Source organism: Ensifer sp. ENS06 (assembly GCF_014852205.1).
Lineage (GTDB): Bacteria > Pseudomonadota > Alphaproteobacteria > Rhizobiales > Rhizobiaceae > Ensifer > Ensifer adhaerens.
The window spans coordinates 1-57,671 of the sequence record NZ_JACVBC010000012.1 but is presented as its reverse complement, the minus strand read 5'-3'; the positions used below and the strand labels follow the sequence as shown (position 1 = coordinate 57,671).

42 protein-coding genes and 2 pseudogenes (1 of these 44 running past the window's edge) are annotated in these 57,671 nt (G+C 56.9%); 22 read left to right on the top strand and 22 right to left on the bottom strand.

Features of this window, described 5'->3' with window-relative positions; all coding sequences use genetic code 11:
- From IB279_RS28975 to IB279_RS28945, 7 genes are all read right to left on the bottom strand, one after another.
- Positions 1-438, bottom strand: the beginning of a protein-coding gene (locus IB279_RS28975) for an enolase C-terminal domain-like protein (protein WP_192340180.1). Its footprint begins 756 nt before the window's first position; 438 of the gene's 1,194 nt are visible here — the first part of the coding sequence; its start codon is at positions 436-438; its stop codon lies beyond the left edge, outside the window.
- Between the two features lie 16 nt (positions 439-454).
- Positions 455-1,291, bottom strand: coding sequence for a carbohydrate ABC transporter permease (locus IB279_RS28970; protein ID WP_309142319.1), 837 nt, complete (start codon positions 1,289-1,291; stop codon positions 455-457).
- Position 1,292: 1 nt separating this feature from the next.
- On the bottom strand, positions 1,293-2,186 hold the full coding sequence (locus IB279_RS28965; RefSeq protein WP_192340178.1) for a carbohydrate ABC transporter permease: 894 nt from the start codon (positions 2,184-2,186) through the stop codon (positions 1,293-1,295).
- Positions 2,187-2,330: 144 nt separating this feature from the next.
- Positions 2,331-3,614 (bottom strand): ABC transporter substrate-binding protein, encoded by a 1,284-nt coding sequence (locus IB279_RS28960; RefSeq protein WP_192340176.1) that lies wholly within the window; start codon positions 3,612-3,614, stop codon positions 2,331-2,333.
- Between the two features lie 15 nt (positions 3,615-3,629).
- Positions 3,630-4,724, bottom strand: coding sequence for a sn-glycerol-3-phosphate ABC transporter ATP-binding protein UgpC (locus IB279_RS28955; RefSeq protein ID WP_309142318.1), 1,095 nt, complete (start codon positions 4,722-4,724; stop codon positions 3,630-3,632).
- A 109-nt stretch (positions 4,725-4,833) separates the two neighbouring features.
- Entirely contained in the window at positions 4,834-7,074 is a 2,241-nt protein-coding gene (locus tag IB279_RS28950; protein ID WP_192340172.1) for an extracellular solute-binding protein, read from the bottom strand.
- A 543-nt stretch (positions 7,075-7,617) separates the two neighbouring features.
- On the bottom strand, positions 7,618-8,541 hold the full coding sequence (locus tag IB279_RS28945) for a LysR family transcriptional regulator (protein ID WP_192340170.1): 924 nt from the start codon (positions 8,539-8,541) through the stop codon (positions 7,618-7,620).
- A gap of 116 nt (positions 8,542-8,657) precedes the next feature.
- Between IB279_RS28945 and IB279_RS28940 the strand changes: the two genes are divergently transcribed.
- The 5 genes and pseudogenes from IB279_RS28940 (at position 8,658) to IB279_RS28920 (ending at position 15,027) form a co-directional block, all read left to right on the top strand.
- Entirely contained in the window at positions 8,658-10,472 is a 1,815-nt protein-coding gene (locus IB279_RS28940; RefSeq protein ID WP_192340168.1) for an IlvD/Edd family dehydratase, read from the top strand.
- Between the two features lie 8 nt (positions 10,473-10,480).
- A pseudogene (gene dld / locus IB279_RS28935) lies at positions 10,481-12,204 on the top strand (D-lactate dehydrogenase).
- Between the two features lie 38 nt (positions 12,205-12,242).
- Entirely contained in the window at positions 12,243-13,082 is an 840-nt protein-coding gene (locus IB279_RS28930) for a fumarylacetoacetate hydrolase family protein (RefSeq protein ID WP_192340376.1), read from the top strand.
- Positions 13,083-13,490: 408 nt separating this feature from the next.
- Positions 13,491-14,228: an SDR family oxidoreductase gene (locus tag IB279_RS28925; RefSeq protein WP_192340166.1), complete on the top strand. Its 738-nt coding sequence runs from the start codon at positions 13,491-13,493 to the stop codon at positions 14,226-14,228.
- Between the two features lie 37 nt (positions 14,229-14,265).
- Complete coding sequence (locus tag IB279_RS28920; RefSeq protein WP_192340164.1) at positions 14,266-15,027, top strand: SDR family NAD(P)-dependent oxidoreductase; 762 nt, start codon at positions 14,266-14,268, stop codon at positions 15,025-15,027.
- Positions 15,028-15,136: 109 nt separating this feature from the next.
- On the opposite strand, the gene IB279_RS28915 is transcribed toward IB279_RS28920, so the two are convergent.
- The gene (locus tag IB279_RS28915) at positions 15,137-16,123 is read right to left on the bottom strand and encodes a LysR family transcriptional regulator (protein WP_192340162.1); all 987 of its coding nucleotides are present in this window, start codon (positions 16,121-16,123) and stop codon (positions 15,137-15,139) included.
- Positions 16,124-16,228: 105 nt separating this feature from the next.
- Here IB279_RS28915 and IB279_RS28910 point away from each other — a divergent pair, with 105 nt between their 5' ends.
- From IB279_RS28910 to rhmD, 4 genes are all read left to right on the top strand, one after another.
- Entirely contained in the window at positions 16,229-17,092 is an 864-nt protein-coding gene (locus tag IB279_RS28910; protein WP_192340160.1) for a fumarylacetoacetate hydrolase family protein, read from the top strand.
- Entirely contained in the window at positions 17,089-17,841 is a 753-nt protein-coding gene (locus IB279_RS28905) for an SDR family NAD(P)-dependent oxidoreductase (RefSeq protein WP_192340157.1), read from the top strand. The genes IB279_RS28910 and IB279_RS28905 overlap by 4 nt, the downstream gene beginning before the upstream one ends.
- 112 nt (positions 17,842-17,953) lie before the next feature.
- Positions 17,954-19,264, top strand: coding sequence for an MFS transporter (locus tag IB279_RS28900; RefSeq protein WP_192340156.1), 1,311 nt, complete (start codon positions 17,954-17,956; stop codon positions 19,262-19,264).
- Between the two features lie 73 nt (positions 19,265-19,337).
- Positions 19,338-20,525 (top strand): L-rhamnonate dehydratase, encoded by a 1,188-nt coding sequence (rhmD, locus tag IB279_RS28895; RefSeq protein ID WP_192340154.1) that lies wholly within the window; start codon positions 19,338-19,340, stop codon positions 20,523-20,525.
- A gap of 521 nt (positions 20,526-21,046) precedes the next feature.
- Here rhmD and IB279_RS28890 read toward each other — a convergent pair.
- Complete coding sequence (locus IB279_RS28890) at positions 21,047-22,015, bottom strand: LysR family transcriptional regulator (RefSeq protein WP_192340152.1); 969 nt, start codon at positions 22,013-22,015, stop codon at positions 21,047-21,049.
- Between the two features lie 596 nt (positions 22,016-22,611).
- On the opposite strand from IB279_RS28890, the gene IB279_RS28885 reads away from it, so the two are divergent.
- The 6 genes from IB279_RS28885 to IB279_RS28860 all read left to right on the top strand — a co-directional run bounded on the left by IB279_RS28885 (position 22,612) and on the right by IB279_RS28860 (position 30,137).
- The gene (locus tag IB279_RS28885) at positions 22,612-24,189 is read left to right on the top strand and encodes an ABC transporter substrate-binding protein (protein ID WP_192340150.1); all 1,578 of its coding nucleotides are present in this window, start codon (positions 22,612-22,614) and stop codon (positions 24,187-24,189) included.
- Positions 24,190-24,294: 105 nt separating this feature from the next.
- Entirely contained in the window at positions 24,295-25,272 is a 978-nt protein-coding gene (locus IB279_RS28880) for an ABC transporter permease (RefSeq protein ID WP_192340148.1), read from the top strand.
- 10 nt (positions 25,273-25,282) lie between these two features.
- The gene (locus tag IB279_RS28875) at positions 25,283-26,119 is read left to right on the top strand and encodes an ABC transporter permease (RefSeq protein ID WP_192340374.1); all 837 of its coding nucleotides are present in this window, start codon (positions 25,283-25,285) and stop codon (positions 26,117-26,119) included.
- A 7-nt stretch (positions 26,120-26,126) separates the two neighbouring features.
- Complete coding sequence (locus IB279_RS28870; protein ID WP_375292964.1) at positions 26,127-27,767, top strand: ABC transporter ATP-binding protein; 1,641 nt, start codon at positions 26,127-26,129, stop codon at positions 27,765-27,767.
- 291 nt (positions 27,768-28,058) lie between these two features.
- Positions 28,059-29,075, top strand: coding sequence for a histone deacetylase family protein (locus tag IB279_RS28865; RefSeq protein WP_192340144.1), 1,017 nt, complete (start codon positions 28,059-28,061; stop codon positions 29,073-29,075).
- A gap of 42 nt (positions 29,076-29,117) precedes the next feature.
- On the top strand, positions 29,118-30,137 hold the full coding sequence (locus tag IB279_RS28860; protein WP_192340142.1) for a helix-turn-helix transcriptional regulator: 1,020 nt from the start codon (positions 29,118-29,120) through the stop codon (positions 30,135-30,137).
- 312 nt (positions 30,138-30,449) lie between these two features.
- On the opposite strand, the gene IB279_RS28855 is transcribed toward IB279_RS28860, so the two are convergent.
- Positions 30,450-31,829 carry a PLP-dependent aminotransferase family protein gene (locus IB279_RS28855; protein ID WP_192340140.1) on the bottom strand — a complete coding sequence of 460 codons (1,380 nt, stop codon included), beginning with the start codon at positions 31,827-31,829 and terminating at the stop codon, positions 30,450-30,452.
- A gap of 853 nt (positions 31,830-32,682) precedes the next feature.
- Here IB279_RS28855 and IB279_RS28850 point away from each other — a divergent pair.
- Entirely contained in the window at positions 32,683-33,168 is a 486-nt protein-coding gene (locus IB279_RS28850; protein ID WP_192340138.1) for a hypothetical protein, read from the top strand.
- A 1-nt stretch (position 33,169) separates the two neighbouring features.
- Positions 33,170-34,552, top strand: coding sequence for a tripartite tricarboxylate transporter permease (locus tag IB279_RS28845; protein ID WP_192340136.1), 1,383 nt, complete (start codon positions 33,170-33,172; stop codon positions 34,550-34,552).
- 155 nt (positions 34,553-34,707) lie between these two features.
- Here IB279_RS28845 and IB279_RS28840 read toward each other — a convergent pair whose 3' ends face one another.
- From IB279_RS28840 to IB279_RS28825, 4 genes are all read right to left on the bottom strand, one after another.
- Positions 34,708-34,986: a WGR domain-containing protein gene (locus IB279_RS28840; protein ID WP_192340134.1), complete on the bottom strand. Its 279-nt coding sequence runs from the start codon at positions 34,984-34,986 to the stop codon at positions 34,708-34,710.
- A 741-nt stretch (positions 34,987-35,727) separates the two neighbouring features.
- A complete protein-coding gene (locus tag IB279_RS28835; protein WP_246802174.1) occupies positions 35,728-36,573 on the bottom strand; it encodes a phosphate/phosphite/phosphonate ABC transporter substrate-binding protein in 846 nt (281 codons plus the stop codon).
- Positions 36,574-36,729: 156 nt separating this feature from the next.
- Positions 36,730-38,241, bottom strand: a complete 1,512-nt coding sequence (locus tag IB279_RS37850; protein WP_192340132.1) for an amino acid ABC transporter permease/ATP-binding protein — start codon at positions 38,239-38,241, stop codon at positions 36,730-36,732.
- A gap of 63 nt (positions 38,242-38,304) precedes the next feature.
- A complete protein-coding gene (locus IB279_RS28825) occupies positions 38,305-39,114 on the bottom strand; it encodes an ABC transporter substrate-binding protein (protein WP_192340130.1) in 810 nt (269 codons plus the stop codon).
- 696 nt (positions 39,115-39,810) lie between these two features.
- On the opposite strand from IB279_RS28825, the gene IB279_RS28820 reads away from it, so the two are divergent.
- Together IB279_RS28820 and IB279_RS28815 are read left to right on the top strand one after the other, a co-directional pair.
- On the top strand, positions 39,811-41,496 hold the full coding sequence (locus IB279_RS28820; RefSeq protein WP_192340128.1) for a tetratricopeptide repeat protein: 1,686 nt from the start codon (positions 39,811-39,813) through the stop codon (positions 41,494-41,496).
- Positions 41,497-41,620: 124 nt separating this feature from the next.
- Positions 41,621-42,664: a YeiH family protein gene (locus IB279_RS28815; protein ID WP_192340126.1), complete on the top strand. Its 1,044-nt coding sequence runs from the start codon at positions 41,621-41,623 to the stop codon at positions 42,662-42,664.
- Positions 42,665-42,888: 224 nt separating this feature from the next.
- Here the strand turns inward: IB279_RS28815 and IB279_RS28810 are convergent, their stop codons facing one another.
- Positions 42,889-43,845, bottom strand: coding sequence for a LysR substrate-binding domain-containing protein (locus IB279_RS28810; protein ID WP_192340370.1), 957 nt, complete (start codon positions 43,843-43,845; stop codon positions 42,889-42,891).
- Positions 43,846-43,986: 141 nt separating this feature from the next.
- On the opposite strand from IB279_RS28810, the gene hutH reads away from it, so the two are divergent.
- Positions 43,987-45,549: a histidine ammonia-lyase gene (hutH, locus tag IB279_RS28805; protein WP_192340124.1), complete on the top strand. Its 1,563-nt coding sequence runs from the start codon at positions 43,987-43,989 to the stop codon at positions 45,547-45,549.
- Between the two features lie 173 nt (positions 45,550-45,722).
- Here hutH and IB279_RS28800 read toward each other — a convergent pair whose 3' ends face one another.
- Positions 45,723-46,709, bottom strand: coding sequence for a sugar-binding transcriptional regulator (locus IB279_RS28800; protein WP_192340122.1), 987 nt, complete (start codon positions 46,707-46,709; stop codon positions 45,723-45,725).
- 233 nt (positions 46,710-46,942) lie between these two features.
- Between IB279_RS28800 and tkt the strand changes: the two genes are divergently transcribed.
- Positions 46,943-48,955 carry a transketolase gene (gene tkt / locus IB279_RS28795; protein WP_309142316.1) on the top strand — a complete coding sequence of 671 codons (2,013 nt, stop codon included), beginning with the start codon at positions 46,943-46,945 and terminating at the stop codon, positions 48,953-48,955.
- 406 nt (positions 48,956-49,361) lie between these two features.
- Entirely contained in the window at positions 49,362-50,834 is a 1,473-nt protein-coding gene (gene xylB / locus IB279_RS28790; protein WP_192340120.1) for a xylulokinase, read from the top strand.
- Positions 50,835-50,983: 149 nt separating this feature from the next.
- On the opposite strand, the gene IB279_RS28785 is transcribed toward xylB, so the two are convergent.
- The 6 genes and pseudogenes from IB279_RS28785 to IB279_RS37010 form a co-directional block, all read right to left on the bottom strand.
- Entirely contained in the window at positions 50,984-51,757 is a 774-nt protein-coding gene (locus IB279_RS28785) for an SDR family NAD(P)-dependent oxidoreductase (RefSeq protein ID WP_192340118.1), read from the bottom strand.
- 99 nt (positions 51,758-51,856) lie between these two features.
- The gene (locus tag IB279_RS28780; protein WP_192340116.1) at positions 51,857-52,828 is read right to left on the bottom strand and encodes a substrate-binding domain-containing protein; all 972 of its coding nucleotides are present in this window, start codon (positions 52,826-52,828) and stop codon (positions 51,857-51,859) included.
- A gap of 72 nt (positions 52,829-52,900) precedes the next feature.
- Positions 52,901-53,857 (bottom strand): ABC transporter permease, encoded by a 957-nt coding sequence (locus tag IB279_RS28775; RefSeq protein ID WP_192340114.1) that lies wholly within the window; start codon positions 53,855-53,857, stop codon positions 52,901-52,903.
- Between the two features lies 1 nt (position 53,858).
- Positions 53,859-55,448 (bottom strand): sugar ABC transporter ATP-binding protein, encoded by a 1,590-nt coding sequence (locus IB279_RS28770; RefSeq protein WP_192340112.1) that lies wholly within the window; start codon positions 55,446-55,448, stop codon positions 53,859-53,861.
- 545 nt (positions 55,449-55,993) lie between these two features.
- Entirely contained in the window at positions 55,994-57,238 is a 1,245-nt protein-coding gene (locus IB279_RS28765) for a glycosyl hydrolase family 8 (protein WP_192340110.1), read from the bottom strand.
- Between the two features lie 203 nt (positions 57,239-57,441).
- A pseudogene (locus IB279_RS37010) lies at positions 57,442-57,671 on the bottom strand (hypothetical protein); the annotation flags it as partial.

Genomic DNA, 57,671 nt, shown 5'->3' with positions numbered 1-57,671 from the left:
CAGGCGATAGAGCGGTTGCCCCACCACCTTTCCCTTCAGGTCCCACAGCGCGCAATCGATGGCTGAGATCGCCAGCATAGGCGTGCCCTTGCGACCGTGGATAGCAGCGCGGTAGAGCACATCCCAGACCATGTTTGTAGCGAGCGGATCAAGGCCGATGATGAGGCTCTTCATCTGCAATGCGAGGAGTGCAGGTGCCAAGCCGATCGGGCCAAACAGACCGGAGATGCCTTCGTCGGTGTCGACATACAGGAATCGGCCGGTGATAGCGAGTTTGCCCGTTTCGAGCTCTATAGGCAGGTTGTCCTCTTTGCCCCATTCGCTGGAACGGAACGTCTCGTAGATGTCGGTCGGTCGGACCTGGCGGTCTCCATAATAAGGACCGTCATAGTAGGACTCGCCTTCGTATACGACGCAGCGCAGATCGGTAATTCGCATTGAAGTCTTTCCTTGATTAACCCTTGACCGCGCCAGACGTCAGGCCCTCGACGATCCGTTTCTGGAAGAGGAGTGCCAGCAGCACCACAGGCACGGTGACGACCGTGGAGGCGGCCGTAATCTTTCCCCAAGGAAGCTCATGTTCGCTCTGACCACTGAAGAGAGCGATCGCCACCGGCACGGTGCGTGCCTGATTGTCCGCCGTCAGGGTGAGCGCGAACAGGAACTCGTTCCAGGCATTGATGAACGAGAGCAAGCCGGTGGCCACGAGGCCAGGGCCGGCGAGCGGGATGATGACTTTCCACAACAGTTGCCATGGCGATGCGCCATCGATGGTCGCCGCCTCGTCGAGCGTGTCGGGGATTTCCTTGATGAAGCTCGTCAGCACCCAAACGCAGAACGGTAGGGTGAAGATCATGTAGGAGAGTATAAGCGCCCAGTAGGTGTTGTAGATACCCAGCGCGCGCGCGAGCGTGAAGAGCCCGCCGAGGACCGCGATCTGCGGGAATGTGCTCATGCCAAGAATGGTGTAGAGCGTGGCCTGCTTACCGGAGAAACGATAGCGCGCCAGCGCATAGGCGGCCATGGATGATAGTACGAGCGAGAGTATCGTCGCCCCTCCTGCGACCACCATCGAGTTGACGATGGAGCGGACGAACGAGCCGTCGGCGAGGACCGCACGATAGTTGTCGAGCGTGAGTGTCCGCGGCCAATAGGTAAGCGGGGTGGCGAAGAGCTCCGCCGCGGGCTTTAGCGAGTTCACGATCATCCAGTAGAACGGAAACAGGATATAGACGAGGCCGATCGCCAACACGAAGTAGAACGTTACTCTTGAGAGAATTTGTTTGACCACCTTAACGATCCTCGATCTTGAGCATGCGCATGTAGATCATCGTGCCGACGATGATCAGCATGAAGATCTCGACTGAGGCGGCCGAGCCTGCGCCGACGAGCCCGAATTCGATCATCTGCTGACGCGCGAACATGGAAATGGTGACGGTGGCAGGTGAGTTCCCCGTCATGACATAGATGATGTCAAAGACCCGCAGGGCATCCAGCATGCGGAAAACGACAACCACGGCGATGGCGCCTTTCAGCATCGGCAGCGTCACGCGCAGGAAGCGTGCAACGGGTCCAGCACCGTCGATCTCTGCGGCCTCGTAAAGTTCCTTTGGAATGCCCTGAAGGGAAGCAAGGACGAGCAACGCGACGAACGGCACGAATTTCCATGTCGACATAACGATGATGGCCCAGAGCGCCGTGTCTGGATCATTGAGCCACGCGACCGGATCGTTGATCACTCCGAGACGCAGCAGGGCGTCGTTCACCACGCCGAAAACGTCGTGATACATCCATTTCCACAGCTGCGAAGCAACGGTGAGTGCAATGACCAGCGGGATGAGGTTGGCGGCGCGGGCGAGTTTTCGGCCTGGAAAATGAACGTTTAGCACCATGGCAAATGCAATGCCTAACGCCACCTGCAACGCCACGCTGGCTATTGCAAAAAACACGGTATTGTAGAGCGCTGCCCACCATTCGGGATTGGCATGCAGGTCCAGATAGTTGTCGAACCACACGAAACGCACTTCGTCCGTGAAGAAGTTTGCGTCGGTAAAGCTTAACCAAATCGTACGGCCGAGCGGATAGAGGCCAACGGCGGCCAATACCAGAAATGTCGGCGCCAGAAACATTGCGGCAGTGCGCGCATGGGTTCCGGCCAATGTCTCGGCGCGCTTGAAGAGGATCATATCGATCTCCTGACGGTATGGGCGGCGACCGCGGGCCGGCCGGCCGCGTCGCGGGACTTTTATGCGGGCGAGGGGATGGTATCCCGCGGAACTCATCGCGGGAGACCAGTGGAATTTGGGGTTCCGGTGGACGGACCGTGAAGCCTACCAGCCGCGGCCCTTGATACGGTTCAGCTCCTTATCGAGCTGCTCCAGCCGTTCGGCAACCTTCGCGCGTCCGGTCATCATGTCGTTGACTGCCTTAAGCGCTGCGTTCGATACCTGCGAGTACTTGGTCCCGGTTGAGCCGGAAGGGCGCGCTACGAGATCAAATTTCTGAACCATTTCGACCCATGGATACGTCTTGAGAATGTCTGCGTCCTTCAGCAGTTCCGGATCGCTCGGCAGGCGGGCCAGCTTCAGCATGCGCTCCTTCTGGTTTTCGGGCGAATTGATGAACTTGATAAGGTCTGCTGCCTGCTCCGGATTCTTCGAGAATTTGGAGATCCACAGCTGCCATCCACCAAGACCGGACGCCGACTTGCCGTTAGGGCCGTGAGGGATCGCCGCCACCGCAAACTTACCCTTGACCGCCGATCCGTCCGCCTGCATCGAAGCGTAGGCGTAAGGCCAATTGCGCATGAACAGGTAGTTGCCGGACTGGAAAGCGCCGCGGGCGTCGTCGACTATATATGACGTTACGCCAGGCGGTACGATCTTGCCGACCCATGAGGTCAGTTCCTCGAGTGCTGCGCGGGCATTGGGGTTGTTGGCGGTGACGTTACCGTCCCTGTCGACCCAGGTGCCGCCACCATAGGACGAGATCCATTCGACGATATCCGTCGCAAAGCCTTCGTAGACGGAGGCCGGATACACGAAACCCCAGAAGTTTTCATTGCCGGCCGCACGTTCTCCGGCCTGCACCTTTTCCGCCATTTCCTTGACTTCGGCCCAGGTCTTCGGTGGTTCGCTGTACCCGTATTTCTTCAGCAGATCCGCGCGGTAGTAGAAGAGGCCCAAATCCCCGTAGAACGGAACGGCGATCAGCCTGTCATTGATCGTGTTGAGCGCGATGGTCGTCGGCGTGTACTTGGCAATCTCTTCCGGAGTGAAGAACTGCTTCATGTCGACCGCGTAGCGCGCCAGCATTCCCTGCCAGACAACATCCATGGCGTTGATGTCGATATCGGCATTTTCGGCAGCGAGGTTCTGCTGCATGATCGCCAGGATCTCTGTGCCGTTGTTCGGTACGTTCAGGATCTCGACCTTGGTGTTGTTTTTCTCTTCCCAAGGCTTGATCTGCTGGCGCAGGAACTCGATCGTGGCCCCGGACCAGGCGCCAGGCATGATTGTGATTTTCTGCTGGGCGAGCGCCACGCCAGCCGAGGCTGACATGACCAGCGCAGCGGCGGCGCCCACTGCGGCCCGTTTGAACATCGATAGTTTCATTCTGTTTCTCCTCCTCTAGGCTACCGCAACGCCACTCGTGGCGTTGAATATGTGAAATGCCTCCGGCTCTGCGGCGAGCCGGATGGTTTCTCCCGGCTTGCACGGAACCCGCATTGGCAGTTCCGCGCGCATAGTCTGCCCTCCGACGCGGATATGCGCGATTTGGACGGCGCCGAGGATCTCGACCATGTCGACCCCCGCGTCGAAATTGATGGAGCCCGCACCGGGTGTTCCGACCACGTGAAGGTCGCTCGGGCGGATCCCGAGCGTGCAACGTTTCTCCTCAAGGCCGGCAAGTGCGGCAGCACTTTTCCCCTCAAGCGGCAGGCGTAATGTCTCGGCGACAAGCACCGGTGCTTCCGCGCTGCCTTCGATTGCAGCCTCGAGGAAATTCATCTGCGGCGTGCCGATGAAGCCCGCGACAAAGCGGTTGGCGGGCTTTGTGTAGAGCTCGAGCGGAGCGCCGACCTGCTGCACGTCGCCGCCCTTCATGACGACGATCCGAGTGCCCATGGTCATCGCCTCAACCTGGTCGTGCGTGACGTAGACCATGGTGGTCTTCAACTGCGCGTGCAGGCGCGAGATCTCGGCGCGCATCTGCACGCGAAGCTGGGCGTCAAGGTTCGACAAGGGCTCGTCGAAGAGAAAGACCTTGGGTTGGCGAACGATGGCGCGGCCAAGGGCGACGCGCTGGCGTTGACCGCCCGACAACTCCTTCGGCCTGCGCTTCAAAAGATCGCCCAACGAGAGGATCTTGGCTGCGTCTTCGACGCGGCTCTTGATCTCGGCTTTCGGAAACTTGCGCAGTTCCAGGCCGAAGGCCATGTTCTGAAACACGTCCATATGCGGGTAAAGCGCATAGTTCTGGAACACCATGGCGATGTCGCGGTCCTTGGCGGGCAAGCCGTTGACCACCTTTTCGCCGATGAGCATCTGGCCCTGATTGATGTCCTCCAGGCCCGCGATCATCCGCAGCGTCGTGGACTTGCCGCAGCCGGATGGACCGACGAGGACGAGAAACTCCCCGTCATGGATCTCAAGATCCATGCGGCGAACCACCTTGAATGCACCATACGATTTCTCGATCCCGCGTAACGATACGTTGGCCACAGGCTTCCTCCCTTGATCTCCTCCGGTTACAGCGACGCGAGATGCGCGCCAAACCGCATATTTAAGCTCGAGGCGACCGGCGATTGGCCGGGCGCGGATGTTTCTTCGGCTACTGCCCGAGAATGCTACGCAGTTCCGCTGCCGCAGCTCGCAGTGCATGGGCAGATGTCTTTTCGCGATGAAGCGCCTGATGGATATGGTTGCCCACGATCTGCTCGTAGCGGAATTCGCTGAGCCGCCCGCCTGTGGTGGTTAGCGAGATGGCACGGGCCCGGGATTTCGGGAAAAGCTCCACGGCCTTACCTAGCCAAGGGTAGACGGACCGCAGTTCCAAGCTGTTGTACAGCGCGAGCGCCGGCGTCGAACCGCCCATGATCGTCAGCGGGATCGCCATCTCCATTCCGGCGGCCCAGGACATCCAGTCGAACGCAAGGTCCGGCCGGGCGCAACCGGACACGATTCCCATGGACCATCCTCCGAGCACCGGCACGTTGCCCGGGACCGGCGCATAACCGATCTTGCCAACCACGCGTGAAACGCTGCGGTCCGTCAACGGTGCTGCCGGCGCACAGAAGATAGCCACCATGGCAACGTCACCCGTTGCGAAGTCATCAACCTGGCCGGAACGCTCCTTGTCTTGCCACCCGGGAGCGGCATACTCGGTGCTCTCGATATAGTTCTCCAGCACGGCTTCCGCTTCACGGCTGTCGAGGGTCACTCGGCCGGCATCGTCGAGCACGCGTGCATTGCTACCCCATAACCGGGTCAGAAATTCAACCATTGTCCCATGCGGCGGATTCGTCCCCAGCGAAGTACCATAGCTGGTCGCTGAACTGGGATTGAACGCTCGCGTGAAGAAGCGCGCGACGGTGTTGAACTCGCGCCAGGTCTCCGGCGGGCGCAACTCACCACCCGTCAGATCGCGGTAGGCGAGACGTTGGTTTGGATCGTCAAACAGGTCCTTCCGGTAGAACAACATCTCGACGTCGAAACGGGACGGCAGCCCGAAGTATCCATCGCCAAATCGGCAATTGGCATCCATTACGCCGGGCACGAGACCGCGTACCAGCTCTGGATGCTGCTTCAATCGAGCGTCCAACCGAAGGAGGGCGCCGGTTGAGGCCAGTTCGCTCATCCAGGGTTGGTCGATTTCCACTATATCGTAAGCCGAACGCTTGGCCGGATCGCTCAGGACCGCGTGCAGCGGCTCGGCCGACATCGCTTCTATATGAACTCGCGCGCCGTGGCGCTCCTCGAAATGCGGCTGCAGGTCGGAGATTGCCCGCCGTGACATGCTGTCGAACATCAACACGCGCAATTCCTCGGTATGACCATAACGTCGTGCCGCGGGTTTACGCTCCCCAAGCGAAACGGAAACTGCCAGACTGCGATAGCTGCCGACATGGGCGATCGGGTTGCGCAGGTTTTCGAGCAAAGCCTCTGCGGCAGCGGCTCCTAGCTGGACACCGGAGCGGCGTACAACCAGCCGGTCGTCGCTGTCCACATCTGCCCAGGATTCTTCCGATATCGAGACGAGACGGACATGGCCTTGCAACTGGCTCGCCAGGACTTGCAGCGCCTTGCGCGCGCCGCGATGGATCGCGGACGACGTGGAAACGACGAGATCCGCCGATCTGCCGCGGGCTATGTGCTCCACCAGTACGCGGAAAGCCGTTTCCGGATCGTGGTTGGTCTCCAGAACAACGCCGTTGGCATCGCTGCCGGAGGCCGTAATGGCATCCAAGAAACCACTGCCTGCTCGTTCTTCGCTTGAGTATTCCTTGGGGCCGGTCAACAGGACGATGTTGCGATAGCCCTGGTGCAGAAGGCCCCGGCTCGCGTCGAACATCAGTCGGCGCAAATCATGTTCGATGAACGTGAAGCCGCCATCGACAGGTTCTCGCTCCAGGCAGACGACCTGGATGCCGGCCTCGCGCAACTCGTCAGCGCGCTTCATGTCGTCGGGCTGACAGGTCGCAACAAGCACGCCGGCCGCACGCTGCTGAAGCGACATTTCAAGCAGTTCGTTTTCCTTAGAACGGATTTCGGAGGTGACATGCAGTGCGGCCGTATAGCCATTGTCGTTGAGCACACGCTCGGCGCCGGTGAAGAGCGCGCCGAAATGTGGATCGGTCACCGAAGGAACGATGACGTTCACCAGCGACGACTTTTTCGTCTTCAACTGCCAGCCGGATTGATGGCGCTTGTAGCCAAGTAGTTCCACTGCTTCGCGAACACGCCGAACGATATCGCGGTTCACCGTCTCGCGCTCGTTCAGCACGTTTGACACAGTGGCAACCGAAACGCCCGCCTGACGCGCAACGTCCTTGATAGTAGATGTGCTTGCCATGAAACTTCCATGTAACGTTTCACGAACCGATATCGTTCTCTTTATCGAGAGTCAATGTGTCATCGCTAAAAGGAGGCGTTGGTGGGCTTAAAAGGCTTCGGGCCACAAGCAATATGCTTCTGCAGAAGCGGATAAGGGGGTCGGAATGGCTCTTGCCGCGAGCTGCTCCGACGCAGAAACGGCTTGTAAGTATGGCTTAACTCGACCGAACGTGAATTCGGCGTCTAACGCGATCGCATTTGCGTACGGCATGGATGTGGATCGCGTATTCGAGCGGGTGGGTACACAGATCTGCTCGTAGCTGGTTTCCATCAGCAGCCAGAACCTTCGCAAAGCCGTTTATGTGTGCTGGCGCCAGAGGCTTGCCCTTGCGGTCAGGGCTGTAATAATGGGTAACCGCGTTTGGCGTCTGATCCTGATCAACGGTACAGAACCATAGACCCCACATCCGGCGGGCTTTTTGTCATGCGCCTGCCGGGTTGAGCATCGACAGGCCGTCCTGGAAGGAATCTCCGGGGTAGGTCGTTGAATGCTAAGCGACAGCTAGGGCATAGCTTTGTCGGTTTCGGCCAGTTTCAAGATTGCCTGATAGACCAGCTTAGCTGAGGCGGACAGTTCCCGCCCCTTGAGGTGCAGGAGACCAAACCCTGGAAGATTGATGTCGGTGTCGATTCTGAGCGCCCGCAACATGCCGTGACGGTCATACAATTCAGCGACCGTCTGAGCGAAGATCCCAACACGGCCGCTTTCGCGAACGAGAAAAAGCGTCAGGAGTTCGGAGGACGTCGATACTATGCTCTTCGGAATGATCCCATTTCGACGGTGATAGTCTTCAACAACGTTGCGCAGGTACGACCCGGCGGGCTGAAGAGCCCAGTCTAGCCCCGTAAGGTCGCTTCCCGACACCGACTGTCTTTCCGCTAATGGATGGGTTAGAGCTACGACCATCCTGAGTGTCTCGTGGCCGAGAGGCAGGTATTCGAATTTCGCTTCGTTGAACTCCCTACCGATCCGGCACACGGCGAAATCCAACTGGCCCGCCATGATCTGGGCCAGCAGCGTGTCGCTGCTGGCAACGGTGATGTTGAAATCCAGATCCGCATATTGTTCTTGTACAGCTGTTAGGGCGGGGACGATGAAGTCCGAGGCTGGCGTCATGACCGTCCCGATCGAAACGCTTCCCCGCTTTCCGGCTGCGGCCACTTCCATGTCGTACTTGGCCCGGGCTGTGTCAGTGAGGACTGTGCGGGCATAATGCAACAGCACCTCGCCTTCGGCCGTAAAAGTCGTGCCCCGGTGCGTCCGCTCGAACAGACGGTGTCCCGCGACAATCTCAAGTTCGGACAACGTGCGTGAAAGGGACGGCTGCGAAATGCCGAACATCTCGGCTACGCTGCTGACCTTCTTCCGCTCATCGAGGGCAACCAGCATGCGGAAATGCTTCATTCTGAATGCGTCGAGGTGCAAGGTTCTTCTCCAAGGTCATGCGTTTTCGCTAAGTCTCTATGCATATTTCATATTATACTGCAGCTTCTCCATACGGTATATGCATGATCTGATCAGCGAAATGACAAGGATCTGGCATGGCCAAGGGTTCAGACGACGAGCACCCGGTTGTTCAGCGGCTTCGTTCTCGGGCGTGGTTCGACAATCCGGACAACCCCGACATGACAGCGCTTTATCTTGAGCGCTACATGAACTTCGGCCTTAGCCTGGAAGAGCTCCAGTCCGGTCGACCTATTATCGGTATCGCCCAGACGGGGTCCGATCTTTCCCCTTGCAACCGGCATCACATCGAGCTGGCAAAGCGTGTGCGCGAGGGCATTCGTGACGCCGGCGGGATTGCGATCGAATTCCCTGTCCATCCCATCCAAGAGACGGGTAAGCGGCCGACCGCTGGGCTAGACCGCAATCTTTCCTATCTGGCATTGGTCGAGGTTCTCTACGGCTATCCACTCGATGGCGTGGTGCTGACCATCGGGTGCGACAAGACGACCCCAGCCTGTCTTATGGCTGCGGCCACGGTTAACATCCCGGCCATCGCCCTTTCCGTCGGCCCAATGCTCAACGGCTGGTTTCGTGGTGAACGGACGGGTTCCGGAACGATTATCTGGAAGGCGCGGGAACTGCTGGCCAAGGGCGAAATCGACCACAAGGGCTTCCTAAAGCTTGTAGCGTCCTCCGCCCCGTCGGCGGGCTATTGCAACACAATGGGCACGGCAACGACGATGAACTCGCTGGCTGAAGCGCTCGGTATGCAGTTGCCAGGCGCAGCGGCAATTCCCGCGCCTTACCGCGACCGTCAGGAGATCTCCTATCAAACCGGACTTCGGATCGTAGAGATGGTCCATGAGGATCTGAAGCCGTCGGACATCCTAACGCGCGAGGCCTTTATCAACGCTATCCGGGTCAATTCCGCTATAGGCGGCTCGACCAATGCGCCGATTCATTTGAACGCAATCGCACGGCATGTCGGCGTCGAACTCGACATCGACGACTGGCAGACGTTCGGCGAAGAGGTGCCGCTGCTCGTCAACATGCAGCCGGCCGGCGAATACCTTGGCGAAGATTACTATCGGGCTGGCGGCGTGCCCGCGGTCATCAGTGAACTCATCAAGCACGACCTGATCGACACACGTGCGCTCACGGTCAACGGCCGCACGATCGGTGAGAACAATATGCACTCCCGAATTCAGGACGAGAAAGTCATCCGGCATTTTGAACAGCCGATGAAAGAAAGGGCTGGCTTTCGGGTGCTTCGCGGCAATCTGTTCTCGTCTGCGATTATGAAGACCAGCGTTATATCTCCAGAGTTTCGTCAACGCTACCTGTCCAACCCTTCTGACCCAGAGGCGTTTGAGGGGCGCGCTGTCGTGTTCGACGGTCCCGAGGACTACCATCGGCGGATCGACGATCCCGAGCTGCAGATCGACGCCTACACCATTTTGTTCATGCGCGGCGCGGGGCCAATTGGCTACCCGGGAGCTGCCGAGGTTGTGAATATGCGTGCGCCCGACTACCTCCTCAAGCAAGGTGTTTCCTCTCTTCCCTGCATCGGAGACGGGCGTCAGTCCGGGACGTCGGGAAGCCCGTCGATCCTGAACGCGTCTCCTGAGGCTGCCGCGGGCGGGGGGCTGGCTGTGCTCACGACGGGAGACCGCGTTCGGATCGACGTAGGTCGGGGCCTCGCCGACATCCTGATTTCCGATGAGGAGCTGGCGCGACGGCATGCAGCGAACGAAGCCGATGGCGGTTACCACTATCCCGACCATCAAACCCCTTGGCAGGAAATCCAGCGAGCCTTCGTTGGTCAGCTAGAAACGGGCGCTGTACTTGAACCAGCAATCAAGTATCAGCGCATCGCCCAGACCAAGGGCGTTCCTCGAGACAATCATTGAGGAATTTTATGGCACCGTTCAACGAGGCCGACCAACCACTGATCGAACGTGAACGACTGGTCGGTGAGCTCAAATGCGCCGTTGGCAACAGACACGTTTTGACGGGCGCGTCTGCGATGAGACGCTTCGTGCGAGGTTTCCGATACGGCGGCGGTGACGCCGTTGCGGTGGTTCGTCCAGGTAATTTGGTCGAATACTGGCGGGTCGTTCAATGTTGCGTAGCTCGAGGTGCTGTCATCATATCCCAGGCTTCCAATACCGGACTGACAGGGGGATCGACGCCTTTCGGCCACGACTACGACCGTGTGGTCGTAGTCGTGAACACAATGCGTATCAAGGGGCTGCATCTGCTCGGCGGCGGACGCCAAGTGCTGGCGTTTCCGGGCACCACCTTGAATGAATTGGAGATGGCCCTCGAGCCGCTTGGGCGCGAGCCGCATTCCGTTATCGGATCGTCCTGTCTCGGTGCTTCGGTTGTAGGCGGAATCTGCAACAATTCCGGCGGATCCCTCATCAAGCGAGGGCCGGCTTACACGGAGATGGCCCTCTACGCCCGGGTCGACGAACATGGAAAACTCCGGCTCGTCAACGATCTTGGAATCCACATCGACGGGTCGCCGATCGAAGTGCTGCAGAGGCTGGAGCGCCGTGGCTACGCAAGTGGAAACATCACTTGGGGTGGCGTTGCGTCGGACAAGGAATATCAACGCCATGTTCGTGATGTTGAAGCCTCGACGCCCGCGCGTTTCAACGCTGATAGAAGAAGGCTTCATGGGGTATCGGGGTCGGCGGGTAAGCTCGCTGTATTTGCCGTGCGCCTGGATACGTTCGAAGTGGAGAAGGCCGCCAAGGTTTACTATGTGGGCACCAACAGCCCGGCAGATCTCACCCATATCAGGCGGAGTGCCCTGGGGACCTTTGACGAGCTGCCGATGGCCGCGGAATACATCCATCGTGATGCCTTCGACGTCGCCGCCGATTATGGAAAGGACACCTACATCCTAGTCAAGTGGCTGGGTACGCGCTGCCTCCCCGTGTTGTTCGCCGCCAAGAGCAAGATCGACGCAATCGCCGAGCGGTTTTCCTTCCTCCCCAGTTCGTTGACCGATCGCGTTCTCCAGGGGGGCAGCCGGATGCTTCCCAAACATCTGCCGCGACGACTTCTCTATTTCCGGGACAAGTACGAGCACCATCTCATGCTGAAGGTCTCGGGGAGCGCCGTCGAGAGTATGGAAGCGCTGCTTTGTCAGATGTTTCCCAGCACGCGCGGCGATTTCTTTCTGTGCACGCCGGAGGAGGGAGAAGCGGCCTTCCTTCATCGATTCGCGGTGGCGGGAGCGGCGATCCGTTGCAATGCTATGCATCGCGAGGATGCCAGCGGCATTGTCGCCTTGGACATCGCGCTGCCTCGAAACAACAAGAACTGGGTAGAACACTGCCGCCCGAGACGGATGCCAAACTGCTCAAACGGCTCTATTACGGCCACTTTTTCTGCCAGGTGTTCCACCAGGACTACATCGTTAGACCCGGCTATAATTCGCTTACCGTAGAGCACGAGCTCCTCGAACTCGTGGCAGCTCGTGGTGCAAAGTATCCGGCAGAGCATAATTTCGGTCACCTATATGCCGCTCCGGAAGAGGTCGTGTCTCACTATCGATCCCTTGATCCTTGCAACTGCTTTAACCCCGGCGTCGGCCAGACGTCGCGGCGGTTGCGATGGAAGGGAAAATAGCACCAACCATTCGACAAGCACTTGGAGAAGGAAGTCATATGAAACTCGTCCGTTTCGGAGAGCAGGGGAGAGAGAAGCCCGGCCGCATCGACGCCAATGGCCAGATTCGGGATCTTTCGGGACGCATCTCCGACATCGCCGGCGCCAGCCTTGAGAGAAAGGCGCTCGCAGCGATTGCCTCAATACCGTGCGAAGAACTTCCACTCGCCCCGCAAGGCGTCCGCATCGGCCCATGCGTGGCAAGCGTCGGGAATTTTATCGCGGTCGGTCTGAACTACTCCGACCACGCGGCCGAAAGCAGCATGCCAATTCCTGCCGAACCGATCCTGTTTAACAAGGCGCCGTCCTGCATCGTCGGTCCCGACGATGCAGTCGTCATTCCCAAAGGATCGGAGAAGACCGACTGGGAAGTAGAGCTCGCCATCGTCATTGGCGAACGGGCCTCCTATGTGTCGGAAGAGAACGCGCTCGACTACGTCGCCGGTTACTGCATCTGCAACGACGTGTCCGAACGTGCCTACCAGCTCGAGCGTGGCGGCACCTGGTCCAAAGGCAAGGGCTGCCCGACCTTTGGTCCTCTCGGGCCGTGGTTGGTGACCAAGGACGAAGTCGAGGTCGGCAATCTTGCTATGACGCTCGAAGTTAACGGCGAACTGGTCCAGAATGGCTCGACTAAGACGATGATTTTCCGCGTCCCGTTTATCGTCTCCTACATATCGCAGTTCATGATGCTTATGCCGGGTGACGTAATAACGACCGGTACGCCCCCCGGCGTAGGCATGGGGTTCAAGCCTCCGCGCTACCTGAAGGCCGGGGACACGATGGAAGTGGCGATCGAAGGTCTGGGCAGGCAGCGCCAGAACGTCATTTGCGCGTAAGGAGAACACCGTGAACAATATCGATCTCAAAGACGGCGTCGTCGTCAGTACGGGGCGTACGAGATATCCATCGAGCGGCGGAGCGGGTCGTCCTATGCGGTAAGTAGCTGCCAATCCGGACGCAAAAGGAAGCGAATCAAGGAGAACGCCACCGCGCTGGCGACCGCTAATGCCGCGCTGCTGGACCTATTGACGCTGACCTTCATCGAACGCGCGACGGTCAAAGCGTGACGGCTTTCGCCGATCCGTCAGAAAACGCATCGATGGTCGTGTGGCCCGATCGGAGAAAGGCGTCCACGCTGCGGCGTTGACATTAGAACCAGTGGTAGCCGGACCGCCTACCAACAGATCTGCACTTGGGTGGGGCAGGGTGCCGCCATCTACTCTCGCAAACGAAGGGAAGAGAAATTGGGACGTTTGAATGGGAAGGTTTGTTTCGTAACAGGGGGAGGGCAGGGCATTGGCCGCAGTGTCGTCGATGCTTTCCTGGCAGAAGGAGCGAGCGTGATCGCTTCGGATATCAATCAGGAGAGCCTGAACGAATTGCCAAGTTCAGAATTCCTGAAGACGTTTCAGCTCGACGTTACCAACGGGCAGGCGATTGCGAGGGCAGGGCGCGAGTTCTCAAACGTCTCGGTACTGGTGAACTGTGCCGGATACGTTGCGACGGGTTCGATCTTACAGTGCACGGACAAGCAGCTCGACATGAGCTTCGACATCAACGTGAAGTCGATGTTCAACACGACGTCGGCTTTCCTTCCAGCCATGGTCGCACGAAAGGAAGGAAGCATCATCAACATTGCGTCCGTCGTTTCCTCAGTTATGACAGCTCCTGATCGTTTCGCCTATGCGACGACGAAGGCCGCCGTGCTGGGCCTCACCATGTCGGTCGCGCGTGACTTCATCGCGGATGGGGTGCGCTGCAATTCGATCAGTCCAGGTACCGTCGACACGCCGTCGCTGCATTCCCGGATGGCCGCAAGCGGCGACCTCGACGAGGCGCGGAAAAGATTTGTCTCGCGTCAACTCATGGGACGCCTGGGTGCCGCCGAAGAGATCGCTTCGGTGGCCTTGCTAATGGCCTCGGACGAAGCGAAGTTCATGACAGGATCGAACGTGGTGATAGACGGCGGGATGAGCCTTTGACGATCGCGATTTCTGAAAACGTTTGGGGAGATGCTCAGTGAGCAAGTTTGCAGTCGTTACGGGCGGAAGCACGGGCATCGGACGTTGCCTCGTGACCGCGATGGCAAAGGCCGGGTTCACAGTGGCGTTCAGTTATCGTTCTAGCCGGGAAGCCGCAGAACGCGTGGTGGCTGAAGTTGAGCGGGAAGGAGGAAAAGCGAAGGCAGTTCACTGCGACGTCGGGATCGGTTCGGAGGTCGCGAGATTCTATGATGACTTGGCGGCATGGTTCGGCGAGGCGCCGGACGTCCTTGTCAACAACGCCGGAATCCAGACCTGGTCCTCTCTCCTGGATTTGGAAGAGGAGTCTTGGGACAACGTCATCCGGACGAACCTGAAAGGTTGTTTCCTCAATACCAAGGCGGCCGCACGTCTCATGATCGACTCAGGCAAACCGGGCTCAATCGTCAATATCGGCTCCGGCTGCAACAAGCTCGCATTCCCGAACCTGGTTGACTACACGGCATCCAAGGGCGGCATTGAGCAGTTCACGAAGGTGTCTGCCGTGGAGCTTGGTCCACATGCCATCAGGGTGAACTGCGTCGCTCCCGGCGCGGTCAGCACGGAGCGCACCCACGAGGAAGCGGCCGACTATTCCGACAAGTGGTCGAAGATCACGCCCTTGCGGCGAGTTGGAACCCCGGAAGATATTACCGGTCCGGTTATCTTTCTCACGACGAACGCCGCTTCGTTCATCACGGGGCAGACGATCTGGGTTGACGGTGGCGTGTTCTCACAGGCGAATTGGCCGTCGTACTGAATCTACTTGGAAAGGTGCGACACGTCCCAGGACGCAAGCGCACGGGATCGCGACACAACCTGATCCCGTCGCTCGTATCCTCGGTTATGGGGTGTTCGGCACGAGGACTTCACTGAAGCAGTCGGTCCTGGGGCAGCAAGTCCCCTCCAACAGCGTCCGCTTCGCGAGCAGCAACTGTACGTACCACATCGATGAAGTCTTCCACGTTGGCACTGGCCTTTTCTCCACGGCGCGTGATGATCCCGAGTGGTCCGAGTTGGTTCGGCAGGTCGACCGGCAGACGAACGAAACAGCCGCTACCAACCCCTTCCTGTAAGATGGACTTTGGGAGGCAGGCGATCATCCCGGCTTCGCGCACGAGATGGAGTGTGGCGAAGACCGAAGTGGTCTCGACGAAGTTTTCGAGGCCGCCAACCCCGGCTTCCCGAAAAGCGGACTCGAGCAGACAGCACATCGGACTCGTCTTTCGCTGCAATACCCACGGCAGAGTTGCGGTCTCAGCCAGTGTGAGATCCGATCGTCCGGCAAGTGGATGGCCACGCTCAGCGAAAATCCAAAGCTCTTCCCTGGCGAGTGGTTCAAGATCAAAGGCGAGGGCGTTGCTTGGCTCGGTAAAGCGGCCGATCGCCATCGAAATTTCTTGCCGCTCCAGGGCATTGAGCAGGATGTCACTCGTTGCGGCCAGCAACTGGATCGTCATGAGAGGTCGTCGCCGCTTGAGTTCAGCAATTGCCTTTGGCAAAAGACCCGGAGTTGTCGCCATGATTGCTCCGATCGACAAGGCGCCGAAGCCACCTGCTTTCAAATTATCGAGTGCATCGGAAAAGCGGCCAGTCTCAGCCAGTGTGCGTGCCGCATAGTCGGCAACGAAGGCTCCGATATCTGTAGGGGTCATGCCGCGCGCTCCGCGCTCGAAAAGACGAACGCCAAGGAAGCCTTCGGCATCCTGCAGGATTTTTGTGGCTGCGGGCTGCGTCATGTTCATTTCTGCGGCCACTCGATGAAGGCTACCTCCCCGCGCGATCAAGTCGATAAGCCGCAGATGCTTGAAACGCAGGCGATTGGTCAATGGAATCAGGAGGGAAGCGTTCTTCATAAGTGATAACCTAACGGAATAGCGCAAATCCATAGTTTCATTATTAAGTTATCGCATCGTGCAATAGGGTCAAGTTGGTCAGTTCGAAGGGGAGGAGCGGCCTTCATGAAACTTGTGCGATACGGAACCGCGGGCCGTGAGCGTCCTGCGGCTCTCGATGACCAAAATATCCTGCGTGATCTATCGGGCATCCTGCCCGACATCGCGGGCGATGCGTTACTGCCGGACAGTCTCGCGACACTTTCAACTCTCGATCTATCTTTGTTGCCAATCGTGGAAAGACCACATCGTATCGGGCCCTGCGTGGGCAAGGTCGGGAAGTTCGTCTGCATCGGTCTCAATTATAGTGATCATGCTGCAGAGTCCGGCATGGCAATACCCGAAGAGCCCGTAATCTTCATGAAACCGACGAGTTGCATCGTCGGCCCCTATGACGATGTCGAAATTCCTCGTGCCTCTGAAAAGACCGACTGGGAAGTTGAACTTGGTATCGTCATAGGCAAAGTAGCCAAATATGTCCCGATCGAGCGGGCATATGAGCATGTTGCTGGCTACTGCGTGGTTAACGACATTTCAGAGCGCCATTTCCAGCTGGAGCGTGGTGGGCAATGGGATAAGGGGAAAGGTTGCGACACCTTCGGTCCGATTGGGCCTTGGCTTGTTACGACCGACGAAATCCCCGATCCACATGTGCTCGACATGTGGCTAGAGGTGGATGGCAAGCGCTATCAGAATGGCTCGACCCGCACCATGATCTTCGACGTCCCGACCATTGTGTCCTACGTCAGCCAGTTCATGAGCTTGCATCCAGGGGACATCATCTCGACCGGGACGCCGCCCGGCGTCGGCCTCGGTCAGAACCCGCCAGTCTTTCTGAAGGCAGGCCAGACCATGTGTCTGTCGATATCGGGCCTTGGGGAGCAGAAGCAAACCACGGTTGCAGCACATAGAACGGAATTGGTCCCATGAACGTACTTGATCTCAGCGGGCGGGTAGCCATCATCACCGGGGGGGCTCGTGGAATCGGCTACGCCACCGCCGAGCGCATGCTTGGCTCATTCGCTTCGGTCGCCCTGTGGGACATAGATGCCGCGCGCCTCGACGAGGCGGCCGCGATGCTGGGAACACTTGGCACGGTGTCCACCCATGTCGTGGAACTGACTGACGCGGCCTCGGTCGCGGCCGCAACTGACGCGACCGTAAGCAGGCACGGGAAGATCGACATCCTGGTGAACAATGCCGGCATTACTGGCGGCAATGGTAAGCTATGGGAGCTGGAAACCGAAATCTGGCACCGTGTGATTGAGGTCAATCTCATGGGGCCATTCCTAACCTGCAAGGCAGTGGTGCCACATCTTTTGAGGAATGGCTGGGGCCGGATCATCAACGTCGCATCGATCGCCGGGAAAGAGGGAAACCCGAACGCTTCGCATTACTCCGCATCAAAGGCGGGTCTAATCGGGCTGACCAAGTCGCTTGGCAAGGAACTGGCCACGAGCAACGTCCTGGTCAACGCAGTCACCCCAGCGGCTGCGATGACCGAGATCTTCGAGCAAATGTCGCAGGAGCACATCGAGTTCATGCGATCAAAGATTCCGATGAATCGCTTCCTCGCAGTCGAGGAAGCTGCAGCCCTGATTGGATGGCTGTCCTCGAATGACTGCGCCTTCTCCACGGGCGCAGTGTTCGACATTTCCGGCGGTCGCGCCGTCTACTGAAACCATTTTTGGCGACGCACAGCGCGCCGTACACATTGAGGAAGAAGATCGTCGGCTGCCGTTTTCCGGCCGCTAAGACGACAGTTTGTCCACGTCCTGGGGAGGATCCCACATGCCAACTATCTCGCCAGCGCTTTCGGCGACCATTAACAAGGTCACCAAGCGGCTGCTCCCATTTCTGTTATTAATGTACGTACTTGCCTTTCTGGATCGAGCCAACATTGGTTTCGCCAAGAAGGCATTTCAGGTCGATACAGGCATTTCGGATGCGGCGTTCGCCTTCGGCGCTAGCCTTTTTTTTCTTGGCTACGCGCTTTTTGAGGTTCCATCCAACCTCCTAATGCATCGTATCGGTGCACGCATCTGGATGGCGCGCATCATGGTGACCTGGGGCCTCATCTCGGCCGCGATGATGTTCGCGCACGACGAAACGACCTTCTATATCTTGCGCGTTTTGCTCGGCATCGCTGAAGCGGGGTTTTTCCCGGGCGTCATCCTCTACCTTACCTACTGGTTCCCCTCCAGCGCGCGCGGACGGGCCATGGGCTTGTTTTACTTCGGCGCCCCGCTGGCTTTTATTTTCGGCTCGCCGTTGTCTGGTCTGCTGCTTGAGTTCCAGGGATGGGGCGGGCTGCATGGCTGGCAATGGATGTTCATGGTTGAGGGACTGCTTGCCTCGGTGGTTGGTGTCTGGGCCTATTTTTACCTCGATAACAAGCCGGCCGATGCCAAGTGGCTCACGGACGCCGAGAAGGAGACACTTTCCGCTGCCCTTTCAGCCGAGGACAATGTTAAGCAGGTACATGGTCCATCCGGCACGCTCGGCGCGCTTAAGGACAGTCGGGTACTCTATTTCGCCCTTATCTACTTCTTGATCCAGATGAGTGTATACGGCGTGGTTTTCTACCTGCCGACCCAGGTCGCGAACCTACTCGGCACCAAAGTTGGGCTCACTGTCGGTCTCGTCACCGCGATCCCATGGATCTGCGCCATTCTGGCTACCTATGTGCTGCCGCGTTGGTCCGACCATACAGGCGAACGTGGGTTGTTTGCAGGCGGTATACTGGTGGTTTGCGCAATTGGTATCGCCGCATCTGTAGCCTCGAGCTCGCCGCTATTATCAATGATCGCGCTTTGCTTCGCGGCAGCGGGCTTTATCTCCGTGCAACCGATCTTTTGGACCCTGCCAACCGGTTATCTCGGCGGCGTGGCGGCGGCAGGCGGCATCGCGCTGATCAACTCGCTCGGTTCACTCGGCGGCTTCGTCGCTCCGAACGTCAAGACATGGGCGGAGGCCACCTTCGTTTCATCCTCTGCAGGGCTTTATCTACTGGCCGGAACCACCTTGATCGGTGCGCTACTTCTGTTTGCGCTGGCAGCGGTTCGGGTCGGCCGCGGCGCAGAAGTGCGCGGAGGTCTATAGCGGCTCGCCCTCTTTTCTACGGCGATCATCGCGGTCGCCGTAGGTTTTTTCATTTGCTGGAGCTAGAAACCTCATGTCCATGCCGACAATAAAAGCTGTACGCGCCTATACCGTCCGCGGCGGCGGCGCAGACTATCACGATCAGGGCGAGGGGCACTGGATCGACGACCACATCGGCACGCCGATGGGTAAGTATCCCGAATTCCGACAGAGCCGGCGCAGTTTCGGTATCAACGTCCTTGGTACTTTGGTGGTCGAAGTAGAGGCTTCTGATGGCACGATCGGCTTTGCGGTCACCACCGCTGGCGAAATTGGCGCCTTCATCGTCGAGAAGCACCTCGCTCGCTTCCTCATAGGCCGCAAGGTCACCGAGATCGAGAGAATCTGGGACCAGATGTATTTCGCAACACAATTCTATGGACGAAAGGGTGTGGTGTTGAACACCATCTCGGGCGTCGACCTTGCATTGTGGGACCTACTGGCGAAGTTGCGCGGAGAACCGGTGCATGCACTCCTTGGCGGCCCGGTGCGTGACGAGCTACAATTCTACGCCACCGGCGCGCGACCCGACCTTGCCAAGGAGATGGGGTTCATCGGCGGCAAGATGCCGCTTCATCACGTTCCGGCAGAGGGCGAAGTGGGATTTAGGAAGAATATAGAGGAGCTCGCCACAATGCGGGAGCGTTGCGGCGACGACTTCTGGCTGATGTTCGACTGCTGGATGAGCCTTGACGTCAACTATGCAACGCGCCTCGCTCACGAAGCTCACACTTATGGCTTGAAATGGGTCGAAGAATGCCTCTCGCCGGACGACTATTGGGGATATGCCCAGCTCAGGAAGAACCTGCCCCAGGGAATGTTGCTAACCACGGGAGAGCATGAAGCGACACGCTGGGGCTTCCGTATGCTTCTGGAAATGGGGTGCTGCGATGTTATCCAACCCGATGTGAACTGGTGCGGTGGGCTGACGGAACTCATGAAGATCTCAGCCCTCGCTGATGCACATTCCGCACTGGTAGTACCTCACGGCTCGTCTGTTTACAGCTATCACTTCGTGATTACCCGGCAGAACTCTCCCTTTGCTGAATTCCTGATGATGCATCCGGTACCCGATCAGGTGGTGCCCATGTTCACGCCATTGTTGCTCGACGAACCCGTGCCGTTGAACGGACGAATGAAAGCAAGCGCACTCGACAAACCTGGCTTCGGCGTGCGGTTGAACCCCGAAGTTAAGCTGCATCGTCCTTATCCCAACGACTGATCGATGCCTGTCGCAAACAGTATGAAGATCGAACGCGCTGTCCGATCGCCTGGAAGCTCGTCAGGGAGCGGACGACAGACCGTTCGATCATTGCGTGGCCGCGGGTTCGGTGCGCAACGGATAACCTCAAACCGGACGACAACATCATCTGGGGAACGGACGGTCGACCAACCACAGCGCTGTGGCGTCAGCTGGCTCTTGTCTTTGCCAACATTCGATCAAACACCACGCGACGTCAGACGGAGTCGTGCTTCCGTCGCCGAGGCATTTTTGCCTGCATGCAAACCGACGCAGGGCGATATGCGTTGGCCTTGGCATACTTGACTGGTCGAGGGAAGAGAAAGCCTGAGTGAGGTCTGCGGGCAGCATTTGCCGCGGATCGTGTAGATGACGGAATAAGTTGGAAAAAGCGTTGAAGTGGGAAGCCACAAAATCGGAAGAGCGCGTGGTCGGGGCAAATTGGCGTGACCGAAGCTAGCCTCGGTCCCGTTTTGGCAAGCTGATCCAGTGCCGGTCCGGCGTTATCGTTGATAGTCGCGAAGTTCAGGAGGCGTATTCGAAATCTTTAAAAGCAGAAGGTCTATGAAGGCCCGCTCAGCACGGTTTAGCTTGGCATCGGGGTTCCATACAACGTTGATCTCAATCTGAGGCAAGCCACTGTAAGGTGGTAACTGCCACAGAAATCCACCCTCCACGTCAAGTCTTGCGACGTGGACGGGCAAAGGCCCGATACCGACGCCAGCGCAAATCATGCGCTTTATTTCTTCCAGATTCGGAGAGCTGCCGACGAGGTGATCCGAGAGACCCAGTTCCGCTCGCATCAGGGTCACTGGTCGCAAGGCCTCATTCATCTGATCGGTAACGAAACTTATTGAGGGTTGTCCCTTTAGCTCCGCTCTATCTATGTCTTCTCTACCGAAGAGGGGGTGAAATCGCCCGCAGAATATCCCAAAGTATTCCGTAAACATATGGGCATATTGAAGTTTTGCCTGTTGGACGTGAGCAAGACAAATGCCGACGGAGGCGCTGCGCTCGACGAGTCTTGCCTGAACCTGCCGACTTGCCATGACCTCAATCTCAATTGTTGCCAGCGGGTAGGTACAACAAAAGTCGCGCAGGCATTCATCCAGCATCGGCGTCACGACGTGGCTTGCGATCACAAGCCGGACGTGCCCCTTTACAACATCGGTCACGTCGCGAAGCACCGTCGCCAGACGAAGAACGGAGCCTCGGATCTCAATTGCTTCGGTATAAAGCTGACATCCGGCCTCAGTAAGGGCGAACGTGCCGGGACCTCGATCTATCAGTTTTTTGCCAACTTGACCCTCGAGCCGTTTCAGCGCTGCGCTTACCGATGGTTGGCTAAGTCGCATGGCTTCAGCCGTCTTAGAAATCCCGCCCGCCTGAACAATTGCAACGAAGGTGCGAAGCAGATTCCAATCCAGCTCGTGAAGAAACCTTTCAGGATCTATTAGTGGCGTGCGGCCCATCTTCTAAAGCGTTCCGAATACATGGATTAAGTCGCATAGCGTGCGATCGCGTTTAACCGAGCAACTGGGAAGACGCAACCAATATAGCAAGGCTTGCCGCCTGCACCACCTCGATGATCCGCTCTGCGGCCCAAAGCTAGTTGGATCAATCCGCAGAAGGCGCAGGCTGGTTCGCCGGCAATGTCCCAACCACCTGTCGCGGCAGTCTTCGAAAAGGGCGCAGCTACGAAGAGTGCGCCAAGCCCTCGGCGCAACGGCTGCATTTGAAAGCTCCGACGATGCCTCGAGCGGTGATGAATTGACGCGCAAACCAACGCGCTTCGAATGTGCATAGACAAAGATCCAGCCGCTGCTTGTCGCCTTTGGACCGGGAGCGCCGCTTGGAATATGAACTTCAAGTCCGTGCGGAAGTGGCCGTGTAATGAGGGGCAGTATAAACTATAATCGATATTTGATTTAACTATTGGACGGCTTTTAGTGAATTCACTATCCTTCGTGAAAATACAACTAGCGGACGTGCATAGAAAACTGGAGATATTTTCTCCAGAGATATTCTGCACACGGTAACTAGTCACAATAACAAAGAGGGGTATTCAATGAGAAATTGCATCAAGTATACACTGGGTTTGCTTGGCGTTTTGGGCGTCGCCTTGACGTCGATTGCCCATGCTCAGGAGACGCCGATCAAGGGTGGCACGCTCAACATGATACTCCAGCCCGAGCCGCCTACGCTTATGCTGGGACTTAATACCCAAGGGCCGACGATTTTCGCCGGCGGGCAAATCTACCAGAGCCTTCTAAGCTATACCAAGGATTTGGCACCTGAGCCGTCGTTGGCAAAATCGTGGCTGGTGTCCGGTGACGGCCTTACATACACTTTCACTCTTCAGGACAATGTTAGATGGCATGACGGGAAGCCCTTTACAGCCGATGACGTCGTCTTCACTGCCGACAAGTTCCTGCGCAAATCTCATCCACGCTGGCGCTATATCGCCAACACCTATATCGAAACGATCACCGCATCCGCCGCCAACCAAGTCGTCTTCAAGTTGAAGAAACCGTTCTCGGCCTTCCTTTATGCGTTCGAGATCAGTTCCTTCCCCGTTGTCCCGAAGCATATCTATGACGGCACAGACTACGCCAGCAATGCGGCCAACCAGACGCCGATCGGTACCGGGCCTTTCAAATTCAAGGAATGGCAGCGAGGCTCGTACGTCCATCTCGTGAAAAACGAAAACTATTGGAAACCGGGCAAGCCGCTGCTCGATGATATCTATTTCCGCGTCATACCCGATTCAGCCTCCCGCGCAGTTGCATTTGAGCAGGGCACCGTCGATGTTCTGCGCGGCGGCGATGTCGAAGGCTTCGAAGTCAGGCGTCTTTCAAAGCTTGAGAACGTTGACACGACGACGAACGGCTGGGAGATGTATTCTCCTCTCTCGTTTATGATAATGAATCTGCGCAAGGCGCCGTTCGACAACAAACTCGTGCGCCAAGCTGTCATGCATGCCATCGATCGGAATTTCATTGCCAAGGCTGTCTTCTTTGGTCAGGGCATTCCTGCCACCGGTCCCCTGGCATCGACAACCCAGTTCTACACCGAAAACACTTCCACCTATCCATTTGACATCGAGCAGGCCAAGGCGCTGATTGCCGAATCCGGCGTCAATGTCGCTGCCGAGCCGATCCGGCTGATGCCGATGCCTTACGGCTCACATTGGGACCGCCTCGCCGAATACATGAAGGAGCAGCTTGAGCAAATCGGTTTCAAAGTCACTATTCAATCAGTTGATGCTGGCGGGTGGTCGCAGGCGCTGTCTGACTGGAACTTCGACATCTCCTTCAATTTCACCTACCAGTACGGCCATCCGGCGCTCGGCGTAGCGCGTCATTACCTTTCCGCCAACATCATCAAGGGAACGCCCTTTGCCAACAATGAGGGCTATTCCAACCCGAAGGTTGACGAGTTGCTTGCCGAGGGTGCGTCTGCCGTCAAGTCGGAGGATGCAGAGGCTGCCTATGCGGAAATGCAGAAGATTACCACTGACGATGTCGCACTCGGCTGGCTCATCGAAATAAAGAACACCACGATCAGCAAGTCGAAGGTCAAAGGCCTTGTGCGCTCGGCAATCGGCCTCAATGAGGCGCTGGAAGAGGCGTGGATCGCAAAGTAGCGCCCCATCGCATCGACGAAGGCCGCCCCGTGCTGTTTTCGCCTCATCTCCCGCACCGGTCCTTGCCGGATTTTTGTCGGCCTTTAATAGGCCAGGAGAAACGACTTGAACAGATTAGGTTTTTTCCTTCAAAGATTGACGAAGGCGGTCTTTGTCGTTCTGGGGGTGGTCGTCCTGAACTTCCTCCTCATCCATCTGGCGCCCGGTGATCCGGCAGCGGTGCTGGCGGGCGAGGCCGGTGCGGGTGACGAGAAATACCTCATTCAGCTGCGCACGCAGTTCGGCCTCGACCAGCCCCTCTATTGGCAATTGTGGGCATATCTGAAAGGAGTTCTTAGCGGCGATCTCGGATACTCCTATCGCAACCAACTGCCCGTGGCTCAGCTTGTTTTCGAACGGCTGCCGGCGACCCTGCTTCTAACTGGGTGCGCCTTCATCTTTTCTCTAGCCCTCGGCATCATCCTCGGTATCACCGCTGCCTATCGCCGCGGCAGCGCTGCCGATGCGCTGATCATGACCAGTGCCCTGATCTTCTACGCGACGCCTTTATTCTGGGTTGCCCTGATGGCGGTGCTGGTGTTTTCCATCAATCTCGGCTGGCTACCGCCCTTCAATATGGAGAGCATCGGCGCGAACTACACGGGTTGGGCCCGTGTCGTCGATATCGCCCACCATCTGGTGTTGCCGACGGTGACGCTCGGGCTGTTTTTCACGGCAGTTTATACGCGCCTGACCCGCGCTTCGATGCTCGAAGTGATGAACCTCGATTTCATCAAAACGGCGCGTGCCAAAGGCGTCCCCAAGGCACGTATCATTCGCCGACATGTCCTGCGCAACGCCATTCTGCCGGTCTTCACCTTTGCCAGCATACAAGTCGGTCAGCTTGTCGGCGGCGCTGTCCTTACCGAAACCGTATTTGCTTGGCCCGGTATCGGGCGCCTCATGTTCGATGCATTGCTCCAGCGCGACTATCCGGTCCTGCTAGGCGTTTTCCTGGTCACGGCCGCGGTCGTCGTCATCGTCAATCTCGCTTCCGATCTGCTCTACCGGTTTGTCGATCCCCGCATCGATGCGACCAGCTGAGGTGAAACCCATGAATTTCTTTAAACGTTATGCGAGCAATCTCGGCGCCCTCATCGGCCTCATCGTTCTGACCCTCTTCGTTTTCGTGGCACTTTTCGCGGATGTTCTGTTTCCCGTTAGCCCTTGGCAAAGCGTCGGCGATCCCATGCTTGCTCCGCTGGAGGACTCCGCCTTCCTGCTAGGGACCGATATGCTTGGACGGGACATTGCTGCTGGGCTTGCATATGGCACGCGCGTTTCGCTCCTCATCGGAGTTGTGTCGACGGCAGTTGCGGTTGCTATGGGTGTATCAATCGGTGCAACAGCCGGCTTTTATGGAGGTCGGGTCGACGACATCTTGATGCGCTTGACCGAATTCTTCCAGACCATACCGGCGCTCGCTATGGCGATCGTACTCGTGGCAATCTTCAACCCCTCGATCACCTCAATCACCATTGCAATCGCCGTTGTCGCATGGCCACCGGTAGCGCGCCTGGTGCGCGCCGAGTTCTTGAGCATACGTTCGCGGGAGTACGTTCAGGCGGCCATCGTCATTGGCCAGACGGGACCGCGCATCATGCTAACGCAGATACTACCCAACGCCATCTCGCCGATAATCGTGACAGCATCACTGATGGTTGCGACCGCAATCCTTACAGAAAGCTCACTATCCTTCCTAGGCCTTGGCGACCGGAACCTGATGAGCTGGGGCTTCATGATTGGCGCTGCCCGCACCATGCTGCGCGAGGCTTGGTGGATGAGCGTCTTCCCGGGGCTTGCAATCCTTCTGACGGTACTGGCCATCAACCTGATCGGCGAAGGCTTAAACGATGCGATGAACCCGCATTTGCGGGGCCGAAAGGGCTAATATGAGCATGGGACACCCTCTTCTTCTTAGCGTGCAGGGCTTATCCATTCCCCTGCCGAAGAATCTCGACAGGGAATTCGCGGTCGAAAAAGTCTCCTACGACCTCAATGCCGGAGAAATCCTCTGCGTCGTCGGCGAATCCGGCTCTGGCAAGTCCATGGCGGCAAATGCCATAATGGGACTTCTTCCGAGCTACATGAAACCGTCGTCCGGTCGTATCCTCTTTCGCGGCGAGGATCTGCTGGCGATGAGTGAACCCACCCTTCAGCGCGAACGCGGCCGTTCAATTGCAATGATATTCCAGGAACCGCTCTCGGCACTTAACCCACTGATGACAGTGGGCGACCAGATTTCCGAGGTCATGGAGGTTCACAATGTTGGCAACACCGCATACCGCGAAAATCGTGTGCTTGAACTACTTGATTATGTCGGCCTTCCAGCGCCAGCCACTCTGCGCGGTGCTTATCCGTTCCGCTTGTCGGGCGGTCAGCGCCAGCGTGTCATGATCGCCATGGCGCTGGCGCTGGAACCTGCACTGCTGATCGCCGACGAGCCGACGACCGCGCTCGACGTGACGACGCAAGCCCAAATCCTCGACCTCATCCGAGGCATCCAGCGCGCCAAAGGGATGGGTGTGCTGTTCGTCACCCATGATTTTGGTGTGGTGGCGGATATCGCCGACCGGGTGGTCGTAATGGAATGCGGACAGGTGGTAGAACATGGTACCGCTGACGCTGTCCTCAATCGCCCGCAACATCCCTATACTCAAAGACTGATCGCGGCAGTTCCGCACCGCGAAGCGCCCCAAAAAGGACCGGTCGCCCATGATGGCCCTCCGTTGCTGGAAGTGCGTTCGCTTAGGAAAAGCTATCGCACCGGTGGCGGCATGTTTTCAAAGCCGCGCGTCGTGGATGCAATCAAGGATCTGAGCCTGACGCTGCATCGCGGTGAAACCCTTGGCATCGTTGGCGAGTCTGGCTGCGGAAAGTCGACGCTCGGGCGCTGCCTCTTGAAGCTGACGAACATTGACGGCGGAGAAGTCCTGTTTCGCGGGCAGAATATCGCACCGCTGTCGGCCGGTGCCTTCCGACCGCTGCGTCGCCAGATCCAGATGGTATTTCAGGATCCCTTTGCGTCACTCAATCCGCGCCACACCATAGGTAGAACCCTGACTGATGGTCCAATTGCTAATGGTGTACCGTTTGCTAGCGCCGAGAGGAAGGCGCGAGATTTGCTAACGCTGGTGGGGCTCAACCCCTCCGCGTTCGACCGTTATCCAAACGAGTTTTCGGGCGGCCAGCGGCAGCGGGTCGGCATCGCTCGCGCGCTTGCGCTAGAGCCCGAACTGCTGATTGCAGACGAAAGCGTCTCGGCGCTCGATGTGTCGGTGCAGGCGCAAGTACTCGCTTTGATTAAGGACCTGCAGAAACGGCTGGGGATCGCCATACTGTTCATCACCCACGATTTGAGGGTAGCAGCTCAGATTTGCGACCGGATTGCCGTACTTTACCAAGGCGAGGTTGCCGAAAGCGGCCCGTCGGGCCGCATTCTCGATGCGCCTCAACACCCCTATACGCAACGCTTAATCGCTTCGATCCCGGGATTGCACTGGAACCCGCGCGAAGCCGTCAAGGAATTTACCAAGTAAAATCTGCAGCTTCTATTGGTTTAGGTTGCGCCAGATGCTGTCGAAACACTGAGCAGCCACCACGCCATCTGGCTAACAGATCGACACCTTGACCATTGATCTGGCGCTCTGAAATCGCCGCCCTTGAACGCTTCGACCTTGCTGCGGCTGAGGTCCACGCAGCCGCGGGCGGCTGCCACAGACCGGCTGGCGTTTGGCTCATGAATGGAGGGTGGAAGCTCGCGCCGCCCTCCATGAACCTAAACGCCGCCAAGGAGAAGACGACTGTAATCCTGACCACAAGGAGAACCTATGAAGGTCATTCTAGATGAACGCCAGCGCGCCCATGATCCGCAGTTTCGCCTTGAGAACGGCCAGATTGTTCTTAATCCCGATAGGCCGGAGAGGGTTTCGATGCTTTTGAAAGGGGCGCTTGATGCAGGATGCGAACATGAGAGATCCAGCGACCACGGTATAGCGCTGATCGGCGCGGTGCATGCACCACGCTATATTCATTACCTGCGCACAATTTTCAACGCATCCCGCCAGGCGTTACCTGACATTGTTGAGGTGGTTCCCAGTCGCTTCTGCGCAGATCCGTTGGCAGATTACTCAAGCAATACTGAAGCCATGATTGGCTTTCACAACTCCGACACATCATGCCCCATTTCAGAGCAAAGCTGGGATTCAATTTATTGGTCTGCACAGACGGCATTGACCGGCGCCTCGCGCATATTGGCGGGGGATACTGCGGTCTATGCACTTAGCCGCCCCTCTGGACATCATGCCTACCGAGAAATGTCAGGAGGCTTCTGCTTTCTCAACAACTCTGCGATCGCCGCGGAATATCTGCGACTGCGTGGGCATCGCCCTGCCATTCTGGATATCGATGTGCATCACGGCAACGGGACGCAGGCGATCTTCTACCATCGCGATGATGTGCTGACGCTTTCGATCCACGTCGATCCTGCTTCCTTTTATCCATATTATGCAGGAGCGTCGGGCGAGACCGGCGAGGGACGTGGTGAGGGCTTTAACCTAAACCTTCCGTTGCCGCAGGGGGCAAACGTCGAGCTCTACCTGGTAGCACTGACGCAGGCGCTCCAACGTATCCACGATTTTGGGGCTACAGCAATCGTGGTCGCACTGGGCCTCGACGCGCATGAGCAGGATCCATTCCGAGGAATGTCCCTAACCACGCGGGACTTTGCCCGAATTGCCTTGTCCATCCGCTCGCTCGGGCTGCCAGTACTTAACGTTCAGGAAGGCGGCTACATGCAGCCTTGCCTGGGAGAAAATTTGCAGAGCTATCTTCGCAGCTTTTTGTAGTTCACCCGTCACCAAACGGAAAACCTGGAAGGGGCCACGGAGATGAGCGCGTTCACATGTAATATAGGACCGCCCGCAGCCAGTTTTGATTCCTGTTCGACCGACGCAGCCGTTCGCGATTTGAGTGCGGCCGAACCGAATTGGAAATGGACGGTTAGCACCGCCACTGGGCAAAGTCGTCTACTCACATACCGTAAACAAAGCATCGAGCTTTGTTCGATATCTAGCGCTGAGCACTCGGTCGGTCTTGAAGCACTCTCCAGGCGTGACTTGGACCGAATTCGCCTGTTTTTCGTCGTGACCGGCGGGATTGAATTTAGTGATCGCCTGAAACGAAAAGCACGGCAGATTAGCGCAAGCCAGGTTGCCAGTGTCTGCGAAAATAAAGGGCAGCGCCTAACCATTCACCCATTCAGTTCATGGTTGGCCTACTCCGTTCCTCACTCCGCATTGCGCCAACATTTCGAGGATCTCACCGGGAGCCCCTATCTGCAGGCATTCGACTTACCGCCAACCGACTTCGGCATGGGTGGCGCGCAGGCCCTGTATCAAATCCTGCGTCAGGCAGAGAGGGAACTCGGCACTTCCGCGCCACAAGAGACATCAATGCTAGCCCGCGCTTACCAGCAGTTGGCGCTTACCAAGCTATTTATGAGGCTGCCACATAATCTAGTCGACGCTTTCCGTCATGGAACTCTGCCGGATGCCCCAAGGCAACTCGTTAAAGTCGAGGCTTTCATGAGGGAACATCTGTCCAATCCCATTACGCTTCAGCAACTGGCGCATGCGGCGGGATGCAGCCCGCGGGTTTTGCAGCGAATGTTCCTACGCTATCGCGGTTGCTCGCCCATGGGCGTTCTGTGTAACTTAAGGCTGGCGGCTGCTCATCGGGAGATCAAGACCGGCAACGTGACCAGCATCACCGATCTAGCGCTGCGGTTTCAATTCACTAACCCGGGTCGTTTCTCAACACTCTATAAGGGCGCATATGGCCTTAGCCCTTCCTGTAGCTCGCGTTTTGCACGCAGCGATGGCCATAAGCACGAAAAATACGACCTTTGAAATCCTTCTGCCTCTGGCATATGTGATAGTTGAGTCGATATAGATCTCCAAGTTTCTATTAGTATATAATATACCAATACAAATATAAGAACATATTGTTGCCGCGGGATTAAAAATTGTAATATTCAATAAGGGTATACGGAAATCTTCGTAGATATCTGTCAGGAAGGAATTGTTCTAAACGTGAATGATCATCATCAGTGGTTCACGTAACAAGCATATATACGGGCGGGTTTCATAGGAAAAAAGTACGAAACCTTCGCGTGGTCCAGCTTCAACGATGCGTATCTTTTCGCCTTACATTTGGGTTCGCTAATTTGAAGCGGAACGTAGCTGCTTGTGCAGAAAGTCGACGAACTGCGGGCTTGCGCCATACGCAACGTTGACGCGCATTCCAGGAAATCTTGTCACGTCACGCTCAACTTCAAAAACGCTTGCGGGCGCGACAAAGATATTGCTCTCAGCGGCTTTGCGACAAAAATCCTGCTCTACGGTACCTTCCGGAAGCGGAACCCATAAATAAAAGCAAGGTACTTTGGGCGTCGCCGCAGAAAGGCCGAGTTCGCTAAGTGCTTGAACGGAAGCTTTGGTCGCCTCCTCGATGCGCGCTCGCAGCCGGCGCAGGTGCTTGAGATATTGTCCGCTCATGATCAGTTCGTACACCAGGCTTTCCACATAAACTGAACTGGCAACCATGGTCAGCATTTTTAGATCGACCAGGTCCCTTATCATTGCTGGGCTGCCTGCGAGGTAACCGCAACGGAGGCTGGCGGAAAGTGTCTTCGAGAAGGAACCGACGTAGAGCACTCTCTCCTGCTGGCCGAAGCCTGCAAGTCGAGGCAGGGTCGGCGCTATCAAGTCAGCAAATACATCGTCTTCCACGATCAAAAAACCGTGCCGATCGGCCTGTTGCAGAAGTCCGAAGGCATTGGCCGGACTGAGCCAGCCACCAGTCGGGTTGTGAGCTTGGGACTGCGTGAAGAAAATCTTGGGTCGGTGGACGCAGAGCTTTGAGGCGAATTCTTCCAGATCAGGTCCATCCGACCTGCGGGTAATCGGAACGATCGTGACCTTCGCCAGCCGCAACTTAGCGAACAGAGGATAGTACCCTGGGCTGTCAACGAACACTGTATCGCCCGGCTCGAGCAGATGACGAATGATTAGATCGAGACCGTGATTCACGCCGTGGGTCAACATGATGCCATCAAGGGACGTGGCGATTGATCGTTCGCTCAGCGAGGTGCGCAACCATTTGCGCAAAGGGCCATACCCCCATGAGCTTCCATAGCCGTATTCTACGTCGCCCGTCGTCGTACGCGAGTTGCGGAAATGCCGTCGTATTTCGGATCCCTCCATCCAAGAAAGCGGCGGGCGACCGTCACCGGGTCGCACGTCATACTGCTGATCCAACTGCTCTCGCAGCAACGAAACGATATCGACGGCCTCTCGAATATGCGGCGTCACGCGCGAGTGTTCCGGGTACGCCACTTCGGCAGCGTAATATCCCGAGCCTCGCCGTGCGATCAGGTAGCCCTGTGCCACCAGCCGGTCATAAGCTTCGGCCATAGAATTCTTGGAAATGCCGTGGTCACGAGCTCCGTCGCGCACTGAAGGAAGCTTCTGCCCCGAACGATAGACGCCCTCTTGGATTTGTTGACTAAGGTGCCGAACAACCTCCTCTACGCGGCTCAATCCTGCCCCTCCTCATAACCTGTCCCAAAAGAAAAATGGCACAGTCCACAACGTAAATCAAAGAACTGTCCCTTGCGTGACGGGCCAATTTTAGGACAGTTGGAGGGCGTTGCAAGCCATTTCGATAGGAGGAGATCGACGCATGGCCGCTCAGCAATCGTACGCCGCGAACTTGCGGCTGGAAAATTTCCGCAATCTAACATCGTCGGATCGCCTCTCTGCGATCGCCGGGGCTGATGGCGGTCTCCAAACTTGGAACGGTTTGTCAGACATGCAAGAGCCGGCGCAGGTTCTAGGGCTCACGGACCCGCATAGTGCTCGTCTTAGAGTCCTTGCCCGGCGTGAAAGGATCGTGTCGGCGCGCGCTACACATCGGGGATGCAGTTCATCTGTGCCGATATCCACGCGCGGACCGATGCTCATGATACATGCACTCTTTGTGGCGTGTGACGCAACCGGCGCGAACACGGTCAACATGTTGGCAACTTATCGAGGAACGACTGAAACGACCGCACGCGATTACGAGGGCGCGCAGTGACACGTACAGTCGCGATCTCCATGGGAAGTCAATGCGAGTAATCTGGTCGATAGGATCGCGCTCGGCCCCGCAACGAGGACGCCCCCTGCAACACAAGCTGACCCGGATTTCAAACGCAACGGGCGCCGTCGAGGTAGCCGAAATCGACGACATGTCCAGATCGATGGCAGGCGAAAAGGACGTACTAGCTACGGGCACAGAAGCTTTTGCAGAGGGCCGCAGGCCCACACACCCGTGACCTTCTGTCCATGCCTGGCGGTGACGAAGAGGAGTTCGCACTGCGTTTCGAGCAATAGTAATAGGGAGGGATAAACAATGACAGATAGAATTGACCGGGTGAGAGCGCCGGCTCCGTCGGTGGGCGACAACCTTGCCGAAGTTTGGGGCGATATTGTTGATCGCACTCAACTCGCCAAAGCGATAGCAATCGGGACGGGCGTGAGCCTTTCCACCTACTGGATCGCAGGATGGTTTCTTGCAGGAAGGGCTTCGACACCGGAAATAGGCAGAGCGATCGCTATGCTCTTCGGCATCCTTGGCTGCGTGGGCGGTGGCATCATTGGTGCCAGGCTGTTCAAGCCCAAACGTGTCATTGTCGACGAAACCGCAAACGCAGCGTGGCGCATTGCTGCGCTCGATCAATTGAACCTGGAAAGGGGCGGGGTAGGGCGAATTGAAGATCTGCCGCCCGTTGCTGCGGCAGAAATGAAAGAGGTCGGGCTCTACGACCTCTTTGCCAACTATCGGCCTTGCACGAAAGGCCAACAGGCCCCCGCCAACCCGGCAGAGAAGGACGCCTGACATGAACGGCTTTGTGTTCGACATTCTTGTCGCCGTGTCCATGGGGCTCGCGGGCGCCGTGCTGTTTTCCCTGATTGGATTGGTGTCTGGTACCGATGAAACCACTACTATAGCGCCGGTCACCCTGCTCGTGGTGCTCCTCGGCGTTCCACCCGTTGGCATCTTCACCTTCTGGATGGCGGCTGCGATATCCAAGCACATGACCCATGCGGTCCCGACGGCACTTCTCGGCATACCTGGCGATACGCTGGCAACGCCGCTTCTGCAGCAAGCCACGGCACTTCGCAATCTAGGCGCCCCGCATATCGCGTTGCGCAAGATGCTTGCGGGCGCGATAATATCGGCCTTCATCGCCGTGCCACTTGCCGTGCTTTTCGCCATCCTGCTTGCCCCTTTCGGCAAAGCGATCACGTCATCAGCACCCTGGATCTTCATCGCCGCCGCCATCTTCATCGCGTATTTCTCCGCGGGCCGCTGGTCGTCTGTTTTGACGCTTGTTCCGTTCGTTATGTTGATCGTCGCTTTGCAAAGTTTCACCGGCCAGCAGAACGTAAAGCTTAGTGTCAGCTATTTCCTAGGTATCGCCATTGGGCCACTTGTGGCCGATCTCATTTCCTCTATTTCGCCCGTCGAGGCAAAACGAATGCACCGTGCGGAATATCGACGATCCTCACTTGCACCGGACGTAAAAAGTTGGGCCGGGTTCTTTCCAAACCCGTTCAAAGTCCTCGACAAAACCCAGATCGCCGCAACTGCGGCGGCCGCAGCCGTCACCAGCGCGACTTTCGTCTTCAGCCCTGTCGCAATGACGGTACTGGCTGGAGAAATCGTTGGATCGCGCATCAAACATGCCTATCATAGGCTGACAACGGTGCTCAGCGTGAAAAACGGAGTGACGGAATCCACCTACATAGCGGAGGCCCTGATCCCACTCATTGCGTTCGGGTTGCCCCTAAGCCCAGTCGCGGCGGGGCCAGCAGCGCCGCTATTCAATGCGCCGCCCCGCTTTACCGTCGATTTGGCATCCGGCCAAGTCAACAACCTTCATACGATGATGAGTCCGATGGAATTTCTCGGCTACGGATTACTTGCCGTCGTACTAGCCGCGCTGATCGCCTATCCGTTCGCGATGAATTATGCCCACACCGCAGCTGCGTTTGTTGCGAGACGTATTAGCCATGAGGCAATAATTGGTACATTCGTGGGTCTCGTCGCAGTGATCGGGCTGTGGGAAGGTGGCATCTTCGGCCTTCTGGTAATTCTCACCATTGGGCTTGTTGGGGGCACACTCAATCGCGTCATTGGTTTTAATGCCGGGGTCCAGTTCATGGGTTACTACGCGGCCGTATTGAGTGTACCTGCGTTGATGAAGCTGTTCGTCTGAATGGCCCACCACTTGGCGCTGCGGCGATCGCAGCGCCAAGTGGCATCGCGCATACGATCGACTGGATCACGAACGGCAAAGGGGGGCTGGGCTCCTGAGCGCGGACAGGTGGTTTGAAAGGACGTCCGAAAGGGGAGCGCATGGCAACACCGTATTCAAACCGTTGTATCTTCCGAAAGTATCCCCCAGCTTGGCATCGCAACATAGCCTTTCGCGGTCTTTTGGCGGGCGATCTTGCGAAGGAGCGCCATGGCTTCAGCCTCGGATGCGAAATGGTGGCTCATCTCCTTGCCGAGCGTTCCCATACGTCCCCAAGCCCGTATGAGGGAAACATCACCGAAAAGTGTTGGCTGTATGGACAGCGCATAGTAGCGCGCCATGTTTCGGCTTGGATCTATCCGTCGAAAATAGAAGTTAGTGTGATGCTTAGTCATGCATACAGCATCGCGTGTCGACGATTCCGCGTCCAATGAGAGTTTTGAATCGCTCGGGTCGAATCGATTCACGTTGGTGATATAAAGCCGACCCATTTCTCTTGATCTGGTGAAGGGACAAATCATTGTTTAGGTTGTAGCCTTCGTAGACGAGGCGATGCTAGACGCGTTTCGGCTGCAGGTCGTCCTTGAGCAGGGTGGCTTTCTCACACACTGCACCAAACCGCGCCACACCTGATATGACGGGCACTGTGTCGGTTACAGCCACACGGCAATTCTCGCTAGCCGGAGGTGGACGGCAGTCAGCCGATGCACCAGCGCTGCAACGCAATTCCCTCGCCATCGAAATCGCGGACGCGCAGTCGGTCGAGGCAATCTGTTTCTTTAGTGCATCAACCACCCACGGCCAACTGCCAGGTGATTCGATGAACTGCGCAAGGCGAGAAAATCAAAGGTCCAGGAGCGTTAGCAGGCATTGGGCAGATGCCGCGCGTTCCGTAGGCAACAGAGGGTCTGCGCCGCTGGACTCGCCCGTGTCGCACTTTATTCCTGCCGGCGAGCTAGCGGGGACAACAGCGTAGCGCGCGGCGCGCATTAGGGTGACCGTCTACACCGCTTATTGACCGGCACGTTTGCTCATGTCCATGCAATCTGCCGCGTTCACTTGCGAAGGCGGAAAAGCCACGGCCGTCCACACGTCAGCATAGAAAGACGCTGCGTACTCCTTTTATTCTCGCACGCTTATTGCGGTCGCATCTCTCGCGCACCAACCATGCCAGGGAGAGTTTCCAGTGCCGTGCGCATGGCAAGGACAATCTCATCGGACGTGTGCCTGGAAGTGATGAATGGCAGGCCTTTGCGCTGGCTTGTCCATCCGACTACAGTTACATCTTTTGCTGCAGGTTCAAACTGTTGGGCCAATGCAAAGCTCTTACAGTCGATGGCCGCAACGTCGCTGTGTCCCGCAGCAATTGCTTTGATAGATTCACGATGCCCGCCGCTCGGAATTCGCTCTGAAAATATTTCAAGCGTCTCGCCCATTGCTTCAAGGTCCTGAACTAGGCCGAGCAAGCCGGACATCGAATGGGGATCATTAAAAGTGAAGCGGCGGTCTCGCAAGAACTCGAGTGGAATTGACGCTCTGCCGTTCGATGGAGCCTTGCCCCAGGGAGCTTCCCCGGCACGCATGACTATTGCGCTTGAGTAGAACTCGCCGTTTCCGCCTTCGAACTCGCCATAGTTCGGTTGTGAAATCGTTTTGACATGTTTGGCGAGACCGTGATGCATCGGCCCCCAGCATGTCTGGGCGAAGAGTAGTGCGGGATGCATCCAGATTGCGCGCGGATCGAGACCCTCAGAGTACAACGTCGCCGGATCGGCAGCTATGACCTTTCCTTCGGTATCAAGGATTCCGTCTGGAGCACCAGGAAGCTCTTTGTGCGAACGCACCAGCATGTCCGGAGCATTGATGCCCAAAGAACGAAACTTGTCGCGTATCTGCCTCCATTGTTGGTCTACCTCATCTCTGACCTCGGGCCAGTCATACATTGGCAGCGCGGCAATCGGTTGCATGTCGATTTTCAGCATATGATTTCCATCTTTCTAATCGGCCCGGTTAGCTCCTAATGGTTTCGATCCGGACGTCGCAGGCGTTCACTATGTCTGGGCATTTTCAATTGATTGCGCCAGCCTCACGGGTGCCAGACTGCTATATTCGGTGCCACAAGCTGGGACTCGTTCGGATTAAAGGACTTCGGCAAGGAACCGTTTCAGCCGCATGCTTTCCGGATTGTCGAAAATCTTTGCGGGTGATCCCGTTTCGATGATCCGGCCTTCGTCCATGAAGACAACCTGGTCCGCCACTCGTCTTGCAAAGCCCATCTCGTGTGTTACCACGACCATTGTGATGCCCCGCTTTGCCAGATCGGCCATGAGGTTAAGGATCCCCTTCACCAGTTCCGGATCGAGGGCGCTTGTCACTTCATCGAACAAGATCACCTCAGGTTCCATCGCAAGAGCACGCGCGATGGCTACGCGCTGTTGTTGTCCTCCTGACAACCTGTTCGGACGGAAGTGTAGTTTGTGGGCCAAACCCACGTCGGCAAGCCGCGCTTCGCCAATCGACCTAGCCTTATCGCGAGCGATACCTTTGATTTTGATCGGTGCGAGCGAAACGTTTTGTAGAGCGGTGTGATCCGGGAAGAGGTTGAAATGCTGAAAAACCATACCAACCCGCCGTCGCAGCGCCTCAAGCTTCATCGTTCTACTTTCTTCGCCGTCAATCTTGATTGAACCTTCCTGTGGTTCAACGAGCCGGTTCAACGTTCGAAGAAAAGTCGACTTTCCTGATCCGGAAGGTCCGATAATACAAGTCACTGTCCCAGGTTCAATTTGAAGTGCGACATCGTGTAGTACCTTGTGATCACCGAACGACACTGAAATGCCTTTGACATCTACGCGAGCACCCTTCAGCGGGCTGAGGTCCCGGGCCGCCTTGGTCTGGGCGCCCAGTTCGCCTAATTCCTGGAGGCCACTACCAATACTCGCGGGTTTGCCCCCGGTTCGAAGGCGGTGGTCGATGTAGTTGACGAAGTGCGTCAGCGGTACTGTTATGCAGAGGTAGAAAATACCAGCGAGAAGAAGCGGAGACAGGTTCCCGGTCGCGATCGCTTGGTCCTGGCCTACACGAAACAGTTCACGCTCACTGGACAAAAGTCCCAAGAAATAGACAAGGCTCGAGTCTTTGATGTTGCTGATGAACTGGTTGACCAATGCGGGCAAAACACGCCGAATGCCTTGGGGAATGACAATGAGCCGCATGCCTTGGTTGTAGCTCATACTCAGCGCACGACACGCCTCCGACTGTCCGCGGTCGATGCTTTGAATCCCGGCACGAAAGATCTCGCCAATATATGCTCCGGCGATCAGGCTAAGGGCGAGAATGCCAAGTGGATAAGGCGACGCGCCAAAAAACTGGCGGCCGATGCTGGCAAAGCCTTGTCCTACCAACAGAATTGTCAGGATCGCGGGCAGTCCGCGAAAGATATCCGTAAAGACACGCGCAAACCAACGCGACCATCTTGATTCCGATATCCCCATGACGGCGATAACGATCCCTATCAAAATGCCAAGAAGCGTTGAAGCCACAGCTAGAAGTATTGTGTTCTTCAACCCAACCGCCAACATAGTCGGCAGCACCGCGGCCATTGCATCCCAGTCTAAGAAGCTTCGTTGAAAAAGCTCAAACCAGTTCATTGTTCCCTCATTCTTTTTTTGGGGAACGGGCCACCTGGGCCCGTTCTATCGCTATTTCTCTCGTTAGTTCTTGGACTCGAAACGCTCCGGAAGAGGCGCGTCGGGGAACCACTTGGCGAAGATCTTTGCGTAGGTTCCGTCATCGATTGCAGCCTGCAAGCCCTTATTGATTCCTTCCCGTAGAGGGGCGTTGCCTTTGCGCACTACAAAGCCGGCAGGTGTGTCCAACATCGGTACGTCGATCCTAATTTGCAGGTTCGGATATCGTTTTGAATACTCCACTGCGGGATCGTGATCTTGGAAATGAGCGTCGATCGTGCCGTTGTTGAGGGCCGCAATTGCAGTGTTATTATCGGGGAAGCGGACGATGAGAGCGTCGGTGAAGTTCTTGGTGCTGTAGATATCGGACAGTGCACCTTGCACCGCACCGACGCGCTTCCCCTTCAGATCAGCCACCTCCTTAATGGAGGCGTCTGCGCTCAGAACCGAAAGGTAGAACAGAAGATAACCATCGGAGAAGTCGACGTTTTTCTTGCGCTCCTCGGTAGTTCCAATTGCTGCGATTGCAACGTCGAACCGCTGGTTGGTGACAGATGGCATCAGTGCTGAAAAATCCTGGGCTACGATCGCGACCTTATCGTCTGTGTAGCCCATGCGTTCAGCAATGTTCCGAAACAATTCAATGTCGAAACCCGTGTACGTACCATCGGCTTCCACGAACGTATTTGGCTTGGAGTCCGCCATCGTACCGACGCTAATGGTTCCTGGAGTAAGCAGATTGTACGGGTTTGAATCATCTGCAATTGCTGCAAATGGCAGCGAGAGCGCAACAGCAGTTGCAAGTGCGACGCGTGTAAGGAAATGCGATGCCATCGTCGTTAACCCCTCTATTTGGTGATTTTCTGAGCTCATTGATCAGCGCCCACCGCTCTGGCATTTCTTTGCGGGAAGCCTCATTCGGGTACAAGTTGTGGATGGAGAAGTGCCCCACCGTTTCAGAGTGGCCCGAGTGCCGAGCCTCTCGCTTCTTTGAGCTGACGTCTGAAAGTAGTTCCACGCGCGGAGGCTGAGTGTTGGAAGCTCCTCACGCCAAGTTACATATGGAAGTCTAGGGTGTCTCCAATTTGAAATGAATATAAGCCCTTCTGATATTTTTCGAACTTTTTCTAAACATGCTCATCGGTCGCATGTTTGTGGCTAGGCTGGTCTAAGTCGACCAGCCGGCGACCTTGCGGGTATGGATCGTGAGATGAGTATTCCCCTTGACTGGGATGTCGTGTTGGTGCCCGTACGCGACGACCGAGCAAAGACGCTTCACAGGCATTCGGCCAAGCCGGGGGCACGAAGTGTCGTTGCGGAGCGCGAGCCGAATCGGCAATTTACACGTTCGTGACCAGGGCTTTAGAAATACTGAGAAAAATAAAAGAATATGTCAGATATCCTCAAGGGAGAGTGAGGGTTAGGTTTTGCTCGAAAAAGACGCTTTCGCGACGTGGTTTCGCACGGCGGCTTTTCGCGGCGGCGTTTTCTATCCGGCGTGCGCCTCGACAACCCTTCTCAGGAGTTCCTATGGACCGTTTCAATCTCGGGACTTACCGGCGCGCTATTTCCACTTCCTCCGCAGAAACTCAGCGCTGGTTCGCCTTGGGGCTCAATTGGTGCTTTGGCTTTAACCACGAGGAAGCCATCAAATGTTTTGAGAAGGCGCTCGAAACGGACCCAAATTGCGCGATGGTCCACTGGGGAATCGCTTACGCAGCTGGTCCCTTCTACAATCTCACATGGATGGAGCACAGCGATGCGCAGGCAGATGCGGTAGCTAAAAGGTGTTTTGAGCATGTTCAGGTTGCTCGTTCAAACGCGTCCAGCGCCAGTGAGGTCGAACGGCGATTGATCGATGCCCTGAGCCAGCGCTTTCCGGAGCCACGTCGCGGCGTGCCCTTCGAATTCAGGCGGTGGGACGATTCATATGCTTCCGAGATGCGACGGGTTTACTACAGCTTCCAAGATGATCATGACGTGATGGCGATTTTTATCGAAGCACTGATGATGCGCACGGTCCGGAGCCTATGGAACCTCAAGACGGGCACTCCCGCTCCGAACTCCGACGTCCTCGAAGCTCTGCAAGTCTGCGAACGCTCAATAGGGCTGACCGACGAGGCCGGTCTGCAAGCGCACCCGGCAATCCTTCATCTACACATTCACTTGCTTGAGATGTCCACCGTTCCCGAAAGGGCCATGCGCTCGGCCGAGATGCTAGGTGGAATGTGTCCTGACGCGGGCCACATGAACCATATGCCGGCTCATATCTATGTGCTTTGCGGCGAGTACGAGAAGGCGAAAACAGCGAGTATCAGGGCGATACGCGCCAACGACGCGTACCTCGCATATGCAAGTGAGCCTACGTACTATCTGCTTGGCTGCTGTCACGACCTACACCTCATGATGTACGCCTGCATGTTCCTCGGTCAATATCAGCCGTCGCTGTGGGCTGCACACAAAATGCGCAGGCTGGTGACGCGCGACGTCATAAGTATGCCCGACCGGCCCAAGTTCACGCAGACTGTTGAAGGCTATCACGCGATGATGTCGCACGTCTTTGTTCGTTTTGGGCGTTGGCAGGAAATTGTCGCCGAACCCGTGGTGGAGGAACCAGAACTTTATCTGCTCACATCCACCATGCAGCACTACGCGAAGGGTGTTGCGCACGCAACGCTGGGGAATTTCGATGAGGCCGAACGTGCCCGCGACCGCTTTCTCCAACAGGTTGCAAAAATCCCGACCGATCGCCGTTTCCTGAGCAACCCAACACATGCATCGCTTGCCGTGGGCCGCGAGTTGCTGGACGGCGAACTAGCCTATCATCAGGGTCGGAATGAGGAGGCCTACCGTCACTTGCGCAAAGCCGTCGAGCTCGACGACAATCTCTCTTACACCGAACCCTGGGCCTGGATGCACCCGCCGCGTCATGCCCTAGCGGCGCTACTTCTTGATCAAGGACACCGAGAAGAGGCTGAACGGGTCTATCGAGATGACTTAGGCTTGACCGAGAGAGTGCAACGTTGCGCTCAACATCCGGACAACGTTTGGGCCCTCCATGGTCTCGTGGAATGTCTAAAATTGCGGGGGGATACTGCCGAGCTTCCGACATTCCAAGCCAAGCTTTCATCAGCTGTATCCAAGACTGACTTGTCAATCACCTCGTCGTGCCTTTGCAGGACAAAACCTCAAACGAGCGAAAGCTGCTGCCATTAAGTGAAGTAGTGGGCTGAGCAGCTTTGCGGGCGTCGCGTCGAGCATCGCTCCCCTATCGTTCGCATCAGCCGGTTCGAATGACTGCCAAGTCAATTGTTCTTTGCAAAAAAGCGCTGCGCCCGTCATGCGCAATAAAGATAGTGGATTTAAAGTGACTCAACCTTCAACAAGGATCGACACTTACATTCTCGGGAGACTAGCGTGCTACGCTCCAGGAGTCGTACTTGTTGCGGTTATTACCGCGTCAGCCTACGGCGTTGGGCATCTGTCGCCTTTTGCACCCCTTAGCCCCATGATATTGGCGATCGTGATCGGTCTGATCTTTGCCAACATAGTGGGTTTATCGCCACGCACCAGCGGGGGGATTGGTTTGGCAGGGAAGCACCTGTTGCGTGTCGCAGTCGCTCTGCTGGGCCTACAATTGACGTTCGCTCAGCTTGCTGAACTAGGGATCAAGGGAATTCTATTTGCAGTCGCCGCATTGCTTTTAACATTCTACTTTTCCCTTGGATTGGGCCGGCTGCTCGGGATCGACCGAAAACTCAATCTGTTGCTGGCCGCTGGCACCTCTGTCTGCGGTGCCTCTGCCATCGCAGGTGCCAACGCAGTGGCGAAAGCTGACGACGAGGATGTCTGTTACGCGGTTGCTTGCATAACGTTGTTTGGCAGCATAGCAATGTTTCTCTTTCCTGCGTTTCAGGACGCTTTCGCACTTGAGCCGCAAGACTTCGGCTATTGGGTTGGCCTTTCTGTTCACGAGGTTGGCCAGGTTGTGGCTGCGGGATTTCAAGCCGGTGACGTTGCAGGTCAAAGCGCGGTCGTCGCGAAGCTGGCGCGTGTAATGCTGCTGGCACCGCTGCTGACGGGGTTGTTCCTAGCGACAACGCTGTCGAGTAGTCGACTGGCCGGGACGCAGATGGTACCCTGGTTCATCGTCGTCTTCCTGCTATTTATGATGCTCAATAGCGGCGGGCTTGTCGCTGAAGAGATTCGGACGCCCCTTGTAGAGGCAACTCCGCTGATGCTAACCGCGGCAATGAGCGCGCTCGGGCTGGGAGCTGACGTGACGAAGATCAGGAAACGTGGCTCGCGTCCGCTGGTCGTAGCGGGCTTCTCCTCCGCGTTCATTGCTGCGTTGAGCTTGCTTCTAATTAAATCACTATTCTGATTCTTGCCCGCTGACTGATGTGACGAGGCGATCGTCCACACTCAGACGGGTGGGACGGAATATCTGAACCTTATACAATTTACTGTGAGCGACAACACGGCTTAGCGAACAATTCCGGACTTGTGTTGGCGGAGGCCTCGAGCGCTTTTCTGGCCATCTCGCGCAGATGGACGATCAAATCATAAAGCATGAAGGTTGCCTTGAATCACATCGAGCGGTTGGACTTAAGCTCGCGATAGATAGTCCCTGTTTTGCGCGAGGACTTCTTGAATAGCGCGCTGCTGCTCGCGACCCCGGGCGATGATCCAGCGCTGAAAATCCTGGCATTGGGGCTTGGAAAGCGCGTTGTGGGGCCAACTTACAAAGTAGGGCGAGGACAGCTCTACTGCATGCTGAAACGGTATGATCAACCTTCCCGACTTGAGGTCGGCAGCAATCATCGAATATTGGGCTAGAACAATACCTTGACCATCTATTGCGGCTTGAACCGCTACGCTTGAGGATGAGCAGCGAAGCGAAATGGAGACTGCCTCCTCTGGTTCGTGTCCGCAGTCTTCAAACCAATCTGCCCACGACGGCGGCTCATCGAATTTGGGCTTCGACTCGATCGCGATCAGAGGATAGTCAGCGAGCACCTGAGGTCTCACGACTGTGGATGCCCCGTCGATGAATGCAGGGGGACACGCAGGGACGACGCAATCGCGAAACAACTCTGCGCGGTTTTCGAGGATGCCGCTGCCCTCACCATAACTGATGCGAAAGTCGACGCCCTCCCGATCAGACGTGTTGTCCAGGTTCGTATCCCAATAAATATCAACGCGCGTGCGGTTCCTGTTCCAGTCGTACATTAGTGGCGCTAACCATTTCGCCAGAATGGAGGGCAGGGAACTGACATAAAGAGACACCGACGCCTTGGTTCTTTCCACTTCCGCCGTGGCGGCGCGTAGCTCTTCAAATGCTACCTTGCAGCGCGCGTGCAGCCGTTCACCTACAGCACTCAACCTGATGCGCTGCCCCTCCTTCACGGTCAACGTGGCATGCAATGCGCCTTCAAGCAGTTTCATGTGCTGGCTGACTGCCCCGACCGAAATGCCTAGGTGCTGAGCCGCGCGAGAAATGCTCCCGTAGTGTCCGACCGTCTCGAATACCTGCAGGGCTCGCAAAGGGGGGAGAGAACTCATATTGATCACTTTCATCGTTTTAGAAAAAGTAGCAAAAATATCAGAATACACCAGATATTATTGGATGCCTCGAAGCTTTAGGGTCCCATTCCAGCGATCTCACCAGTCGTGCGCTGGACCCTACCCACCTTGGAGCAAGCCATGTCCGTCCTATCGAAACCCCACCCTCAAACGATCAAGGATGTCGTTCTAGGCGACAGGGATCCGACCATCGAGGAAATCGTTGCCGTCGCCCGCTACTCCGCGAAGGTGAGCTTTTCCGAGGCCTACAAGGCGCGCGTACGCAAGTCCCGCGGCTTGGTTGAGCGCTTCCTCGCCGAAAACCGCCTTGTATACGGCGTAACGACGGGTTTTGGTGACAACGTCGGTCATGTGATTTCGCCGAACGACGCCAGCCAGCTGCAAGTGAACATCGTCCGCTCCCACGCGGTCGCTGTGGGCGAGCCGCTCAATCGTGAGCAGGTGCGTGCAATTCAGCTGATGATCCTCATCAGTCTCGGCAAGGGCTACTCAGGCGTTCGGCTCGAGCTCTTGGAACTAATCGCAGGCCTCCTGAACAATGAGGTGGTGCCGTTCGCCCCGGGTGAGGGGTCGGTGGGTTATCTTGCTGTGGAGGGACATCTGGCACTTGTCCTGCTGGGTGAAGGCCAGGCAAGAGTCAACGGCGGTGAGCTGGTTGACGGTGCAACAGCGCTTGAGCAGGTCGGCCTGAAACCGATTCATCTTCAATGCAAGGAAGGCCTTGCAATGCTGAACGGCACCACCTCGGTCACGGCGATCTCGATCCTCGCGCTTTTTAACGCGCTGCAGTCGGTTGAAGTGGCAGATCTGACGGCGGCGATGTCGCTGGAAGCGCTCAAGGGTACGATCCGCGCCTACGATCCACGTTATCATTCGATCAAGGCCCACAAGGGGCAGGCCGAAAGCGCCGCTCGTATTCGTGGGATACTGAAGGACAGTCAGTTGGTCGCGGAGAACATCGACTACCGACTGCAGGACACCTACAGTTTGCGTGCGGTCCCGCAAGTGCATGGCGCGTCCCGGACGTTTGTCGACTATGCGCGCCAAACCATCGAAAACGAGGTTGGTTCATCGGGTGATAATCCGGTCATTTATCCGCTAAGCGATGACGACGGGATCGCTATTTCGGGTGCGAATTTTGATGGCTCGTATATCGGCCTTTCAGCGGACACCCTGTGCAATGCATTGACCAATCTGGCGAAAATCTCTGAGCGCCGAACGGACCGTATGGTGAATTCCCACTTCAGCGAACTTCCTGCATTCCTGGTGCGCAAGCCTGGCCTCAACAGCGGTTACATGATCGTTCAGTACACCGTCGCAGGTCTCCTTGGGGAAATGAAGGTACTTTCTTTCCCGTCCACCGTTGACAGCGTCTCGACTTGCGGCAATCAGGAAGATCCGGTCAGCTTTGCCTACAATGCGGCCATGAAGGCCTACAAGGTTTCGCAGAAGCTTGAATACGTGCTCGCAATCGAATTGCTGGTTGCTTGCCAGGCGCTCGACTTCTTGGACGTCAGCAAAGCGTCGTCCGTCACCAAAAGGGTTTACGACCTTGTACGAAGCCGCGTTCCTGTCGCCGAAGAAGACCGCGTGTTCTATCCGGATATTGTCAGTGTGACCGATCAGGTTCGAAGCGGCGATGTTCTGTCCGTCGTTGCAAACCGGCTTGAGGCGAGCGCTTGAGAGGGCTAGAGAGAAAGGCCCCTGGAACTATGAAGTCTTTAAACGGCAGCAATGGTTAGGGCCGCTGCTGCAGGTAACAAAAGGTTCCGTGAGCTCAAGCAGAGGCATCGACAGCGGCAAAGATGCAGCACCTTTCCAAACACAAGTGGCATCAGGTCGCTGGCTCCAGTTCGTTAAGCTCTATGCCCTGATTGCGACCGTACCTTTCGCGACGACGTAAGGGCAATCAATGTCTCGGCGGTCTCGCTGTCGGTCGCTAAGTGGTTTATGAACCCGCCGCGTATCGCGGCAAAGATGGCCGAAACCTTATCCTGGCCGAACGCCACCCCGAATTTGGTCGGTACAGCTGCCAGCTCAGCAAGGTTGATTGACATGGTTCGGGAATCGAGATCGGAGTGAAGCATGGCCCCGTCGTGGTCGTAGAAGCGGGCGCATATTGAACCGGCAGCACCCCTCGCCACCATGGTGTCCAGGTGATCAGCGTCAAATAGGCCGTGTTGAAAGGTCGACGATCCAGGTGTCATCGCTCCGACGCCGAAAGCCGCGACTGATAGCCGGCTAACGACTGAAAACACCTCTGCCGCTGCGAACGACGACCGGAGGGCGTCGGCGATGTTCGCCGACTCCACCACTGCAGGTACGGGCAGAATCCATGCATGTCCGCCAAGCTTGTCAGCCAGCGTGCGGCAGATCTCCCCTGTCTGAGAGAACGATTCCGCGCGGCCAATGCCTCCAATCAGGGTCACGATGTCGATATCATTAGTACGAGAGCGACGCGCCTCGCTTACGACTGCGGCCAGCGTCCGACCATTGGACACTCCAATCACCGCACCGGGCGAGATGAATTCATCAAGCTTACGCGCCGCCGCTTCTGCAAGCACACGTTCCGTGGCGGCGGTGGAATTGGCGCTCTGTACGACACAGGCCGAAGAGAGACCGAGCCGACGGACAAGTTCCGCTTCGATGGCGAAGCTACGGTAGGCGCTGGAAACCACACGCATCTCAACGAAGCCCAACACGTGCGCTTGTTGCAAGTGACGGCTGACTGTTGCGACCGAGATCGACAACCGGTGGGCGATTTCGGCCTGTGGCAGCCGATCCTCGTAATGCAGCCGAGCAATTTCAAGAATACGGTCAAAGTCACGCGCGGGCCGGGGCATACTTGGTCACTCTTCCTTTGGCGTGGATCGGTTCGCCGGACCGATGGTGCGGGACCGGATTGGCCGCAAACTGCATAACACGGTCCTTATCAGGTCTTCAACTCGAAGCAAAAATGGAGATTGGCAACGATTAAAAATGCAAATATTTGCAACAATAATATTTGTTGCAAATAATTGGCGCTGAGGCCTAATATCGTTCAACAGATACACACCGCTTGCGAAGGAACCCGAACTTGGCCTCCACCTGCAGTCTCATCGATCCCCGCACTTCGGAAATGGCGAATGCTTTGCGGTTCTTGGCTGTCGACGCTGTCGAGAAGGCGCAGTCAGGACACCCGGGCATGCCACTCGGCATGGCTGATCTTGCCACTGTCCTGTTTACCCGCCACTTAAAATATGATGCTAGCGAACCCGACTGGGCCGACCGTGACAGGTTTGTCTTGTCGAACGGACATGGCTCGATGCTGCTCTACGGGGTGCTGCATCTTGCTGGCTACGAAGAAGCGACGCTCGATGAACTGAAACACTTCCGCCAGGCCCACTCACGTGCTGCTGGCCATCCAGAATATGGCTATTTACCGGGCATTGAAACCACAACAGGTCCGCTCGGACAAGGGATTGCTACTGCCGTCGGCATGGCTATCGCCGAACGCCTGCTTGTCTCAGAATTCGGTCCAGAACTGGTCGACCATCGGACGTGGGTCTTTTGCGGCGACGGCTGCTTGATGGAGGGTATCAGCCAAGAGGCAATTTCGCTCGCCGGCCACCTGAACCTCGCCAAACTGACAGTGGTTTTCGACGACAACGGTACGACGATCGACGGCGCCACCTCGATCGCAACCTCGGACGATCAGCGAAAGCGTTTCGAGGCCTCGAACTGGGCGACAATTGCGGTTGATGGACACGACCCTGAAGCTATTGATCGCGCCTTTGCCTTTGCCAAAGCCTCAGATCGCCCCACATTGATTGCTGCACGCACGCATATCGGGTTTGGCGCGCCCACCAAACAGGGGAAGTCAGTGGTTCACGGTTCGCCGCTCGGTGCGGAGGAGCTTGCTGCCATGCGCGAAAAGCTTAGTTGGCCGCACGCTCCCTTTGAGGTTCCCGCACCATTGCTTGCAGGTTGGCGCGACGCAGGGCGGCGCGGTCGTTCCGATCGTGACGAATGGCAGGCGCGCCTGGCGAAGGCGCCAGCCGATCTACGTGTTGAGTTCACCCGCAGGATTGCTGGCATCTTGCCAGAAGGTCTCGAAGAGACGGTAAAGCGTGGCGCCGACGAATTCTCCGTGTCCGCCGAGCCAATGCCAATTCGGCAAGCCAGCCAAAAGGCTGTGGGATTGCTTGCAGAGTTATTGCCAGAGATCGTGGGCGGATCAGCGGACCTAACGAGTAGTGTGCTCTCTCGGCCCGCGGAACTCGCTCATTTCGACATCAATACCTTTTCCGGCCGACATTTGCCCTATGGCATCCGTGAACATGGAATGGCCGCCGCGATGAACGGAATTGCGCTCCACGGCGGCTTTATTCCGTTCGGTGGCACCTATCTGACCTTCAGCGATTATTGTCGACCTTCGATCCGCCTGGCAGCGCTTATGGGCATCAACGTGGTCTTTCTTTTCAGTCATGACTCCATCGGGGTCGGAGAGGATGGGCCAACTCACCAGCCGATCGAGCATCTTGCATCGCTGCGGGCGATGCCCGGCATACGGATCTACCGGCCCGCTGACGCAGTCGAAGCGTTAGAGTGCTGGTATGATGCAATTGCCGACACGGGGCCGTCGGTTATGGTAGTCGCCCGCCAGAAGGTAGCGCCGGTGCGCAAGGAGCGCCACGACAGCCTCATTTCACGGCGCGGCGGCTATATTCTGTCTGAGCCGGCTGGCAGACGGGATCTGACGCTGCTTGCAACGGGTTCCGAAGTCCAGCTTGCCGTTGCCACGCAGGTTGCGCTCGCAGAACACAACGTACAGGCGGCGGTTGTCTCAATGCCATGCCTGGAAGTCTTCGATAGGCAATCTGAGGACTACCGGATGCAGGTGCTCGGCTCTGCACCCCGCTACGTCGTTGAGGCGGCATCTTCCTATGGTTGGCACCGCTATCTTGGCGACGGAGGACGCATCTTCGGTATCGATGTATTTGGCTTTTCGGCGCCGGGGCCGGAGGTCTATGCCAAGTTTGGCCTGACCCCGACGGCAATCGCCGCAGTGATCCTTTCCGATCTCGGCCGCGATACGGCCGCCGCGTGACGATATTCGAAAACTAGCGGATGGGTACCAAAGCTGCTCATAATATGGGGTATAGGCTGACACTGATACTTGATCCGAGCAAGGTGTCTCGTGCAAATCTGAGCGCCGTCGAGAGCGCGCACCATGTTGCCAACGGACCGCAGCGCAAAGAGTATCGCAGGCAGCTTGGGAACTCCGCGCAATGCGACTGTGCACTTGAAGGCCGGCGTTTCGTCGATAAAAGCCGCGAACAACCTCGACGTTGCACCCGTGCTTCGTGGCTATCCCGGGGCACTTCAGTCGCGGTAGCATGATGCGCCGCCATCGCGCTTTGACTGAGCCTGTCCAAGTCAAAAACATCTGAGTACGCTACGGAGAAAAGTCGGTTTTGCCGACGAAAGCATCAAACAGGCGGGAGATGAATAGTATGTTTATCGGTGTCGATATCGGGACATCGGCGGTGAAGATCGTGCTCGTAAACGAAGCAGAAGAGGCGATCGCAGAGGCCGCAATACCGCTCTCGCCATCCCATCCCAGCCCCCTATGGTCGGAAGACGATCCGGACCAGTGGTGGCGAGCTCTTTGTCTCGGATTCGACGCGTTGGCGCGTGAAGCCCCGGTTGCCATGTCTGGAGTTCGTGCAATCGGTCTCTCGGGCCAGATGCATTCCCTGGTCGCGCTCGACGCTGCGGATAGGCCAGTCCGCCCGGCGATCCTGTGGAATGACGGTCGCGCAGACCAGGAAGCGTCCGGCCTCGCAACTCTCGGCCTCGAGCTGCAACTCCAGATGGGCGTCCTGCCAATGCCTGGCTTCACGGGGCCGAAGCTCCTGTGGTTGGCGCACAATGAGCCGGACATCTTTCACCGCATGCGCGCACTCATGCTTGCAAAAGATTATGTTCGTCTGAAGCTCTCCGGTGAGAAGCTGACAGACGTTTCCGATGCGGCTGGAACATGGCTGCTTGACCAGGAGCGGCGGGAGTGGAGCCGCGAGGCGCTTGACGCATGTCAGGTTGATGCGACACTGCTACCTCGATTGATAGAGTCGGTTGCAGCCGGCGGGACATTGCGCCCCGATCTCGCGGCAAAATGGGGCCTTCCAAATGACGTGGTAATCGCCGGTGGTGCAGGCGACGTTGCGGCTGGTGGAATTGGTATCGGCGCAGTTTCGGCCGGCAATGCCTTCATATCGCTCGGTACGTCTGCTCAAGTGTTTGTGGCCGACACCGCGCACCGCCCGCAGCCAGAGCGATTGGTACATGCGTTCTGCCACGCACTGCCTGGTCGGTGGTATCGCATGGCAGCCCTACTCAATGGTGCAAGCCCTCTCTCTGCAGCAGCGAGATGGACGGGGGGAGAAGACGTCGCAACGCTCCTTGCCGAAGCAGAGGCGGACTTTGTGGGGCCGTCGCGACTGCTGGCGCTGCCTTACCTGTCGGGCGAGCGCACGCCGCACAACGATCCGCTCGCACGCGGGACGCTTGTTGGGCTGACTAGGTCGACAACCCGCAGCGAGGTCCTGCAAGCTTTTTGCGAGGGTGTGGCTTTCTCCCTAGCCGATGGTTTGGATGTGCTGACAAGGAACGAGGGTCGGCCTGGACAACTCGCCCTGATCGGCGGCGGTGCCCGATCCAGATTTTGGGCTAAACTTATCGCCTCCGTGCTTGATGTCTCGCTTGTGCGCCATTGCTCATCGGAACGCGGGCCGGCATTCGGCGCTGCCAGAATCGCTCGCCTCTCGGTCACTGGTGAAGACCCCGCAACAGTCATCGTGCCGCCCGCGATCGAGGATATCATTGAGAGTGACCCCGAACTCCATGCTGCGTACCAGCCTCGCCTTGAAGCATTCCGCGATCTTTACCGTGCACTTAAGCCAATCTGGCCAGCCGTGTCTTCCTAAAGTGGAGAGCTGGCGATTGCATTAGAATTCGGCGGAGTGGTTAGACCTGAAGACAGGAGAACCATGCAGCCGGGGCGACAGTCATGCTTTTAGGAAAGGGCGGTAGTGGTTGTCGGGTGCTGGAACCCTGGATGCTCTTTGCGGATCAGCTACCATGCGGTGTAGCCGCCATCGGCCAGAACGATCGAGCCCGTCAGCAGGCTGGAGGCCTCGGCCGCGAGAAATAGAACCACGCTGGCGATCTCATGATCCTTACCCATGCGTCCCATCGGTGTGCCGTCGATCCACCGCCGATACATTTCTGGTTGCTCATGCACTAGGTCGTTGAGGGGAGTGTCGATGTAGGTCGGTGCCACAGCGTTGACGCGCACGCCCCTTGGAGCCCATTCGGCTGCAAGCGAGCGGGTGAGGTGGTGCACTGCTGCCTTTGAGGCATTGTAGTGTGCTTGCGGCTGGGGACGATTGACGATGAAGCCCGACATTGAGCCCACGTTGATAATCGACCCGTGTCCCTGGGCGAGCATGTGCCGTCCGAAAGCCCGGCAGCACCAATAAGTGCCGTTGAGGTTTACATCCAGCACTTTCAGCCAACGTTCGTCTGTCATGTCCTCCGCTGGAATGTCGCTTAGCGCGATCCCGGCATTGTTCACCAGGATGGACGCTCCATTCTCTCGGGCGTCGAGCTCGTCAGCGATCTCGGTCACACGGGCAGAATTAGTTACATCACATACATACGACACGGCATCATGCCCTGCTGACTTCAATTTCTCCAACCCATCCTGTGCGAGCGTTTCGTCGTATTCCAGGATCGCAATTCGTGCCCCGGCTTCTGCAAGAGCTTCGGCACAGGCAAGACCTATGCCGCGGCCGCCACCTGTCACGACTGCCAACCGGCCCTCTACTTTGAATTTCTCCAAATACATTTCGCGTCGCTCCTGATGTTCGTGGGATTCGAGTGTTCCGGCCGGGGCTGCATGCCCCGGCCGACGGCTCCTTGGGAGGATATTCAGGTTACGACACGATTAGAACGCGCTGTTCTCGTCGTAAAACGCATCAATGTTCTCGCAGCCGATTCCTGCCACCTTTGTGAAGATAAACTTCTGGTCGTGCGTCGGCTCTTTGGCGCCGGTGGCGATATCGAGTGCGAGACTGAAGCCGTCATGCGCAGCAAGCGTCGGTGAATTCAGACCGCTTGAAACATATTTACCTTTGCAGCCACCGTCCTTGATCGCCTTGAAAGCTTCCTTCTGCCCGTCGATGCCGGCGACAAGTATCTTGGATTCGGGTTTAAGCACCGACAGGGCACCCAGTGCCATGGCGTCGTTGTAGCCAAAGATGACGTCCAGGTCTGAATGTGCCGTCAGCATATCTTCGGTGGCAGGTACAGCAAGATCCTGCGCATACTTCGCTTGGCCACGCACTACCACCTCGTATTTGGCACCGCCTGCGTCCAAGCCGGACAGAAAACCCTTCTCACGGGCCGGGCCCACAAACTTGTCTTCAGGGGCACCCTCAAGGATTCCGATCTTGATCGGACCCGGGCCCACGCGTTTGGCCATGATCTCGCCGGCTAGCCTACCGATCCCTTCATTGTCGGCGCCAAACGTCGCGTTGGCACCCACGCCAGGGACTTCGGTGTCGATGAATACAATCTGCAGTCCGCTTTCGACCGCCTCTTTGACTGCGGTTTCGGTCGTGACTGGATCGACTGCGTTCATTACGACCGCATCCACGCCTTTCGCCACCATGTCCTCAAGCTGCTGCATTTGTTTAACGGCATCTCCATCGGCTTGGCTGGCCACCAGCTTGAAGCCTTTTTCGGCCGCCAGGCGCTCAGCTTCTTTCCACATGGCTACGTAATAGGGTGCAGTCATCGTGCGCTGAAGGAAGCCGATAGTTACATCCTTGGCGTCCTTGGTTTGTGCGTATGCAATGCCTCCCAACATCGCTACGGAAGCCGCCGTTGCAGCAAGCAGTTTCTTAAACTTGGTCATGTCCAGTTCTCCTGCCCTTTCGCCCACTCCCATGGGCGGATTACCCCACAATTGGGATTGATTGCGGTCGCATCATCCGCTGCGTCCGCGCAAATTTCCGAAGATCATGGCCGCGATGATGATCGCGCCGCGTACTGCGTCCTGCCAAAAGATGGACACGCTCAACAAATTCAGGATGTTGACGATCAATACAAGGATCAGCGTTCCGACCACAGTACCGGAGACGGTGCCTCGTCCCCCTGCCAGACTTGCTCCGCCGATCACCACCGCAGCGATGGCGTCTAATTCGTATGCCTGCCCCATGGTCGGGGTCGCCACGCTGACGCGCGACGCAAGAAGGATGCCGGCCAATCCGCAGAGTAGACCGCTGATAGCGTAGACGCAGAATAGTGTCCACGCGATTGGAACGCCGGTCGCAAAGGCGGCGCTCTGGTTACTGCCGACCGCGAAGACGCGGCGCCCGAACACGGTACGGTTGAGCAGGAAGGACACGAGCAGGATGAGTGCAAACCATATCAACCCGATGGCTGGGATCCCGAAGATCTCTCCCCGACCAGGTAAAACAAAAATATGGCGGGTGGCCGCGGCGGGCTGCAACGGCCCGCCTTCAGTGTAGGCGTATGTGAGCCCACGCGCGAGCGCCAGCATGCCAAGAGTCATTACGAAGGGCGACACACGCAGAAAGGATATTGCCGCGCCATTTGCGATGCCGATACCGACACCCACGGCCAAGCCGGCAAAAACCGCAACCGGGAGCGGCACGTAGGTCTGGGTGCCGACAGCGATCACACCTGCCAACGCGACGATGGAACCGACACTCAGATCAATGCCGGCCGAGATGATGACCACAAGCATTCCTAACGAGACAATGCCGATTACCGAACTTTGGCGGATCAGATTGAACTGGTTAACTTCTGTCAGAAATTTGGGCACGAGCATGCAGGCGAGCACGTAGATTCCGAGCAATATCCAAAATGGGTAGTTCGAAGTGAGTTCAGTAAACCAACGGCGGGTTACATGGGCTACCAAGTCAGTTCCTCCCTTGTGCCGCACGGCGCACTTCATCGCCGAGGGCGGTCGATATGAGTTCTGTCTTGTTGTAGGAGCCAGCCTTGAACTCCGCCGCGACCTCATACTCAGCCATCACGATTGCGCGGTCCGAAAGGTGCATTAGCTCCTCTGCTTCGGAGGAAATCAGCAGGACACCTTTGCCTTGACGGGCAAACTCCTCGATAATTTCGTAAATCTGACGCTTTGCCCCGACGTCGACACCCTTGGTCGGCTCGTCGATGATCAGCAGTTTGGTCGACGAGGCAGCCCATTTTGCCACGCACACCTTCTGCTGATTGCCACCCGACAGATCGACGGTCAGCCCTTCCAGGGATCCCTTGATCTGGAATTGTTCGATCAACTGCGTGCCGAGACGCGCTTCTTGCCCGTGGTCTATTATCCGCCGGCGGGAGAGTGTATCGAGGATGACCAAAGACATGTTGCTCTGGTTCGAAAAATGGGGGATGAAGCCTTCCTTGTGCCGGTCCTCGGTGAGATAGCAAATACCGGAAGCAATTGCTTCACGCGGTGAGCGTATCGCGACGTTCTTTCCGGCGATGCGCAGTTTATCGGCGGCGAAATGAAAGTGCCCGCCAAGAGCTCGGCCGACGGTGGAGCGGCCACTTCCCACCAGGCCGTAGAGACCTACCACTTCGCCAGGTCGGACAGTGAGATCCACGCCTTGCACACGACCCGAGCGGAAATTGCGGACCTCTAACAGGGGAGCCTCATCGGGCACGGCTGGTGCCGACTTTGGTTCAAGCGCCGACAACCGCTCGCCGATCATCATCGCACTGATATCTTCTTCGGAGCGCTTCTCAGCGGAGACGACATCGATTAACTTGCCGTCGCGTAATACTGCAATGCGGTCTGCCAGTTCTCGCACTTCGTTCAATTTGTGCGAAACGAAAATAACACAGGCACCTTGGGCTTTTTGATGCCGGACAATGTCGACGACAATCCGGAAATGCTCCTCATTGGTCGATGCAGTCGTCTCATCAAGGATTAGGAGCCTGTGCTGAACGATGAAGACGCGCGCAAGAGCCAGCATGTGGCGATTGCCAGGAGTTAGCTCTCCTGCCGGCCGGTCGGGATCAACCCTACTGAGCCCGACGCGGTCGAGCAGTTTGCGTGTTTCCGAACGATCGCGTCGCAATCTTAGGGACGACCATCGGCGGTTCAGGTCGAACAGCCAAAGGTTTTCCTCGACGCTAAGGTGGTCAACGATCAGCGGCTCCTGATACATCATCAATACGCCGGCCTCGATACCCTCGCGTGGCGAATTGTGCCTCATCGGCTCGCCAGCAAGCAGGATGGTACCTGTAGAAGGTCGCACCAGTCCGGCGAGCAACTTGGAAAGTGTTGATTTACCGGCCCCGTTTGCTCCGCAAATTGCCAGCACTTCACCTGCATAGCCGGCCAGCGACACTCCCTCAAGCGCGCGCACGTTGCCGTATACTTTATATACGTCTTCTGCCTCAAACACTGGCCGCGAAGGTGAATTCACGACGGGGCTTGGGTGATGTTCGGGGTCGCTTTGCGGACGGCCACTATAGCTCTCCTCCACCATAGCAATTCTCCTCCTCCCTGACCGCACCTCGAAAAAGTTTTCACTCATTCGTTTGCGGTCTTGATTAGTACCTCTAGCATGCATAATTTGATTATTATTGCAATATCATTATTAAATGCAATATTTTGCACTATAATGAGTGAAGCCCTATGCCGCTGAACTGGAAAATTGGTCGCAGGACCACGGGATCGCTACGCGGCGGGACCAGACAGATCACGGATCTTCGCGCTGATCCAACTAATGGATAACCGTCATTTGGCATTGCCTGACACCCTGTTTTCGCAGACCCGACGCCATTCTTGAAGTCGGAGGGTCAATCCTCGGGCTGCAGCGCGCGCCTGTTGGCCGTAGTGACGGCGGTGAGCTCCTTTTTGAGAACTTGAGCGGAGTGTATCAGGCCAGTTTTTAGGGGAGGGATGAATCACCCTCACGCAAATGCGCAAGGGAGCCGGAGGTAGCCGACGTACTCTCTCGACGGATTGTTCAGGTTGCGTGTCACGCCCCGCCAGGAGCGATGATCAAAATCGGGGCGGCTGCGTAATTCTCTAGGGCTGCGTCCAATGCCCAGAGATTGTAATCATTGCCAGCAGCTTTAACGTGTTTCCGTAGTAGTCTTCATTTTCGACCTTTCTCGCCGTCATATCCGCCCAAAGCGCGTCCAACCAACTCTGGTTCGCTGCTTGAATGGACGCGGACACGGCAAACATCGACACGAATGCCACTGCGTCCCGACCGCTTCCGGCGGCTGGTTTGCCGTTGAGCTTGTAAGTATCGGCGATGTTAGTGGGATCTCCATCGGTCGCGCTCTTGATCCAACTATTGAGTGGAATAAGAGCTGCAAGCGCCCTCTGGTCGCCGTTCAGCAGATAATCAAGAGCGATGCGCCACGGATAGCGTGATGCATTCCAGGAATAAGCGCCGTCGTTGGGACCCTCGAGAAAATTGGCAGCGGCCGGATGTGCCTTCGACGGAAGATCAACTATGAAATCTGGCATCAAGCCAGTCTGCGAGCTGTATTTTCCGCGAACCCTATCGATGATCGAATAAGTCTCGTCACGCACAGCGTACCAGGTGCCATCGCCCGTCGCGTCGGCAAAAGCTTTGAAATGGGAAACCATGAAATCGGACGAGCGTGTGACAGGGGCATATCGCCCATCGTCTACATCATTTACCCAATCGCCGATACGAACGAATCTGCTGTCGGCATCGATATCGTGCTGGCCGATTGCAGCAATGACTTTCAGTGCCTCCTTGCGATAGTTCACGCTACCATCGCTGCCCCATTTTCGATCCGCGAGAAGCAATGCATAGGCGATGTCGAGGTCACCATCCGTAGCGCTCGTGTCACCGGCGACGTCACGCGCATTGCTACATCCCTTAACTTGGTTCCAAGCCATGAGACCAGGGTTTGATTTGGCGGGATGGTCGTGAAAGTAGCGGACCATTCCGTCGAACACTGCACGTGCGCTCGGATCAAAGTCTGCCATCAGAACCGAAATCAGCATGCCGTAACCATGAGCTTCAGACACAGTGATTGTAGATTTCGCTGTGCCGCCTCCGACCGCCTTGCCATCGGCCGTTACACCTACATAGTATCGGTCACTTCCGCAGCCTTGTATGAGATAAACTGACCGCCATTTCTCGTAGAAATCGACTAGAGACCGATCCAATTGTTGTTGGGTAAAGCCGGTTGGTCGAATACCCTGAGCGGACTCTGCGTCACTTACCGAAATGCCAAATGCGGGCAGCAAAGCTGCAAGAAGCGAATAGACCCCGTGTGTCGTTCTCAAGAATGCCTCCAGTTCATACGACGTATTCTTCGTCAGTGAGCACGAAGCGACATACCGCATGCACGGTCTGTCATCGCTATCGTAGTGCCAATCTAATTGAGTCTACGGTGGATGTTGGGCGGTGCAGATTTGACCAGAGCAACGTTGCGGGAAAATCCGCGGGACGCGACGTCATTGCTGCGTGGGCGCTTGGCGAACTTGGCTTAGTTGGTGAAGTGGCGCAGACAAGCCTCGTGGCGGCGGCTCGCGAACTGAACTATAGCGCTAACGTCGTCTCCGAACGATGTGTGCTGGCAACTCCCGGACGGTAATCCTCCCGCAAAATAACGGGCTTCAAAAGTAGAATTTTCTCGGGCTTTATGATCGAGGAGATTTTGATGAAGACGAGCAGATTTAGCGAACCCCAAATCCTTGCCATCCTGCGCCAGGCGGA

Coding starts and splice junctions, on each gene's coding strand:
- IB279_RS28965 (WP_192340178.1), bottom strand. CDS start 2,186: ATGATCCTCTTCAAGCGCGCCGAGACATTGGCCGGAACCCATGCGCGC.
- IB279_RS28960 (WP_192340176.1), bottom strand. CDS start 3,614: ATGAAACTATCGATGTTCAAACGGGCCGCAGTGGGCGCCGCCGCTGCG.
- IB279_RS28950 (WP_192340172.1), bottom strand. CDS start 7,074: ATGGCAAGCACATCTACTATCAAGGACGTTGCGCGTCAGGCGGGCGTT.
- IB279_RS28940 (WP_192340168.1), top strand. CDS start 8,658: ATGGCCAAGGGTTCAGACGACGAGCACCCGGTTGTTCAGCGGCTTCGT.
- IB279_RS28930 (WP_192340376.1), top strand. CDS start 12,243: ATGAAACTCGTCCGTTTCGGAGAGCAGGGGAGAGAGAAGCCCGGCCGC.
- IB279_RS28915 (WP_192340162.1), bottom strand. CDS start 16,123: ATGAAGAACGCTTCCCTCCTGATTCCATTGACCAATCGCCTGCGTTTC.
- IB279_RS28910 (WP_192340160.1), top strand. CDS start 16,229: ATGAAACTTGTGCGATACGGAACCGCGGGCCGTGAGCGTCCTGCGGCT.
- IB279_RS28905 (WP_192340157.1), top strand. CDS start 17,089: ATGAACGTACTTGATCTCAGCGGGCGGGTAGCCATCATCACCGGGGGG.
- IB279_RS28900 (WP_192340156.1), top strand. CDS start 17,954: ATGCCAACTATCTCGCCAGCGCTTTCGGCGACCATTAACAAGGTCACC.
- rhmD (WP_192340154.1), top strand. CDS start 19,338: ATGTCCATGCCGACAATAAAAGCTGTACGCGCCTATACCGTCCGCGGC.
- IB279_RS28890 (WP_192340152.1), bottom strand. CDS start 22,015: ATGGGCCGCACGCCACTAATAGATCCTGAAAGGTTTCTTCACGAGCTG.
- IB279_RS28885 (WP_192340150.1), top strand. CDS start 22,612: ATGAGAAATTGCATCAAGTATACACTGGGTTTGCTTGGCGTTTTGGGC.
- IB279_RS28875 (WP_192340374.1), top strand. CDS start 25,283: ATGAATTTCTTTAAACGTTATGCGAGCAATCTCGGCGCCCTCATCGGC.
- IB279_RS28870 (WP_375292964.1), top strand. CDS start 26,127: ATGGGACACCCTCTTCTTCTTAGCGTGCAGGGCTTATCCATTCCCCTG.
- IB279_RS28865 (WP_192340144.1), top strand. CDS start 28,059: ATGAAGGTCATTCTAGATGAACGCCAGCGCGCCCATGATCCGCAGTTT.
- IB279_RS28860 (WP_192340142.1), top strand. CDS start 29,118: ATGAGCGCGTTCACATGTAATATAGGACCGCCCGCAGCCAGTTTTGAT.
- IB279_RS28850 (WP_192340138.1), top strand. CDS start 32,683: ATGACAGATAGAATTGACCGGGTGAGAGCGCCGGCTCCGTCGGTGGGC.
- IB279_RS28845 (WP_192340136.1), top strand. CDS start 33,170: ATGAACGGCTTTGTGTTCGACATTCTTGTCGCCGTGTCCATGGGGCTC.
- IB279_RS28840 (WP_192340134.1), bottom strand. CDS start 34,986: ATGACTAAGCATCACACTAACTTCTATTTTCGACGGATAGATCCAAGC.
- IB279_RS28835 (WP_246802174.1), bottom strand. CDS start 36,573: ATGCTGAAAATCGACATGCAACCGATTGCCGCGCTGCCAATGTATGAC.
- IB279_RS37850 (WP_192340132.1), bottom strand. CDS start 38,241: ATGAACTGGTTTGAGCTTTTTCAACGAAGCTTCTTAGACTGGGATGCA.
- IB279_RS28825 (WP_192340130.1), bottom strand. CDS start 39,114: ATGGCATCGCATTTCCTTACACGCGTCGCACTTGCAACTGCTGTTGCG.
- IB279_RS28820 (WP_192340128.1), top strand. CDS start 39,811: ATGGACCGTTTCAATCTCGGGACTTACCGGCGCGCTATTTCCACTTCC.
- IB279_RS28815 (WP_192340126.1), top strand. CDS start 41,621: ATGCGCAATAAAGATAGTGGATTTAAAGTGACTCAACCTTCAACAAGG.
- IB279_RS28810 (WP_192340370.1), bottom strand. CDS start 43,845: ATGAGTTCTCTCCCCCCTTTGCGAGCCCTGCAGGTATTCGAGACGGTC.
- hutH (WP_192340124.1), top strand. CDS start 43,987: ATGTCCGTCCTATCGAAACCCCACCCTCAAACGATCAAGGATGTCGTT.
- IB279_RS28800 (WP_192340122.1), bottom strand. CDS start 46,709: ATGCCCCGGCCCGCGCGTGACTTTGACCGTATTCTTGAAATTGCTCGG.
- xylB (WP_192340120.1), top strand. CDS start 49,362: ATGTTTATCGGTGTCGATATCGGGACATCGGCGGTGAAGATCGTGCTC.
- IB279_RS28785 (WP_192340118.1), bottom strand. CDS start 51,757: ATGTATTTGGAGAAATTCAAAGTAGAGGGCCGGTTGGCAGTCGTGACA.
- IB279_RS28780 (WP_192340116.1), bottom strand. CDS start 52,828: ATGACCAAGTTTAAGAAACTGCTTGCTGCAACGGCGGCTTCCGTAGCG.
- IB279_RS28770 (WP_192340112.1), bottom strand. CDS start 55,448: ATGGTGGAGGAGAGCTATAGTGGCCGTCCGCAAAGCGACCCCGAACAT.